Raw genomic sequence first — 57,671 nt, 5'->3', positions numbered from 1 at the left:
ACGGCTGTTGTGGGAGGTATGCGTCCTGTTGTCGCACACCAGCAAGGCTAACCGGGTGCCTGTGTCGGACGTGTCGAGCCCTGTGGGCAGCCCTTTTGTGAAGCGCTCCGTGATGAGCCAGTCGCCTTCGTTCTCGGCCATTTGAAGCGAGGTGAGGGTCACTATGTACGTCACAGGCTGACCTTATCGGCGCCGCCGGCACGTGCAGGGGGTTCGGCCCCGGTGGGAACGTCGGCACAACCGTCCACCGACGCTCACGTAACTGGGGCATCATCCAAGCCAGCGGCCCGTACGGTGCGTCGCCGTACGGGGATGACGGGTGGGTTGTACGAGTGCCCTCTTGGCTGCTCCCGGCGTTTTTCATCAGAGGAACCCGGTGTGCGCGAACCTGGAGGTGGGCCTCGGATGACGACCGACCATGTGGAGCCGGCGGTGCCGGGCGGGGAGTGCGAGCGGGAACCGGACCCGTCGGACAGCCTGCGGACGTTCGGGGCGGTGGTCCAGGCGCTGCGGGAGCACGCGGGGCTGAGCCGGGTGCAGTTCGGGGAGCTGGTCCGGTTCTCCAAGCACACGGTGGAGTCGGTGGAGTTGGGGCGGCGGATGCCGGACGCGTCCTTCGTGGAGCGGGCGGAGGAGGCGCTGGGGAACACAGGGGCGTTGCGGCACTCGGCGCGGTTTCTGACTCGGGGAGACGCGGGGCTGGCGGTCTGGTTTCGGCAGTGGGCCAGGTTGGAGCGTACGGCGGTGAGTCTGTGCACGTATGAGTGTCGGCTGATCCCTGGGCTGTTGCAGTCGGAGGGGTACGTACGAACTCTCTGCGAGAACGAGATTCCACCCTTGTCGGATGATGCTCTGGAAACCACCGTCCAGGTGCGCATGGAGCGTCAGCAACTGCTCCGCGAACGTCCCAACACGACGTTCGACTTCGTCATCGAAGAGGCCGTTCTCATGCGCCGCTTGGGAGGGACGCAAGTCACGGCGGAGCAGCTCGATCTCATCCTTGAGCTCGGCCTTCTGCGCAACGTCACCGTTCAGGTCATGCCTGCGGACAGCGAGCAGCATGCATGCCTTTCGGGGCCTGTACGACTGCTGGAGATGCCGGACGGCCGCTGGCGGGCGTACTCCGAGGGCCAGGAGAACGGCCGTTTGATTGTTGGACCGAAAGAGGTGAGCCGCATCCATATGCGCTATGCAAGACTGCGTTCGCAGGCCCTTTCCCCGAAGGACTCCATGGGCCTGCTGATGCGGATCAGAGGAGCGCTATGAACACGTCCGAGCTCGGTTGGTTCAAGTCCAGCTACAGCAGTGCCCAGGGCGACGACTGTGTAGAGGTCGCCGTCACGGAGCAGGTGGTCCACGTACGAGACTCCAAGGACGTGGTACGACGGCCGTTCGCTGTGGGGCGTGAGGGTTGGGTCCACTTCGTCGGCTTCGCGGCGGGGTCCTGAGATCCGGCATCCCGGCGGTCGCGTGGTGACGCCCACCGCCGGGGCGCCACGTCAACGTAGGTCGGGGCCGCCCTCCTCAACGATCTCGTCGAGCACGCTGATCTTCTCGTCGGCGTCGTCCGAGACGTCCGTGTCGGTGAACGTCACGAATGCCTCCTCGTCGGCGAGGTACGGGTACTTCTCCAGGAGGAACCGGCGTCGGTAAGCCATCTCGGCCGCGTCGACGATCCCCTCCAGCGTCGCCCAGTTCAGGGTGGAGCCGATGACGATGCCGAAGGCGGGTACGGCCTTGCCGAGCCCCTTCTTGGTGAGGCGGCCACTGAACGCCTTCGCGAACTTCTCAGCGACCTTGGTGACGAAGGAGTTGTTGAGGACGTCCCACGTCTTGCCCCGGAAGAGTGCTTGGGTGAGCCTCGAGATGTCGGCCATCGCCGCGTTCTTGGCAGCAGCCGAACTCGCGGTCCCCAAGTTGACGACGGACATGACGAAGAGCTTCTCGGACGGCTCCTCGGGGTCGTATCCGTAGGACAGGGAAACCTGGCCGACAGCCCGGGACGAGAGTCCGAGTACGAATGCCGCATCGGCAGTCACTGCGCCCGCGATCGCACCGAGCGAAGGAGCCGCCGCGGCACCGGCGGAGGCGGTGATGGTGAGCTGCCCTCCGGTGATCGCAAGCCCCGCACCTGCCCCCGACAGCGCCGCCGCGGCGGGATAGTACCAGCTCGCTCCCCGACCGCGCACCTCCTCGACCAGTTCGAGGTCGAGTTGGCGTACGTCGGAGAGCGAGGTGATGTCGTGCCCGCGCTTGTTGTGGAGCGCCACCACTCGCTTCGGAGAGAGTCCCGCTCGCGAGAGCTTCCCCACTGTCTTCCGAACGGACTGCACGGCCGTGCCGCCCCACTCCGGCATGTTCTCGGCGGCGTTACGTGCCTTCGCGCCGGCCTTGGACGCGCCCTTGGCGACGAACTCCTGTCCCCGTGACACGGCCGACGCGGCGCGCGGGTGCTTCTCCAACTGCTTCGCCGCGTGCTTGCCGAGTTGCGTGACGCCGTTGGCCACGTGCTCGCCGGCGTTCTGTATCGCCTGTGACAGTGGGCGGCCCTTGAATCGCTGGATGGAGTCCCATACCTCGAGTTCGTACTTCGAGGGCATCGGACTGGGCTGCTGCGGGTTGCTCATGGTCCCCCCTGGGACGTCGATGGTGGTGCGCCGGTGGTGTGTGGTCAGGCGGGGTGGCGGGGGCCGTGTCCCGGGGGCGGGGTGAGGGTGGAGGTGTAGTTCTCGCCGTCCACCAAGGGGTCGTCGAGGGTGAGGCCGGCCCGAGCCATGCGGTCGTACTCGGCGAGGATTAGGTTCCTGGTGTGGTAGGTGCCGTACTTGGCCTCGTCCTTCCGACGGACGATGGGGAAGGTATCCAGGATGTATTCGACGTTGTCTCGAGATACACCATAGATGTGAAAGAAGAAGGCATCGAGTTCGGCGCGGATTGCACGACGGCGGGCCTCGTCCCAACGGAAGGGACTCGGGTCAATTTCACCTAGACTTTTGGCGAACGGCGTCAAATCTGTTGCGGTATAGATTAGTTCGAGTATGCGGGGAGTGACGAACGAAGCGTGTCGTTGCGCCGTTTCTGGAGATGGGACAGGAAGCTGTTTGAGGACGGTAAGTGTGAGATGAAGTCCGTTCAACTTCTGTCGACATGTGAAGTCGAACACAAATGATGCCTGTGCGGCATAGAGGACGGCTACTTCGTTGGTGTCACGTGATGGAAGTGCGAGAGGAAGAGTGTGGGCTACCGCAACACGAGGAATCAGAGAGGGGATCGCGGTGCGCTCATTTGTTGCGCTTGTGACATCGCAGTAGCCTACCAGCCAACCTTGATGCCAGTTCATTGCATCGAGCTTTCTGAGTACCTCAGTCTCTGTAACCCAATTCATGGGCTGTGCGAAGCGAGAGGGGTTATCGTGCTCGCTCGCGGTAAGGTATCGCGGTTGATTCTGACGTTTGGTGGCGGAGTCACTCTTTATTACATCTGAAGCGCGATGGTCAAAATAGTCCACCATCTTCGCCTCGTATAGTGGGAGCAGTTTTTCCGCTCCTCGCTGGTAAATGTTTCCATGGAGGGTCCAGCCGTCGGTCTCGAGTTCTTCTTTGGATTTGAAATGGTGTGAGTCATGCGACATATTGAAGAGTCCCTGAGCTGATGTAATGTTCCAGGGGTTTCCATCAACTCCTCCATCGCGGAACAGTACGTCGAGTTGATCATAGATTTTGAGAGTGATTTCTGCGTCGTGTCGTGAGCGGAAAATTGGGAAGGTGCCTGTATTTGGGTTGAGTAGTGCGATCTCTTCTGGCGTTAGAGTGAACCTTTTGTTCGCGTCGTCGAGTTCAGCCGGGTCATGCAGGAAGAACGCGAATTGAGCCGCCGGTTCGCGCAGAGAGCTTCCTGTCAGGGATAGAATGCTGAACTTCATTCGTGAGTCTACAGCGGGGAAGAGGCCGGCACGGTTCTCGAAGTCGTACAGAGCCGCAATAGCTCCACTCCGTGCTAGATCTCCGGAGAAGTGCTGAGTCCGTGCGTCTGTGGCAATTCCCGTTGGGACGATCAATCCTGCCCGCCCCTTTGCATCGAGCAGGATACGGTCAGTCTCAGAGAAGACGGCGTACGTGTTGAGGTTGCCCTTGCCTGTTAGTGGAAAGCGGTTGGAGTGCCGGAGGAAGTGGCTAGTGGCGTGACTGGCCCGGTTGGCCTCCTCGAATTCTTGAAGGAAATGCTGGGTGTCCGGGTTTTCGCGGAGTGCAGTGATCATTTTGCGGCGATTGGCAGCGGTTGCTGCGGCAGCGACTGACGGGATGCGCGTGGCGAAAAACTCTTGTTCCTTGAGTTCCACACTGTCCCACGGTGGATTCCCCACCACGCAGTCGAAGCCCCCGGCCCACCCGGTAGCCGACGAAACGCCTCGCCCGTCCTCCGGTACCGAGAACACCTCGGGGAACTCCAGGTGCCAATGAAAGAAGGAGAAATGCTTCCGTAGCTGCCTGATCTCGGCCTTAGTCTCCGTCGGTACTTCCTGACCGTTCGGATCCTCGAATGCCTTGAACACGGCGTGTGTCACTGGACGTGGCGCTTCTGGCGTCTTCAGCCACACGAACGCCGCGCACCATGAGTCGGCAACGAGCTTGGCGCGCTGGTAGTCGGAGGAAGTCGTCCACTTGTCGTACGCGTCCTCCTGACGGCGTACGTCAGTCAACTCCTCGGCCTGAATGAGCGTGATGGATCGCAGACTGCTTGCGAAAGCCGTGTTCGCGACCTTGACCATCTCCCCGCCCAGATCGAACAGGCTGCCCTGGCCGACCCGTTCCTGCTGGTTGATCTTCTCCAGGGCCTTCGCGTGTTTCTTATCGTCACCCTCTGTAGCGATGAACGCCTCGTCGGGGATGCCGCCCTGGAGGAGCTTGGGCGTAGCGCCGATCAAGCCGTTGCCCTGCTTTACGTGGGCGTCCAGGAAGCTCAGCGGCCTACCGGGCTCCAGAGCCTCCAGCCACAGCGAGACCTTCGCCAGGTCCACAGCCATCGGGTTGAGGTCCACGCCGTAGATGCAGTGGGCCACGACCTCGTGCAGTGCATGGCGGACCGCGTTCAACGTCGGCTCGGGGTTGCGCTCCCGTACCGCCGCGACCCGCTTGGCGATACGGCGGGCCGCCGCCACGAGGAAGTGTCCGGAACCACACGCAGGGTCGCAGACCGTCAACGACAGCAGCTCATTCACGATCACGTCCGACGGGTCGGCCGCACCCGACTGCGCGGCTGCTTCCTCGCCGCGCTTCATGGCGTCCTCTATCACCGGGTCCAAGCTGGAGTTCAGCAAGCACTCGATGAGCGATGACGGAGTGTAGTAACTACCCGTTGTTTTCCGGGTGTTGCCCGCCACCTCGATCAGCGTGAACGTCCGCTCGGCCGCGCTGTACTTCGGCTCCAGCTCCAGCAGGGACTCGTACACCGACCCCAGCTCCTCGGCGTCGAGGTGCCGGTAGTCCACCGCCCGCCAGCGGCCCGAGCTGCCGTCCCGTACCTGAGACAGGTGGCGTACGGCCGTCAGCAGCGCCTCGTTGGAGAGTTTCAAGCCATGCAGCGGGGCGTCCGTGTCCGTGTCGTTGAACAGGCCGCCGAGGCCGGGGAGACCCAGTTCGGGGCGGCCCTTCTCCTCGCCGAGGGCCGTCAGGACGATGAGCAGGGCCTCGTACAGGTCCCCGTGCGCCGTACCCCGCCGCTTCCTGGCATGGGCCCGCAGTCGGGCTGACGAGAAGTACGTCTCGTACCGCTCGCGTGCGATCCCGTCTGCGCCCGGCGACAGCAGCGCGTCGCGGTCCTCCGCCACGAAGACGAACAGGAGTCGGTACACCAGGCGCAGCAGCGCCTTCTGCAAGGGCTTCGGGCGGACGTCCTCGCGGAGTGAGCCGTTCTCCGGGTGCCGCAGGAAGCCCGTTCCCAGCGCCGTGATCGCCTCCTGGACGCCCTTTCGCAGCTGGTCCAGCGCCCGCGTACCGCTTGCGATCGCTCCGTGCGCCACTTCTCCAGCCAGCACGAAGACGGCGCCGCCCCCTCCGCCACCTCGAACCGCGACACGTGCAGCAGCCGGTACAGCAGCACGAACTCGCTGAACAGCTCGCCGTCGAAGATCGCCTCCAGATCGAACTCGACGTACGACGCCGTGGCCAGGGCGCTGGAGTCGCGCAGCAGCCGTACCTGGCGGCCGTTCGTCAGGACGCCCCACAGGTGGGCCTCCGTCCGGTTCAGGCACTCCTGGAGCATCGACTGGGGCGGGACCGTGCCCGCGCCGCCGGGGCGCTTGTCCAGCTCGGCGTTCCATGCCGTCTGGTGGATGAGGGCGTGGCCCGAGCGGTGGGAGACCGGGAACGTCTTCTCGGTGTCCGAGTCGGCCGTGATGCCCGCCGGGCCGACCGCCGTCAGCCGGCCGAAGCCCAGCTCCCGCCAGAGCGGCGCGAGCCAGTCGGTGTCGGCGCGGCCGGTCGGGTCGGTGGCGGGGACGCCCGTCTCCGCGTTCTCGGGCAGGTGCTTGCGCAGGTCGCGCCAGAGGGGCTTCAGGTACTCCCAGCTGCGCTCGGCCTCGTCCCGGACCGAACGCGACGACGGCATGCCGTAGTCGGCGGGCTTGGAGCCGGGGACGTCCTTGCCCTCGGAGATGCGGACCAGCATGTCGGCCGGCAGCAGGCCGCCGACGGTGTGGACGGCGGTGAACACCTGGTTGCGAGTGGTGGCGGACATCAGGCGGACACTCCAGCGGGGACAGAGGCGGTCGCGGGCAGGTAGACGTAGGTGCCGAGGATGTCGGCGGGCTTCTGGGCCGTGACCGACAGGCCCCGGACGATCTCGCCGGAGGCGGTCCGCACCCGGCGGTGGGAGGCGTCCAGCTCGGCGGCCAGTTCGTCGCCGTACGACTCCAAGTGGGCCGTCACCTCCCCCAACTCACCGAGAATGCGCTTCATCGTCCGTTCCCCGGACGCCGCCGCCGTGTTCTCCGCGGCCCGCGCGTCCAGCAGGTCCACCGCCCGCTCCGGCGGCAGCCACACCGCGTTCCTCGGCGCGCCCTCGAAGGCCAGCAGGCGGGCGTCCTCGGCCACCACCTGCTTCTCGCCGTTCCGCGACGGCAGCGTCAGGTGGAAGCGGTAGCGGACCAGCAGCAGCGTCGTACGGGTCGTCACCGCGTCCGTCGTCACCACGCCGCAGCGGCGGGCCGGGCGGGCGCCGTCCGCCTGGGTGTCCAGGGCCGCGTTCAGTACGTGGGAGGCCAGCGCGCCCACCACCGGGTCCGTCCGGACCAGCGCCGCCTCGCCCCGCGCCACCGCCGGCGTCGTACGGAAGGGGATGGGACGGTCTCCCTCCACCGTCTCCGCGCCCACGACCGGGGCCAGTGCGTCCCGCAGGCCCACCGGCGTGCCCCCGACCTGGGCCGTGAAGTCCGCGGCGGAGTCGCCGGAATCGCGCAGCACCGCGCCCAGCGCGTTCAGCGACTCCCGTACGAACGTGTCGATCTCGCCCGCGCCGCCCAGCGCCTCCCGGACGGCGGCGACCTCGCGGGCCACCTCCTCCGGGTGGATCGAGCGCTGCGCGAACCGGGACCGGGACGCCTTCTCCCGGTCGGCGGCCGAGTTCCAGTCCTTGTCCAGGTCCGCGAAGCTCTGCTGGAAGGAGTCCGACTCGAAGAGTGCCTCCTGCTCGCCCTGCCGGCCGCGCAGCAGCAGCCACTCCACGATCGCGTCCGTCACGCCGGTCGACATCTCGTCGGGGACGGAGACCGAGATGCCGAGGTCCTTCTTGATCTGGCGGTGCTTCTTGATCAGCACCTCCAGGACCTTGCCGTCGATGCCGTTGTCCTCGCCGTACAGCGTGATGACGCGGACCTCGTCGCGCTTCTGGCCGTAGCGGTCCACGCGGCCCTCGCGCTGGTCGTGACGGGTCGGGTTCCAGGCCAGGTCGTAGTGGAGGACGGCGTCGAAGTGGTGCTGGAGGTTCACGCCCTCCGACAGGCAGTCGGTGGCGATCAGGACGCGGCGGGCGGCGGCGTCCTCGCCGGCCTCCGCCGCCAACTCCTCGATACGTTGGATGCGCTGCTGCGGGGAGAGGGTGCCGGTGACCGCCTTGACGACCGTCTTCGCGCCGAGCGGGCCGCGCTTCTTCGTCTCCGGGTCGTTGGCGAGCTGCTCGGCCAGGTACTCGGCGGTCGGGATGTAGCGGCAGAAGACGATGGGGTTGTGGCCGTCCGCCAGGAGGGCCTTGAGGTGCTTGATGAGCGCCTTCAGTTTCAGGTCCCGCGCCGGGTCCTCCAGCGCCTCCGCGCGGGCGGCGAGTTCGGCCAGGCGCGAGCCCGCGTTCTCCTCCGTCTCCGCTCCCGGGGCCACGTCCATGCCCTCCAGCGCGTCACTGTCCGCCGAGTCGCTGGTCAGCGGGGCGCCCAGGCGGTCCGCCTCCTCCGCCGACGCGGCCACGGCCGCGGCGGAACGGGTCCGCAGGGTCTGTGCCGCCGCCCTCGGCGACGACACCAGCGAGCGGAGCAGCGCGATCGCCGACCACCAGGCGATACGGGCCTCCCGCCGGCCCTGGCCGCCCGCCTCCTCCACGCGCTCACTCGCGTACGCGATCGCGTCGTCCAGCAGCGCCCGGTACTCGGGGGAGAGCTTGTACGTCTCGTCCTTGAAGTAGCGGTCGGACGGGAACGCCGTGCGCTCGGCGAGCGAGTCGTCGGCCAGACCGTCCTCCTTGGTGAGGTACTGGCGTACGTCCGCCCGCTTGCGGGCCACGAAGTGCTGGGAGAGCAGCTTGCGGCCGGACTGCGAGTCCAGGTCGACGTGGGCGAGGTCCGGCCTGACCAGGCCCAGCAGGTTCCGGAACGCCGACTCCTTGCCGCTGTGCGGGGTCGCCGTCACCAGGAGCAGGTGCCGCTCCGTGTCCTCGGCGACGCGGCGCAGCAGCTCGTAGCGCAGCTGGTTCTGCGTGCTCGCCTTCGTGTCGTCGGCGGCCACGCACGTGTGCGCCTCGTCGACGATCACCAGGTCGGGGCAGTGGCGTACGAAGTCGTCGCGGTGGCGGGTGGACTTGATGAAGTCCGTCGACACGATCACGTGCGGGTACCTGTCGAACAGAGACTGGCCCAGGTCCAGGCCGCGCTCCAGGCGGGAGACCGTCGACGACAGGACCAGCTCCGCGTCGATGCCGAACTTCGTGCGCAGCTCCTGCTGCCACTGCTCGGCCAGCGCGGGGGAGCAGAGGACCGCCAGGCCGGTCGCCTCGCCCTGGGCGAGCAGCTCGCTCGCGATCAGGCCCGCCTCGACGGTTTTGCCGATGCCGACGTCGTCGGAGATCAGCATGCGGACCGTCTTCTGCCGCAGGGCCATCAGCAGCGGGACGAGCTGGTACGCGCGCGGCTCCACCGCGATCCCCGCCAGGGAGCGGAACGGGCCCGCGCCCGAGCGGAAGCCGACGCGCAGCGCGGTGCGCAGCAGACCGGCCGCCCGCTGGTCGCCGAGGTCGCCGGGGACCGGCGGCGCGAACTCGGCGCCCTTCACCGTCTCGAAGGCCGGGAACACCGCCGCGATGTCGTCGTCCGAGCCGCCCAGCGGGCGCAGCACCAGCAGGTCGGGCTCGCTCTCCGGGAGCACGACCCATTCCCGGCCGCGTGCGGTGACCAGGGAGCCTGCGGAGTACGTGAGTGCCATGTCAGTCGTCAGATCCTCGGAAGGTGGCGGAGCGGCGGTCAGTTGGCGGTGGGCGAGCCGAAGCAGTCGGCGTAGGACCCGGCGAGCGCGTCCCAGTCGCCGCCGGGGTGGAAGCGGACGTACTCCCAGCCGGCGTCGAGAAGGCGTTCCTCGGCGTCCTCGTCGCGCAGGGCGGTCCGCTCCGTGTCGGGAAGGTCGACGAAGACGGCCAGGCGCAGGCCCGGTTGCCGGTAGACGTAGTCGGGTGAGGCGTTGGCCTCGGTGAGGAAGGTGCCCGTCTCCGTCGGCAGGTTCAGGCCCTTCGCCTTCACCCAGCCCAGGAAGTCGCCCTGCTCCGCCAGCTCCGCCGCGGCCGAGGCCTCCACCACGGTCGGCGCGGCCGGCGACGCGGTGGTCCGGGCGACCAGCCGGCGGTACTGCTCCGACCGCGACTCCCCACGCGCCTCACGTGTCGCCGTCGCCGACGCGAAGCGGACCAGGAGCGCGGCCACCGTGTGGCGGTTGATGCGGGCGTGGTCGAGCTGGTTGCCGTACGTCAGCAGGCACTCGTAGCAGCCGAGGGCGCAGGCGCGGTCGCCGCGGTGGGCCTCGTCGCCCTCGTCCGTGCCGTCGGCGGCGAAGTGGCAGATCTCCAGGGCGCGGCGGGCCGCCTTGGCCACGGCGTCGTTCTCCGCCTGGAGGCGGCGCAGGACGCCCGCGCCGCCCTCCGCGGCCTCCATGAACAGCATGCGGCGGCGCGGACCGTCGTCCGGCGGGAGCAGCTCGGCCGTCAGCTCGGCGTCCTCCAGCTCGAACGCCGCCTCGATGCCCCGCTCCAGCGCGTACATCAGCGTCAGCGCGACCGGCTCGGGCAGCGCCTCGTCGAGGGTGACGACGAGGATGTTGCGGCGGTCCTCCACGAAGGGGATGACCCGCTTCTTGCGGCGCCGCTCGTTGCCGTCCGAGTCGATGACCGGCAGCTCGCTGGAGTCACCGGAGGCCTCCGAGGCGTCCTTGTCGTTCATCCAGCGGCCGTCGGCCAGGTCGAGCCAGTAGCCCTGCGGCTCGTCCTTCTTGGCGCGCACCCGGCCGGTGTTCGTGATGCGGACGGTCGCGGAGTCGCCGTAGGCGATCTCGGCGAGCTGCCCGCCCGCCGCGTCGGCGACCGTGGCGTTGAGGCGGCCCTTGCGCGCGCCGTGGTCGTGGAAGCGGTACGACGTCTCCAGCCTGAAGCCGGCGCGGCGCCGCTCCTCCTCGTCCGAGGAGATCCGCTCGCGGCGGGTGGTGTACACCGTGTGCAGGTGGAGGAGGCCGTACGTCGCCGAGCTCAGCGGTTCGTCGCAGAAGCCGCAGCGGTCCTCGCGCTCCTTGGGATCGTGGTGGTAGCCGCAGTGGGCGCAGCGGCGGGCCTCGCCCGTCGTCAGTTCGCCGGAGGAGTCCGGCGGCAGCTGGATGCGGGTGACCTGGTAGCGGGCGCCCTCGTGGTAGATGAGCGAGCCGGGGCCGAACTCGCGGATGGCGAGGAAACGGGGCCGCTGGAGGTAGTCGCCGTCGCCGCGGCGGCGGCCGATCGTCGGGATGTACGCGGCCAGCGGCAGGCGCGGGAAGCTGTAGCCGGGCAGGAAGCCCTCGGAGGCCAGGTAGCGGTACGGGTTGAAGTCCGAGAGGACCGACTTGCTGTCGACGCTCTCGTTCATCAGCAGGTTCAGCTGTGTCTCCGCCTCGCGGCGCCGCGAGTTGGCGCGGTTGCGGTCGCCCTCCGTGAGGCTGTAGTCCAGACGGCGCTTGTTCTGCACGTACTGGTCGTCGAGCGCGGCGCGGAACAGGCTGCGCCAGCGGTCGAAGGCGTGGTCGAAGCGCTCGGGGACCGTGCGCACCTTGTCCTGGATCCAGTCGTCGTGCCACCAGGTGGTGTCGACGAAGTCGGGGAGGAGCGGGCCGAGGACGCGCAGGGCCGCGTCGACCGTGCGGCGCTGGGCTCCGTCGTCGTACGAGGCGGCCTGGATCTCGGGGAGCAGTTCCAGGGCCGGGTCGGGGCGGTCGCCGGTGTCCGGGTGGGAGACGTCCAGCACTTCGGGGATGGCGCGGCCCAGGCGCAGGCCCGCCTCGGCGATCCAGATGCCCTGGAGGTGGGAGAGGACCAGGTCCTCGTTGGCGAGGTCCAGGCGGGGCGGGGCGACCGCGCCCGCGACCATGCGGTGCGAGCGGCGGAAGTAGTACTGGTCGTGGCTGTTGCCCGTCGCGCAGTACGTCGTGACCAGCGCGGGCTGGCCGCTGCGGCCGGCGCGGCCGGAACGCTGGGCGTAGTTGGCGGGCGTCGGCGGCACGTTGCGCATCATCACCGCGTTCAGCGAGGAGATGTCGACGCCCAGCTCCATCGTGGGGGAGCAGTACAGGAGCTTCAGTTCGGCCTTGCGGAAGGCCTCCTCGCGCTTCTCCCGGTCCTCCGGAGCGACCTGCGCGGTGTGCTCGCGGGCGAACAGGCCGGACAGCGCGTCGGCGGTCTCCCGGTACAGCTTGAGGAAGAAGGTGTTGATGCGGGGGCCGTCGCCGCTCTGGTAGGTGCGGGTGAGCGGGTCGTGGGCGCCCGACTCGCCCTTGCCGGCCCGCCAGACGAGGGACTGGGCCGCCACCCGGTAACCGGTCGTCGCCGGGCCGGAAGCCCGCCGGTAGCGGCCCGGGCGCTGCGGGGCGGTCTCGACCTCCTTCACCAGGCCCGCCTTGGTGAGGACCGTCAGCAGCTGCGCGATGATCAGCTGGAGGTCGTCCTGGTCCAGCTCCGCGAAGGCGCCGTCCGCACGCCTCAGGTACTTGCCGTACTTGCCGCGCGCCGACAGGAAGAGGCTGGAGCGGTCGGCACCCGGGCGGGACGGGTGCGGGTACGCCGTGCCGACCCGCGGCTTGTCACCGGAGGACAGCACCCACGGGTCCACCAGGCGCTCCTCGGTGGCCCGTTGCAGCGACTCGAAGGTGTCGTCGCGGAAGTACGACACGTCGATCGCCAGCGAGCGGCGCATCTCGTTGAGCAACGCCTTGACGATCTCCGCGCGCAGCGCCGGGTCGGCGTCCCGCAGCGCCGGGTGGCCGGCCTCCCAGCGGTCCTGCTTGCCGGCCACCCAGTGCAGATCCTCGTAGTCGATCTCCAGCAGGCCCGTCTGCTCCAGGTTCGGCATGGTGATGCGCCAGCCGCGCTCCAGGTCCAGGTAGAGCCGGAAGGCGACCACGTCGCGCAGCGTGCGGGCCGCGTTGCGGGCCAGGCCGGGGGAGAGCTCCGTGTCGCCGGTGTAGTCGGCGGGGGCGAGCGCGAGGGCGTTCGTGACGGCGGAGGCGAGCTCCTCGTGGTGCAGGCCGTCCTCGCCCGCGTCCAGTGCCGCCCGGTACAGCGCCCCGCGCAACTGGGTGATCTGCACGAAGTCGTTGAAGTGGCCGGCCTGGAGGGAGGCGTCCTGCCGGTTGTCGACGAAGGTGAGGAGCTTGCGTGCCTCCTTGTCCAGGGCCTCCTCCGGCACCGACTTCAGCGACCGCACGATCGAGGCCGAGACCAGGGAGGTCGCCGAGGACCGGCCCTCCTGGTCCAGCGTGGCGAGCTTGGCGAAGTCCTTGCCGCGCGTCTGCTCGTACGCCACCCCGCAGTGCAGGCAGAAGAGGAAGGGGGACGGGACGAACGCGGCCTTGAGGCCGCTCTGACCCGCCTGGAGCTCCCGGCCGTACGGGTCCACGGTGACCGCGCGCGGTACCCGGTCGCGGTAGGTTCGCTTGACGACCTCCTGACCTCGGTCGTCCACCTCGAGCCAGGACTCGGGCAGCCGGCGGTCGTCGACGGCGTACTGCACGTTCGACGGCCACTCCCGCTCGTGGTCGACGTAGAGGTAGCCGTCGCCCTGCCGGCCGCCGGTGGCCGAGGTGTCGCGGCGGGCCTCGTAGCGGACCGCGCCGTCCTGCTCGGTGCGCCACACCGTCAGGTACTCCTGCCCGCACTCCCGGCAGAAGGCCAGCGGCATCAGCAACTTGCCGTCACTGCCGGGCTGTTCGAGCTGGTATGAGCGGGTGAGGTGGCGGGAGTGCTTGTCCTCCAGGGTGACGTACACGGTGTCACCCTTGGAGAGGAACTGGTGCAGCCGGAACGCGAACAGCGGGCGTTCGGTCACCGGGTGGAGGGCCTGTGAACCGGCCTCGAGCGTGGCGCGGATGGCGGCGACGCAGTCGCTCTCGGGCACGCCCGACCGCTCGCTCAGCTCCTTCGCCGCGATCTCGATCTTGGCCGGCCGCTGCCGCACCAGGCGGCCCGACTCCTGGTCCTCGACCAGACCGAAACGGCCCTCGATCCAGCGGGCCAGCGGGTCGCGGACGAGGTCGTCGTACGCGCGCGGGGCGGCCGGGGAGGTGAGGCGCTCGGCCGGCACGGTCTCCGGCACGTCCCCGGTGGCGCGGACCAGGGTCTCGCCGATGACGTGTTCGGGGCGTACCCGCGTGCCGAACAGGGTGCTCGCCACCTCGGCGACCACCTGGCGCTGGTCCTCCAGGGTCCCCTCGGTCGACATGGTCGCCGAGGTGCCGATGCACTGCAGGTCCGCCGCCTGGCAGGCCTCGCGGACACGGCGGATGAGCAGGGCCACGTCGGCGCCCTGACGGCCGCGGTAGGTGTGGAGCTCGTCGAAGACCAGGTACTCCAGGCCCCGTGCCATCCGGATCAGGCTCGCCCGGTCGGCGGGGCGGGTGAGCATCAGCTCCAGCATCACGTAGTTGGTGAGCAGGATGTCCGGCGGGTTGTCGCGGATCTCCCGGCGCTTCTCGTCGTCCTCCTGGCCCGTGTAGCGGGCGAAGGTGACCGGCTCCCTGCCGGCGCCGTACCCGTCGCGCAGGTACTTCTCCAGCTCGCGCAGCTGGCTGTTGGCGAGCGCGTTCATCGGGTAGACGATGATCGCCCGCACGCGCCCCGGGGCGTCGGGGCCCTCCTCGTCCCGCTCGCGCAGCACCTTGTCGACGATCGGGACGATGTAGGAGAGCGACTTGCCCGAGCCGGTGCCGGTCGTCAGGACGTACGAGGCTCCCGAGGCGGCCGCGTCGATGGCGTCGCGCTGGTGGCGGTGGAGGGTGAGGGGGCGTCCGTCGCAGACGGTGCCTCCCTCGGTCTTCTTCGCCTGGAAGATGCGGGCGCACTCGGCGTGCAGCACCTTCTCCTGGGCGAGTTCGACCACGGTGCCGCCGCCCTGGAAGAACGGGTTGAGCGACAGCCAGGGGTCGGGCCACTGCGACTTGGCGTCGAGGTCCTTCTCCACGAAGCCGGCGATGCGGTCGTCACGGATGACGGTGCCGCCCTCGGTGAAGGAGCGGTAGTCCTTGATGAGTGCCTTGTGGACGCCGAAGACGTCCATGACCGCGCCGGGGGACGCCGTCTGCGCGGTGGCCTCCTCCTGGTCGGCCGGGGCCGCGGACGCCGGGGCCGGCGCGGCCTCGCGCAGGGGCGCCGTAGGGTCGAGCGCGCTCCAGTGCGGCAGCAGGCCCTCGGCCTCGGACACGGCGAGCGGCAGCAGCGCGTCCCGCACGGTCACCGCGTCGGCGGGGCGGTCGGCGGGGTCCTTGGCCAGCAGGCGCTCCACGAGCCGGGCGAGTTCCACGGGGATCTCGGCGCGGATCACCCGGACGGGAGCGGGCTGCTGGTTGACGTGCCGGTCGGCCAGCTCGTACGCGGACTCACTGGCGAACGGCGGAACACCGACCAGCATCTCGTACAGCACGCAGCCCAGGGCGTAGAGGTCGGCGGCCTGCGTCACCTGCTTGGCCAGGCACTGCTCGGGCGCCATGTAGCGGGCGGTGCCCACGCTGACGCCGGTGCTGGTCAGCCGGGTCTGGTCCGGGTCGTCGACGATGCTGCCCATGCCGAAGTCCAGGACCTTGACCGTGCCGCCCTGCGTGAGCATCACGTTGGCGGGCTTCAGGTCGCGGTGCACGATGCCCGCGGCGTGCGCGGTGGCGAGCCCGGCGGCGATCTGGGCGCCGATGGCCGCGGCCCAGGAGACCGGCAACTGCGCCTCCTCCTCGACGAGGTCGCGCAGGGTCTCGCCGTCCAGGAACTCCATGGCCAGGTAGGGCAGGCCCCCGGGGGTGCCGGGGTCCTCGTCGATGCCGCCGGCCACCAGCCGGGTGAGGTTGGGATGCAGCAGCCGGCGCATGATCCGCACCTCGCGGTTGAACCGCTGCACGGCCTTCGCGTCCCCGCCGGTGTCGATCCGCGTGCCGGTGCGGCGGCGCAGGATCGTCTTGACGGCGACGGTGCGCTCCGACGACCCCTCCGGGGCGTGCAGGTCCTCCGCCTGGTGGACCTCCCCCATGTTGCCCCTGCCGATGACGCGTCCGACGCGGAATCTGCCGTCGACCAGCCCGTGGCTCACTGCCGCTCCTTCGCCCCTCGCCCGCGTTCCCGCGCCGCATGATCGCGCGGATCCACTGGAACGCCCCAAGATCTGGCGACGCCCCCGTTCACTGTGGCAGAGAGCCGAGTGCGCCAGCGCCCACCGTACACGAACTGCCCCGCGTGCGACAGGAGTTCCTCTGTTGACATCATCAACGCATTGAGTCTAGCGTTCCCTGTGAAAGGTTGGGGGGTGCACGCAATGACTCAGCCGGTTGCCGCCGGGAACGGGTCGTCCGGCCTGCGCGCGGCCGTCGCGGAGCTGCTCGTGCGGCTCCGGCACGCGGCCGTGGACGGAGTCGTCCCGGAACTCGTCTTCGACGAGAACGTACGGACGCTCGCGCTGGGGGACGGCGAGCGGGAGCGGTTGCGTCACGAGCTGGCCCGGCTGGGGCTGCCCGTGCGGGACTTGCACGTGCACACAGAAGGCGACGGCCGAGACCGTGAAAAGGTTGCACACAATCGTGGAGAGAACGTGATGCCCCGGCTGCGCCCTGTGCGGAACCTGCTCGCCCGGTACGCGGACGCCGACGGCTATGTCACCTCCCGTGTCCTGGACGGTGTGGTCCGGCTTGCCGGGCTCGACGCGCGCGAGGCGGCGCAGCTGCGCGAAGGGGCGCTGGTGCGGGGCCCGGAGGGGGCGCCGGGCGAGGTGCCGTCCGGCGGGGACGGGCAGGGAGAGTCCATACCGTCCGGCACGTCGCCGGACTCGGCCGCTTCCGTCGATCCGGACCCGCAGGAGGCGCAGGAGGCGCAGGAGGCGGGAGACGGCCTCGCGGCGGACGCGACGCCTGCCGACCTCGCCGCAGCGCTGGCCGCCGCCCACGCCGTACTCGAAGTCGACCGGCGCGAGCGACGACCGGGCAGCCGGCTGCTGAGTGCGCAGGCCGAGGTGGGACTGGCCGTCATGGTGCGGGGCGGGGCGGAGGAGATCGCGCGCGAACCGGACGAGGAAGAACTGAAGGCGTTGCCGCCCGACGACCTCAGGATCCGAGCCCGTGACTGCCTTGTCGTGCACAATCAGCGGCTCGTGCGTTCCCTGGTCCGGCCGTACCTGGAACAGGGCCTCGACTACGACGACCTGCTCCAGCACGGCTTTCTCGGTCTGCTGAGGGCCGCCCGCAAGTTCGACCCCACCAAGGGGTTCAAGTTCTCCACCTACGCCACCTGGTGGATCCGGCAGGCCATCACCCGGGCCATCGCCGACGAGGGCGCGCTGATCCGGATCCCGGTCCACATGCACGAGCAGATGCGCAAGGTGGCCCGGGCGGAACGGAACCTGGCGGGTCAGGGCCGCCCGGCGACCGCTGCCGACGTGGCGGTGGCGTGCGACATGACCCTGCAGAAGGTGGAGGAGATCCGTCGCCTCACGCGCCGTACCGACTCCCTCGACCGTGTCATCGGCGACGGCGCGACCCTGGCGGACTTCGTGGCCGAGACGCATCTCCTGCCGTCGGTCGACACGCAGGTGATCGGTGCCCTGCACGTCGCGGAGCTGCTGGCAGTGGTGGACACGTTCACCGAGCGGGAGGCGCGCATCCTCGTGCGGCGGCTCGGGCTGGACGGGGACGAACCCTCGACGCTGGACGATCTCGGACGCGAGTTCGGCGTCACACGGGAACGCATCCGGCAGATCGAGGCCAAGGTGCGGCCCGTGCTGCGGGAGCGCGTGCGCACGGCGGGCCTCGTCGGCCTGGACGCCGTGTGCGAGAAGGCCGAGCATGCGGCGGAGCAGGCGGCCGAGGCCAAGAGGGCGGAGCGGTTCGCCCGCGCCACCCACGCGGCCCGGACCGCCCGGGCCCGGCTCGCACTCCGCAAGGCCAGGGCCGAGCGCCTCGCCCGGGCCGCCTGGGAGCAGGAGCAGCAGCAGGAGCAGGAGAACGGGCAGGTGGCTGCGGCTTCGGTGCGGACCGCGGTGGCGGGGGAGCGGGAGGAAAACGGTGACGCGCCGATCGCCGACGCCGTAGCGGAGCGGGAGCCCGCGGGGACGGACATCTCCGGGGACAGCGCAGTGGACGAGGCGGTCGTGGACGTCGGCGAGGCCGTTGACACCGGGGCTTCGAACGTGGTCGCCGCCGACTGGGAGCACGCCCGTCGGCTGGCGCGAGCACCCGTTGACCAGATCTCGTGGCTCGTGGAATACACGCGGACAGCGGTCGGGGACGCCGGTCTTGCCGTGTTGTCGGGGCGGCCGGCCACCGCTGCGGTGGCGCGGCACGTCCGGGACGGCGCGCCGCTCCCGCGGCCGGTGCTGACGGCACTGGAAGTGCTGCGACGCGTCTTCGACGCGGTAGCGGTCGTCGAGCGGCGGCCGGAGGACTTCCTGGACCGTCCGGCCGAGGCGCTGCGCGGGGCGACACCCCGTGCGTACCTCGCGGACAGCCCTCTGGTGAACGGCGAGTCGCGACTGGCCGTGCGCGATGCCCTGCGGGAGTTCCTCGCCGCCGCCACTCCGGGTGCGGAGCCGGAGGCCTCGACGGAAGGCCGGGAGGCGGAGCAGAAGGCGGCGGGTCTGGCCGAGGACCGGACACTGGAGCAGGAGCAGGAGCAGGAGCAGGAGCAGGAGCAGGAGCAGGAGCAGGAGCAGGAGCAGGAGCAGGAGCAGCCGAAGCCGGAAGAGGAACCGCAGGAGACGGAACGCCCGGCCGGGACGACGCCGCAGACCACCGCCGACTGGGACAAGGCCCGGACACTGACGCAGCCGCCCATGGGCGGGGGAGTGGCCTGGCTCGCCGAGTACGCGCTGCTGGCCCTGGGGCATCTGCAACTGTCGGTGCTGCTCGGGTCGTCCGCCACGGATTCCGTGGTGCGGGCCGCCCGGCAGCGCGGGATGCTCGACCGTCCCGTGGTCGAGGCCCTCGAAGTGCTCAAGGAGGTCTTCGACACCGTCAAGCGCTGGGAACTGAGGCCCGAGCACTTCTTCGAGCGGCCCGCCGACGCGCTGGCCGGGGCGACACCTCGGGCGTACCTTGCCACGAAGCCCCTGGTGCGTGCCGCCTCGCGCCTCGTCGTCCGTGACGCCCTGCGGGAGTTCGTCGCGGCACGCCCCGTGCGGAAGGAGCCCGCGCCCGCGATGGCGAGCAGCGGCGAGGGTGTCAGTACGTCTGAGGGCAGCACGGCCGGCGCAGAGGGTGAGCCGCTGACACCGGTCTCCGTGGAGGCCGCTCCGGTCGAGGAGCCGCCGGTCGTCGCCGCCGAGCAGCCGCCGGTCGTCGCCGCCGAGCAGCCGCCGGTCGTCGACGCCGAGGAGCTGCTCGCCGCGGCGCGGGCCCGGCACCAGGCGGAACTCGCCCTGCTGGCGCGGGAGCACGAGCGCCGGCTGAGCGAGGTGCGCGGCGCCGCCGACGAGCGGGTCGCGGCCGTCCGGGCGGAGGCCGAACGCCGGCTCGACGCGCTCGAAGCGGAGCTGCTGCACCGTACGGACCGGGCCCTGGACCGGCGCGAGAGGCATGTCCGGCACCGGGCCGAGGAGTACCTCGCGCACCTCAAGGAACAGCACCGCGAGGCGTACGCGGCGTTGCTGCGCAGGGCCGAACGCGCCGAGGAGGCCGGCCTGCGGACGACCGCCGCCGAGGAGCGGGCGCACGAGCTGGAGCAGAGGCTGTACGAGTACCGCGAGGGCTCCGAGGCCCGCATCGCAGAACTGGAGTCACGGCTGAGGGCGGCTCAGGCGGCCGCCGCCGACCGCGAAAGTGCCGCCGATGAGCGCGTCGCGGAGCTGGAGGCCAGGGTGCGCACGGCGGGGGAAGCCGCCGCCGAGCGGGAGCGGGCCGCGGCGTCGGCCCGGGAGGAACACCGCCAGGATGTGCGGGTGCGGGTCGCCGAGATGGAGGCACGGCTGCGGGAGGCCGAGGCCGCCGTCGCCCAGCGGGACCTGTTCGTCGAGGCGGCCCGCCGAAGCGCCGAGGAGACCGAGCAGCAGGCGGCACAGCGCATCGCGCAGAGTGAGCACGACGCCTGGCTCCGCATCACCGATCTGCAGACGCGGCTCAGCGCCGTCCAGGCGGAACTGGCCGCCGCGCAGGAAGCGGCGGCCGCACAGAGCCGCACCTCCCTCCGGGACCGCTGGCGCCGCTCATGAGTCACGCCTCCGCCGCACCCGCCAGTCCGCCCGAGTACGTCACGGCCCCGACCACCAGGAACACCATGGACCCCCGACATGAACTCGTCGCCTACCTCCGACGGCAGCTCGTCGGCCCGGTCGCCGGCGAGCACGAGACGCTCGACGCCCCGCCCGACCGGCAGTACCTCATGGGCACCCTGTACCCGCAGGAGGCCGACCTCCAGCGCCAGCTGGACGTGGCCGCCGAGGAGCTGGAGGGCGCCGGGACCGAGGGGCGTGCCGAGGACACCGCGCCCGCCACCGACCCGGTTCCCGAGTCCAACTCCTGGCTGCCCTCCTCCCTCGGGTTCAGCTTCTACACCGACGCGGACACCGTGGAGATCGAATGCTCCGCCGCCCGCTACGAGACCCGCGCCCGCACCGGTGAGCGCGGCCGGAACTGGCAGCGGGTCCCGCTGCCCGCCGAGACGCACCGGCTCGCCCCGGGACAGGATCACGTCACGGTTCTGGACGGACGCGCCGAACTCCGCGTCCGCCGACGCGTCTTCGGGACCGGCCGACTCGTCACGGTCGCCCTGGTCAACGCCGCCGCGCACGAACCCGACCTCGGCAAGGCCGCCCACTGGGACCGGATGCTGTTCCAGGTGGAGCTGCGCGCCCGGCCCGTGGACGGCAGGGTGCTCCAGTACCCGAGCGTCCGCCTGGCCAGCCGCGACCCGGAGGAGCAGGAACTCCGCCTCCAGTACCGGCACGTCCGCACACACGCCGTCGGCCACGGATGCGCCGTCGCGGAACGGTACGACGACGCCGGCGAACAGGTGACCGAGCTGAGCGCCGCCGTCATGCCGGAGGCCGAGGTCACCGGCGTACGGGCCGCGGGGCTCAGTGGCTCACCGGTGCTCGATCTCCGCCACCTCGCCGATCCCGCCGTACCGGTCGAGCAACTCCGGGAGGAACTGGCCGAGTTCGCGGCCGACTACCGGGCGTGGTACGTCGGACAGCTGAACGCGGACGTGCCCGGGTGGGGGCGCGAGGCCGCCACCCGCGTCCTCGACCGCATCGGCACCGCCGTCACCCGCATCGAGTCGGGCGTCCGCACCCTCTGCGACCCGCGCCGCCCCGAACTGCTGCACGCCTTCCGCGCCGCCAACCGTGCCATGGCTCTGCAGATGCGCCACTCCGCACCCGACCTCGCCGGCACCCGGCGCTCCCGCGGGGAAGCCGCACCCCTCGATCCGGAGCCGTACCCGGGAGCCACCTGGCGCCCCTTCCAGCTGGCGTTCTTCCTGCTCGCCGTGGACGGCACGGCCGACCCCCGGCACGCGGACCGGGACGTGACGGACCTGATCTGGTTCCCGACCGGCGGTGGCAAGACCGAGGCGTATCTGCTGCTGGCCGCCTTCACGATGGTGCTGCGCCGGGGACGGCCGGACGGCGGGGGCACGGCCGTGCTCAGCCGCTACACCCTCAGCCTCCTCACCACCCAGCAGTTCCAGCGCGCCGCCGGCACCGTCTGCGCCCTGGAGACGCTGCGCCGCGCGGACCCGGCGGCGTACGGCGAGGAGCCGTTCTCCATCGGTCTGTGGGTGGGCGAGACCACCACCCCGAACACGTACGACAAGGCCCGCACCACCTTCGAGAACATCCGCCAGGCCGCCCAGCCCGACGACGTCTTCATCCTCGACCGCTGCCCGTGGTGCGGCACCCGCATCCTGCCCGCCCACAAGTCGCCCGACATCGGCGACTACGGCGTGCGCGCCACGGCCGACTCCTTCGCCTTCTTCTGCCCGCGCCAGGAGTGCGTCTTCCACGACGAACTGCCCGTCGCCGTCGTGGACGAGCACCTCTACGACCGGCCGCCGACGTTCGTCCTCGGGACCGTGGACAAGTTCGCCCGGCTCGCCTGGGAACCGCGCGCGGGCCGCCTGTTCGGCGCGAGGAGTGGGGGCGGCGCGAAGAGTGAGGGCGGCGCGGACAGTGCGGGCAGGACGGACGGCGCCGGCAACCTGCCGCCGTCGCTCGTCATCCAGGACGAGCTGCACCTGCTCACCGGCCCGCTCGGCACCACCGTCGGCCTGTACGAGTCCGCCGTCCTCGGCCTGTGCGCCGGCCCCGACGGCACCGGACCGAAGGTGGTGGCGTCCACGGCGACCATCCGCCGCTCCGGGGAGCAGGTCCGCGCCCTGTACGGCGGAGGCGTCCAGCTCTTCCCGCCGGCCGGACTCGACGCCCGCCACTCCTACTTCGCGGAACCCGACACCTCCAAGCCCGGCCGCCGCTACCTCGGAGTCATGGCCCAGGGCCATACGGCGGGCCGCGCCGCCGTCGCCACCGCCGCCGCCCTGCTCCAAGGGGCGTGGGAGCTGCCCGAGGAACACCGGGACGCCTACTGGACCCTGGTCGCCTACCACCACAGCCTGCGCGAGCTCGGCCGCACGGTCACGGCCGCCGCCGACGACATCCCCGCCCAGCTCGCCGGACTCGACACGGGCAGCGGAGTACGGCCGTTGGCGGACAACCAGGTGCAGGAGCTGACCAGCAACCTTCCGCGTGCCGAGCAGCCCGTCCTGCTGGACCGGCTGGAGAAGGACTGGGACGACCCGCAGTCGGTGTCCTTCCTGCCCTGCACGAACATGCTGTCCGTGGGGGTCGACGTCAAGCGGCTCGCGCTGATGCTGATGCAGGGGCAGCCCAAGACGACCGCCGAGTACATCCAGGCCACCAGCCGGGTCGGCCGGCACACCGTGCCCGGCCTCGTCGTGACCTTCTTCAACGCCACCCGGCCCAGGGACCGTTCGCACTACGAGACCTTCGACGTGTACCACCGGTCCCTGTACCGGCACGTCGAACCGACCAGCGTCACCCCCTGGTCCGTGCCCTCCCGGCGGCGCGCCCTGCACGCCGCACTGGTCGTCCTCGTACGCCACCGGCTCGGGCTCGCCGCCGAGAACCAGGCCGGGCAGGTCCTGGACCGCCTCCCCGACCTGGAGGCCCTCGCCGAGGAGCTGGCCGCGCGGGCCGAGGCGGCCGACCCGGCCGCCGGTGACGCCGTCCGCAAGGAGATCGCGGGACTGATCGCCGACTGGGAGGACGCGGCGCGCGAGGCCCGCAAGGACGGCCGCGAGCTGTACTACCGCAGCCAGGGCAAGGGCCAGTCCAACCTGATCAAGAGCTTCGAGCAGAACTACGGCCTGTGGGAGACACCGAACTCCATGCGCAACGTGGACCGGGAATGCCAGGTGACGGTGAAGGGAGCCGACCTGTGAGCCGCACACTGCGGGTACGCCAGTCGCAGACGGTGGTGCCGTTCGGCGTCGGAGCCGTCTTCGACATCCAGGGCGAGTCCTTCGTCGCCACCGGCATCGGGGACTGGCCGGCCAGGGGCAGGCAGAAGCTGGAGTCCCCGCGTCTCGCCTCCCGGCTGGGCGTCACCGGTTTCTACGCCGCACCGGCGACCGCGAACGACCGCTTCGACGTACCCGACGCGCCCGGAGCGCCGTACATCCGCTTCCCGTCCTGGCTGTTCTGCGGCTCCTGCCGCCGGATGAAACGCTGGCGGATCGCCGACGAGAAGCCCGGGCAGCCGCCGCGCTGCCCGTCCTGCTCGCCGGCGCGGACGCTGGCGCCCATGCGGTTCGTGCAGATCTGCCAGGCCGGGCACCTCAGCGACGTCGACTGGTGGTTCTGGGCCCACTCGCGGCGCGACGCCGGGGAACGACGACGGTGCGAGGAGCGCGACAGACTGCGCTTCCTCGTCTCCGAGCGGGCCTCCGGCCTCGAAGCGCTCTCCGTCACCTGCACCGCCAAGGGCTGCGGCGCGTCCCGGGACCTGCTCGACATCCTCGGCACGCACGGCATGCGCTGCTCCGGCCGCAACCCGTGGCAGCGGGCGAACGAGCGGACGGAGTGCCCCCGGCCCGTACAGATCGTGCAGCGCACGGCCGGTAACCTGTACTACCCGATCGTCCACTCGGCACTCGACATCCCCGAGTCCGACGTACCGGCGGACCACGGCGACGAGGGCCTGGCGGCCAAGGTGCGGGAACACGATCTGTGGGTGTCGCTGTGCCGGGTGGCCGCCACGCCGCGCGCGGGGGTGTTCCGGACGATGATCCAGGAGGACACCGGCGCCGACGACGCCCTCATGGACGCGCTGCTCGCCGAGGAGACGGGGCAGCCCGTGCCCCCGCCAGGCGCCTCCGCGGGCACCTCGGCGTCCGACGCGCAGGCCGCGCCCGCCCGCCCCGACCTCAGCCGCGAGGAGTGGGCCGCCTTCACCGCGCCCGTCCCGCCCGCGACCCGGGACTTCGCGTTGCGGGAGACCACCCTCGGCCTGGCCGGGGAGAGCGCCGACCCGTGGGCCGCGCTCGGCCGCCGCTTCGGCAGGGTCGTCCTCGCCGACCGGCTCCGCGAGGTCCGCGCCCTGTCCGGTTTCACCCGGGTCTCCCCGGACGCCACCGCCGTACCGGCCGACACCGCCCGCCGTCTCAAGTGGCTGCCGGCCGTGGAGGTGTTCGGCGAGGGCCTCTTCCTCACCCTGGACCGGGCCGGACTCGCGAGCTGGGAGGCGGACGCGGACGTACGCAAGCGCGTCGCCGGCATGCGGACCGACCTGGCCCGCTCCTTCCAACGGGACCGCCTGGAGGCCCTGACCGGCCCGGAACTCGCCCCCCGCTTCGTCCTCCTCCACACGCTCGCGCACCTGCTGATCCGCCAGCTCTCCTTCGAGTCCGGATACACCACCGCGAGCCTGCGGGAGCGCGTGTACGCCCGCCCCGAGCAGGACCAGTACGGCATCCTCGTCTACACCGCGGCAGGCGACGCCGAAGGCACCCTCGGCGGGCTGGTCCGCCAGGGCGAGCCTCCGCGACTTGCGGAAACACTCCTGCGCATGACGGAGGCCGCCGCCTGGTGCTCGGCCGACCCGCTCTGCGCCGAGCACACCGGCCAGGGCTTCGGCAACCTCAACCGCGCCGCCTGCCACGCCTGCGCCCTGCTGCCCGAGACCAGCTGCGAAACCGGCAACACCCTCCTGGACCGCGCCCTCGTCGTCGGCGGCGAGCACGTACCCGGATACCTGGAGCCCATCGTCACCGCCGCACGCGCGGCCGCCGCCGACGCACTGGAGGAGACGTGACCCTCACCTACCTCGACCTCACCCCCGAACAACGGGCCGGCCTCGACGCCCTGCCCTTCGACGGCAACCATCTGATCAGCGGCCCGCCGGGCAGCGGCAAGAGCCTGCTGGCGGCACAGCGGGCCCTCATGCTCGCCCTCACCGGCACCCCGGTCGCCGTGCTCACCCGTTCCAACCTGCTGCGCCAGTCGCTGGCCGCGACGGTCCACGCCCTGGGCACCGCCGACCGCGGCGTACGCGTCACGACCGCCCACGCCTGGCTCGCCGAGTGGCACGGCGGCAAGGCCCCGCGCAGCGACGACGGCTGGTACGACTGGCACGCGCTGTACGAGCGGGCCGCCGACACCGGCCCGATCCCCGGCCTCACCCTGGTCGTCGACGAGGGCCAGGACCTGCCGCCCGAGTTCTACCTGCTCTGCCGGATGCTCGGGGCCCGTACGACGGTCTACGCGGACGAGTGCCAGCGCCTCACCGACACCCACTCCACCCTCGCCGAGATCGCCCGGAACCTCGGCCGCTGCGCCCGGCACGAGCTCGACGGCAACCACCGCAACACCGAGCAGATCGCGTCCTTCGCCGCCCACTTCCACACGGGCGCCGGCGCACCGGCCCTGCCCGCCCGGCAGGGGCCGCCGCCGCGACTGCACCGCTTCCACGAGCGCGGCGCCGCGGACCTGCTGGCACTGCTGGCGGAGCGGCACCCGAAGGACACCATCGGCGTCGTCGTGGGTTCCAGGCACACCCAGTTCTCGCTGCTCGGCAGCCTGACCCGCCGAGCGCCACGACTGAAGCCCCAGCTGTACACGTCCGAGGCGAAGGGCGGCCAGTACCGCAACCTCGACCTCGGCCGCCCGGGCATCGTCATCGTCCACCGGGCCAGCGCCAAGGGGCTCGGTTTCGACACGGTCGTGATCCCCGACACCCACACGGACGCGGCCGGCGACCCCTCCGCGGCCGCCCTGCGCATGACGTACTACGTCCTGGCGACCAGGGCCCGGCGCGAGCTCCACCTCGGATACGAAGGGGAGTCGGAGCCTCCGCTGCTGGCCCAGGTGGGCAGGGGCGAGTTGATGCGTGGCTGAGGGAGCGGTCGGAGGGCGGGGGTGGGGGAGGGCGACGACCCGAGGGGCATGTTGATCAGCGGATTCCGTTAATGCGTACCATGTGCAAGTGCGCAGCAGTGACTACAGCCTCAGGACAGCCACCCCCGCCGACCTCGACGGTGCCCGAGCCGTCATGCTCGACACCGTCTACCGCGACTTCGGCACGGGCTACGTCCCGCGCTGGCACGGCGACATCGTCGACCCGGCCGGCGCGTACCTCGCGTCGGAGCGGCACACCCTCCTCGTCGCGGTCGACGGGACCGGCGAGGTCGTCGCCACCGGCGCCCTCGACTCCCGCGGTCCCGTACACCCGCCGAACCCGCGCCACGTCGCCGAGCGCTACCCCTCCGGCGTGACCGCGCAGCTGCGCCGCGTGTACGTCCGGCCCGAGCACCGTCGGCGCGGGCTGGCGCGGCGACTCGTCGACGAACTGCTCGCGTTCGCCGTCGCGGACGGCGGGTACCGGGCCGTCTACCTGCACACCGACCCGGCCGTCACCGGCGCCGAGCCGTTCTGGCGGTCGCTCGCCAAGGTGGTGCACGACGAGCGTGAGGACGCGGGCGGCGGGCAGGGGATCGTGCACTTCGACGTGCCGATGGAGCGAGGATCGGCGGAGCGAGGCCCGGCGGAGCGAGGGCTGGTGGAACCAGAGGTGGCGGAACCAGGGGCGGCAGGGTAATGGAAACGGTTGCCATGTAGGCTCCTGCTCGCCGCCGCCTTCGCCCGACCCGCTCCCGCACACCCGATCGATCCGAGGACCATGCGCTCCCACCGCCGCTCCCGGCTGCTCGCCCCTCTCCTGCTCATACCGCTGATATCCAGTTGCTTTGCCTCGGGCGGCGACGACTCCGGCTCCGGCTCCGGCGACGACGCCGACGGCTCCCGCCTCCGCGTGGCCCTCGCCTTCCCGCCCGCCGAGAACCTCTCCCCCTACGGCGCCGACGCCACCCTCCTCAGCCGCCTCGCCGTCACCGAGGGCCTCACCGCCCTCGACGCCAACGGCTCCGCCGCCCCCGCGCTCGCCGAGTCCTGGCGGCGGGACGGCGAGAAGACCTGGGAGTTCACCCTCCGCGACGCCACCTTCCAGGACGGCACCGACGTCACCCCGGCCGCCGTCGCCGACTCCCTCACCCACGCCACCGACGCCGAGCCCGCGCCCGCCGCCCTGGCCGGCGTCACCCTCACCGCCGAGGCCGGAGGGGAACGGACGGTGCGGATCACGACCTCCGCGCCCGACCCCGTACTGCCGCTGCGGCTCTCCAGCCCCAGCCTCGCCGTGCTGTCCGCCAAGGCCTACGCCGACAAGAACCGCGTCGACCCCGTCGGCACCGCCACCGGCCCCTTCGAGCTGACCAAGGTCAACGGCGCCACCTCCGCCTCCCTCGACCGGTTCGACGAGTACTGGGGCGGCCGCGCCCAGGCCTCCGGCATCGACGCCCGCTTCATCGCCGACGGCACCGCCCGCGCCAACGCGCTGCGGACCGGCGAGCTCGACATCGCCGAGGCCGTCCCCGTCTCCCAGGCGGCGACCCTCGACAAGGACACCCGGCGCGACACCGCCACCACCCGCACGACCAGCCTGCTCCTCAACGCCTCGTCCGGGCCCTTCGAGGACGCCGGGCTGCGGGCCGCCGCCCGCGCAGCCGTCGACACCCCGGTGTTCGCCAAGGACGTGTACGAGGGGTACGCCGACCCCGGTGCCGGCATCTACGGGCCCGCCGTGACCTGGGCCGAGGGGAAGCGGACCGCGCCCGTCGGACGCGCGGCCGCCGCGAAGCCCGGCGGCGACACCATCGACCTCGCCACCTACGACAACCGGCCCGAGCTGCCCGAGGTCGCCCAGGTGGTCAAGCAGCAGCTGGAGAAGGCCGGCTTCAAGGTGAAGCTCACCGTCCGCGAGTACTCGCGGCTGGAGGGCGACGCGCTGGAGGGGAAGTTCGACGCGTTCGTGCTGGCCCGGAACACCCTCCTCGACACCGGCGACCCCGTCGCCGTCCTCGCCAGCGACTACACCTGCGACGGCGGCTTCAACATCGCCCAGCTGTGCGACAAGGACGTCGACGCGGCCGTGGCCGAGGCGGAGAAGATCGCCGACACCGCGAAGCGGCAGGACGCCGCCATGGCCGCCGAGGCCCGCATCCTCGGCAGCGACGCCGTCGTGCCGCTCGTGCACCAGCGGATCATCACCGGCGTCGCCGACTCCGTACAGGGCGTGATCCTCGACCCGTACGAGCGCACCCTCGTCGGCACCGGCACGCGGCGCTGAGCCGTGCGGCAGCAGGTGGCCACCGCGGTGTGGCGGGTCGTCCTCGCGGCGGGCCTCGTGTGCGGGATCGGGCTGCTGCCGTGGCTCACGCGGACCGATCCGGCGTACACCGTCCTCAAGGCACGCTCGGCCGAGCGTGAGCCGACGCCCGAAGTGCTCGCGGACGTCCGGGAGCAGCTCGGACTCGACGGGGGCCCGCTGCACGTGCTCACGCGGTGGCTCGGCGGGCTGCCGCGCGGTGACGCGGGGCAGTCGTGGATCTCCGGGGGCGACGTCCTGCCCGACGTGCTCCAGGCGCTCGGGGCCTCCCTGCTGCTCATGACCGCCGCGCTCCTCGTCGCCGCCGTCACCGCCGGACTCATCTGCGCCCGCACCCTGCGGCTGGGCGCCCGGCGGCGGCTCGGCGGGCGCCGGCGGGGCGGCACCGCGTCCGCCGTGATCGCCTCCCTGCCCGAGTTCCTCGTCGCGTCCGTGCTCGCCACCGTCGTCGGGGTGCAGCTGGGCTGGCTGCCCGCGCTGGGGTGGTACGGGCTCCAGTGGACGATCCTGCCCGCACTCGCCCTCGGGCTGCCCGCCGGGGCCGTGCTCGGGCGGCTGCTCGACGACCTGCTGCCCGGCGCGTTCGGTGAGCCGTGGGCACTGGCCGCCGCCGCCCGGGGACTGACCGGGCGGCGCATCGCACGGCAGGCGCTGCGGCGGTGCGTGCCCGCGCTGCTGCCCAACCTCGGGCTGTTCGTCGTCGGCCTCACCGGCGGTGCCGTCGCCGTCGAGCAGGTCTTCGACATCCCCGGCCTGGGCCGCACCACCCTCCAGGCCGCCCTCGCCCAGGACCTCCCCGTCCTCCAGGCCGGCACCCTCGCCCTCGTCCTGCTCGCCGCGCTCGCCACCGGTGCCACCCGCGTCGCCGCCCACCTGCTCACCGGGCCCGCCCTGCGCGACGGCGCCCTGTCCTCCCTGCACCGGCCCGCCCCACCCGCCGGCGGGCTGCTGCCCCTCCTCTACGGGGCCGTCCTGCTCGCCGTCATCGGGCTCGGCCTGACCCGTGATCCGCTCGCCCTCACCACGGGGGAGCGGCTGCGGGCACCCTCCCTCGAACACCCCTTCGGCACCGACGCCCTCGGCCGCGACCTGCTCGCCCGCGTCGGTCACGGCGCCCTGGACACCCTGCTCCTCGCCTCCGCCATCAGCGCCGCCGCGCTACTCGCGGGCGTACTCCTCGGGCTCGTACCCCGGGTGTCCGCGCCGCTCGTCGACACCGTCAACGCCGTACCGCCCGTACTCGCCGCCCTCCTCGTCACCGCCGTCGCGGGCAGCGGGGCGGCCACGCCCGCGCTCGCCGTGGGGGCCGTGGCCTGGGCGCCGCTCGCCGCCCACACCTCGGCGCTGCTGCGCCAGGAACGCGCCACCCTGCACATCACGGCCACCCGTGGCCTGGGCGCCGGGCGCTGGTACCTGCTGCGGCGCGAACTGCTGCCCGCCGTCCTGCCGCCCGTCCTGCGCCACGCCCTGCTGCGGCTGCCCGGTGTCGCCCTCGCGCTCGCCTCGCTCGGCTTCCTCGGCCTGGGCGCCCAGCCGCCGTCCCCCGAGTGGGGCCTGCTCCTCGCCGAGAACCAGCCCTACGCCGAGCGCGCCCCCTGGGCCGTCCTCGCCCCCGCCGCCGTCCTCGCCCTGCTCGGCGCGCTGGCCGTCACCGCCGCGGGCGGCCTGCGTCCCCCTCGGTGGCGAGCTCGTCGTACGGAATCCGTCGTCAGCCGGCGGCCCGCCGCCCAGAAGGAACCGACCGCACTCCGATGATCTCCACTTCCACCGGCCGGCGCGTGGGGGCGGCCGGCCGCGGCGCCCCGCTCTCCCCGCTGCTCCGGCTGCTCATCCTCACCCAACTCGCCTTCAACATCGGCTTCTTCGCGGTCCTGCCCTTCCTCTCCGAGCATCTCGGCGGGGCCATCGGCATGGCGGGGTGGCTGGTCGGGTTCGTGCTCGGGCTGCGCACCTTCAGCCAGCAGGGGCTGTTCGTGGTCGGCGGGGCGCTGGCCGACCGGTACGGCATCCGGCCCGTCGTGCTCGCCGGATGCGTGCTGCGGATCGCCGGGTTCGCGTGGCTCGGGTTCGCCGAACGGACCTGGGCGGTCGTCGGGGCGGTGCTGCTGATCGGGTTCGCCGCCGCGCTCTTCTCGCCGGCCGTCGAGTCCGAGGTCGCCCGGCAGGCCGTCGTCTGGGAGGAGGAGGGCGGCGGGGACCGGACCAGGGTGCTCGCGCTGTTCACCGTCGCCGGGCAGGCGGGGGCCTTCGTCGGACCGCTGCTGGGCGCCCTGCTGCTGGCCGTCGACTTCCGTACCGCGTGCCTCGCCGGGGCCGGCGTCTTCGTGCTCGTCCTCGCCGGGCACGCGTGGCTGCTGCCGCAGCGCATACCCGGGCGGACCCAGGTCCGGGTCAAGGGCGGGGCGCGGCTGCTGCTGCGCAACCGGCGCTTCCTCGCGCTGTGCTGCGCGTACGGCGCCTATCTGCTCGCCTACAACCAGCTCTACCTGGCGCTGCCCGCCGAGGTGGAGCGGGCCGCCGGTTCACAGGCGCCGCTGGCCTGGATGTTCGCGCTGTCCTCGCTGCTGGTGGTGACCGCGCAGCTGCCGGTGACCCGGTGGGCGGGGGCGCGGCTGGCGCCACGCCGGTCGATGGTGGCGGGGCTGGCGCTGATCGCGGCCGGCTTCGCCGTCGTCGCGCTGGCGCGGCCCGCCGGGTGGACGGGGACGGGCGGACTGGTGCCGGCCGCCGGGTTCGTCGTCCTCCTCACCCTCGGGCAGATGCTGGTCGCGCCCGTCGCCCGCGCCTGGGTGCCGGACCTCGCCGAGGAGGGGCGGCTCGGGCTGTACACGGGGGCGCTGTCCTCGGTCTCCGGGCTCATCGTGCTGGCCGGCAGCTCCGCGACCGGCCTGCTGCTGGACAGCGGGCTGCCGGCCGCCGTGCCGTGGCTCGTCCTGGCCGCCGTACCACTGGCGGCGGTGGGGTTGCTGCCCCGGCGGCGCTGAGTCCTTCGGCACGCCGGTACGCGGGCGCTCCCTCGCCCGTGATCCAGTGCCCAGCGGTCTCCGGAGACCGTCCCCGGCCGCGGAGCGTGGCGGCCTGCACGCCCGCCCCCGCGCCGGCGGTCCACGCCGCCGGCAAGGCCGCCTCACCTCTGAGCGAGGAGATCCGGCGCCACCGTGTCCGGGGCGTCCTTCTCCCGCGGCGTCCGCCGCCACAGCCACCGCACGTCCCGCCCGAAGGACCAGGCCAGCAGCCCCAGCGCCGCCAGCACCACCCCGGTGTTCGCCGTCCGCGGCAGCAGGGACGCGCTCGCCAGCAGCAGCAACACGCCCTGCAGCGCGGCCACCGTCTTGCGGGCGGTGCTCGGCGGCAGCGGGGCGGTCAGCCACGGCCACAGGCGGGCGGCGGCGACGAACACGTAGCGCATGCCGCCGATCAGCAGGACCCAGGGGCCCAGGTCCAACGCGACGTACACGCTGAGCACCAGGATCAGGAACGCGTCGACCTCCATGTCGAACCGGGCGCCCAGTGGCGAGGACGTGCCGGTGCGGCGGGCGACCCGGCCGTCCACGCCGTCCAGGATCAGGGCCACGGCCGTCAGGCCGACGAGGAGGGAGACGGGCGGTGCGCCGCGGAAGGAGTCCGCGACCAGCGCCGTGACCCCGCCGACCAGGACGGCCCGGCCGAGGGTGACCCGGTTGGCGGGGCCGAACGACGGCAGCCGGGAGCGGTGCAGGGCCCGGGAGAGCACCGCCCAGGTGGCGAACGCGAACGCGAGGCCGGTCAGCCAGCCGGCCGTGCCCATGCCGATCGCGGTGCCGAGCAGCGACAGGAGCAGGATCTGCGCGCCCGCCCCCACCGCCGTCTCCTGCTGAACGGGCCTCGCGTCGTACGCGTCGTACGTGTTGTTCAGGGCCACCGAACACCCTCCGGCCGAGTGACAGAGTCGATCAGCGCCGCTACCTTGTGCGCGGCTCGTGCGTCCCTCGGTACGTGGGCGGCTTCCCGATCGTTCAGGAGGACATCCGATGACAGGCACCGCACACGCGTTCTGGATCGACGCGCCGGGCCGGGGCGTGATCCGCGAGGTACGGCTGCCCGAGCCCGGGGCGGACGAGGTGCTCGTGCGGACGCTCTACAGCGGGGTCAGCCGGGGCACGGAGACGCTCGTCCTCCGCGGCCGGGTGCCCGAGAACCAGTACGCGGCCATGCGCGCGCCGTTCCAGGAGGGCGACTTCCCGGGGCCGGTGAAGTACGGCTACCTCAACGTCGGAGTGGTGGAGGAGGGGCCGGGGAACCTCGTCGGCCGTACCGTCTTCTGCCTCTACCCGCACCAGACCCGGTACGTCGTCCCGGCCGCCGCCGTCACCCCGGTGCCCCCACAGGTCCCCGCCGGGCGGGCCGTGCTCGCCGGCACCGTCGAGACCGCCGTCAACGCCCTGTGGGACGCGGCGCCCCTGGTCGGCGACCGGATCGCCGTGGTCGGCGGCGGCATGGTCGGCTGCTCGGTGGCCGCGCTGCTGGCCCGGTTCCCCGGCGTCCGCGTCCAGCTGGTCGACACCGACCCGGCCCGTGCCGGGGTCGCCGAGGCGCTCGGCGTCGGCTTCGCGTCGCCCGCCGACGCCCTCGGTGACCTCGACCTCGTCGTCCACGCCAGCGCGACGGAGGCGGGCCTCGCCCGGTCACTGGAGCTCCTGCGGCCCGAGGGCACCGTCCTCGAACTGAGCTGGTACGGCGACCGGCGCGTCGCCCTCCCCCTCGGCGAGGCCTTCCACTCCCGCTGCCTGACCCTGCGCAGCAGCCAGGTCGGCACCGTCTCCCCGGCGCGCGGCGCCACCCGCACGTACGCCGACCGGCTCGCCCTCGCCCTCGACCTGCTCGCCGACCCGGCGCTCGACGCGCTCGTCACCGGCGAGTCCGCGTTCACCGAACTGCCGGACGTGCTGCGAAGGCTGGCCGCCGGTGAGATCCCCGCCCTGTGCCACCGGATCCGGTACGCCGACGAGGGCCGCGGTGACTGACCGCTGACCAGCCGTCCCCTCCGGGACGGCATCGGCGCCGGACCTTGGGAAGAGACGTGCGGGCCGCTGAACAAGGGAAGGCACCGGGCCGTAATAGACGGCACCCCCGCGCAGCGATCGGCGGGGGATCAGACGTGCCACACCTGGAGGGTCGTCCGTTGTTCAGCATCACCGTCCGCGATCACATCATGATCGCCCACAGCTTCCGCGGCGACGTCTTCGGGCCCGCGCAGCGCCTGCACGGAGCGACGTTCCTCGTGGACGCCACCTTCCGGCGCGAGCAGCTGGACGAGGACGACATCGTCGTCGACATCGGACTGGCCACCCGGGAACTGGGTGCCGTCGTCGGCGAGTTGAACTACCGCAACCTCGACAATGAACCCGACTTCGCCGGCGTCAACACCTCCACCGAGTTCCTGGCGAAGGTCGTCGCCGACCGGCTCGCCGAGCGCGTGCACAAAGGCGCGCTCGGGGAAGGGGCCCGGGGGCTGGCCGGTCTCACCGTCACCCTGCACGAGTCGCACGTCGCCTGGGCGAGTTACGAGCGTGCGCTGTGACCGGCACGTCCACCGGCACGTCCACCGGCACGGCGGCCGGGTGGCCCAGGCTCACCTGCGTCCCCGAACGGACGTCCGCTCAGGCGTCCGGGCCGACGCCCGGGCAGGTGACCGCTCAGGCGTCCGGGCCGACGTCCGGGCAGGTGCCCGCTCAGGCAGCCGGGCCGACGTCCGGGCATTTGTCCGCACAGGCGTCCGGGCAGATGTCCGCGGTGACTTCGTCCCCGAGGAGCGGGGGGATCATCCCCATGGCCCTGCGCTCGGTGCACTTCGTCATGCCGGGCGGAGTCGACGACCCGGCCGCGCCGAGCGGCGGCAATGCCTACGACCGGCGTGTGCGGCTCGACCTGCCCGGCTTCGGCTGGCGGGTGCGGGGGCTGCCGGTGGCCGGTGACTGGCCCCGGCCGGACGACGGCGCCCGCGCGGAACTCGCCCGCGTACTGCGCCGGTTGCCGGACGGTGCCGTCGTCCTCCTCGACGGGCTGGTCGCCTGCGGCGTCCCGGAGATCGTCGTACCGGAGACCGAGCGGCTGCGCATGGCCGTCCTCGTCCACCTCCCGCTCGGCGACGAGACCGGCCTCGACCGCGCCGTGGCCGCCGGACTGGACGCCCGCGAACGCGCGGTACTGCGCGCCGTCCCGGCCGTCGTCGCCACCAGCGACTGGGCGGTCCGCCGCCTCGTCTCCCACCACGGACTCGACCCGGGCCGCGTCCACGTCGCCGTCCCCGGCGCCGACATCGCGCCCCTCGCGCCCGGCACCGACGGCGTCTCCCGGCTGCTGTGCGTCGCCGCCGTCACCCCCCGCAAGGGCCAGCACCGGCTGGTGGAGGCCCTGGCGACCGTCACCGACCCGCAGTGGAGCTGCGTGTGCGTGGGCGGGCTCGGTCACGACCCGGAGTACGTCGACCGGCTGCGGGCACTGATCGCGCGGCACGGTCTGGAGGACCGGCTGGTGCTCGCGGGCCCGCGGGCCGGCGCGGAGCTGGACGCCGCCTACTCCACCGCCGACCTGATGGTCCTCACCTCGTACGCCGAGACGTACGGCATGGCGGTGACGGAGGCCCTCGCGCGCGGCATCCCCGTGCTGGCCACGGATGTCGGCGGCGTCCCGGAGGCGGTCGGGCGCGCTCCCGACGGCGGGGTGCCCGGCATCCTCGTGCCGCCGGAGGACCCCGCCGCCCTCGCCGCCGAACTGCGCGGCTGGTTCGGCGAAGCGGACGTACGACGCCGGCTCAAGGCCGCGGCACGCGGTCGCCGCGCCGCCCTGAACGGCTGGGCGACCACGGCACGGAGCCTGGCCGCGGTACTGCACCGGCTGCCCGGCGAACCCCGGAGGACGGCATGAGGGAGACGACGGCGCCGGCCGCGGGAGCCGTCCCGTCCCGGCCCGGCCCGCAGGACACCCCCGAGGCCGTGATCGGCGTGCCCCCGGGCGCCGGCCCGGCCGGTCTGCCCGTCGGGGGTCCGGATGGTTTGCCCGCTGAGCGGTCGGGTGGTCTGTCCGTCGGGGGTTCGGATGGTTTGCCCGCTGAGCGGTCGGGTGGTCTGCCCGTCGGGGGTCCGGACGGGTTGCCCGCCGAGCCGTGGGACGGCCTCCCGACCGGGGGACCGGACGGTCCGTCCGCCGAGCGGTCGGCTGACCTGCCCCCCGGGCAGCTCATCGGCCGCCCCGGGCCGACGCCCTCCGCGGAGCGCCTCGCCCTCCGCCCCCGCGAGGCCCCGGGGCATTCCGGCGGACCCCCGCGCTACGCGCCGGAGTGGCTGCGACTGCGCGAGCCCGCCGACGCCGCCGCGCGGGCGCGCGGCCTGCTCGGCCCGCTGCGGATCCGCCTCGCCGACCTGCCGGGGCGGGCGGACGGACTGGTCGTGCACGACGTGGGCTGCGGCACCGGCTCGATGGGACGCTGGCTCGCGCCGCTGCTCGACGGCGCCCAGCACTGGGTGCTGCACGACCGGGACCCGTACCTCCTGCACTTCGCCGCCGTCGCCGCCCCGCGCTCGGCCGCCGACGGCAGTCGCGTCACGGTCGAGACCCGGCGCGGCGACCTCGCCCGTCTCACCCCGGACGCGCTGACCGGCGCCGCGCTGGTGACGGCGTCCGCGCTCCTCGACGTCCTCACCACCGAGGAGGTCGGCACGCTCGCCGCCGTCTGCGCCTCGGCCGGCTGCGCGGCGCTGCTGACCCTCTCCGTCGCCGGGCGCGTCGACCTGACCCCCGCCCACCCCCTGGACGCCGAGATCGCCGAGGCGTTCAACGACCACCAGCGGCGCACCGGCCTGCTCGGCCCGGACGCGGTCACCGCGGCGACGGCGGCCTTCGCCGCGCACGGCGCCACCGTACGGACGCACCCCAGCCCCTGGCGGCTGGGCCCGGGCGAGGCCGCGCTCACCGCCCAGTGGCTGCGGGGCTGGGTCGGCGCGGCCGTCGAACAGCGCCCGGAGCTGCGTGAACGGGCCACCCGCTACCTGGACGAGCGTCTCGCGTCCCGCGCCGCGGGGGAGTTGCGCGTCGTCGTCCACCACACCGACCTGCTGGCGTTGGGCCGGCCGGCGGGCAGGGCCTCGTGAGCGCACCGACCGTACCGGTGAGGGCCTTGCCGACGGCGGTCGTACGCCGGGACACCGCGGCAACCGCCGGCCCCCCTGCCGGCGACCTTCCCGGACATCCTCCCCGCCTCCGCTCCCTCCGCTCCCTCCGCTCCCTCCGCTCCCTCCGCTCCCTCCGCGCCCGCCGCGCCTTCCGCGCCCACCTGGGCAGCCTCGCCGGCACCGCCGTCCTCGCCGTACTCCTGTGGCGGACGGGGACCGGTGTCCTCCTGGACGGGCTGCGCCGGATCGACGGGACCGCGTTGCTGGCGGCGCTCGGGATCGGGCTGGTCACCACGGTGTCCAGCGCCTGGCGTTGGGCCCTGGTGGCCCGGGCGCTGCGCATCCGGCTGCCCCTCGGACCGGCCGTCGCCGACTACTACCGTGCCCTGTTCCTCAACGCCGCCCTCCCCGGTGGCGTCCTCGGCGACGTGCACCGCGCGGTACGGCACGGACGCGGCGCCGGCGACCTGGGGCGCGGTGTGCGGGCCGTCGTCCTCGAACGCGCTGCCGGACAACTCGTGTTGGTCGGCGTCGGCGTCGCGGTGCTGCTCACGGTGCCGTCCCCCGTGCGGGCCGCGACCCGGAGCATCGCACCGTTCGCGGGGATGGCCGTACTCGGCGCGCTCGCCGTCGTCCTCGCTCTGCGCGTGAACCGGGCGCCCGCGCGTCCGGACCCCGGACCGCAGCGGAAACCCGGGGCCCTGCGGACGACGCTCGCCGAGGCACGCGAAGGGCTGCTGTCCCGGCGCAGCCTGCCGGGGGTCCTCGTGTCGTCCGTCGTCGTGCTGGCCGGGCACCTCGCGATGTTCGTCCTCGCCGCCCGGGTGGCCGGCAGCGGTGCCTCCGTCGCCGTACTGACCCCGCTGGCCGTCCTGGCCCTGCTCGCCATGTCGCTGCCGTTCAACGTCGGCGGCTGGGGGCCCCGGGAGGGCGTCACCGCCTGGGCGTTCGGCGCGGCCGGGCTGGGGGCGGGCGCCGGGCTGGGCGTGGCCGTGGTCTACGGGGTGCTCTGCTTCGCGGCGAGCCTGCCCGGTGCCGTCGTGCTCGTCGCCCGCCGGCACGCGGGGCCGCGAGCCGGCGGCTGCGGGCCGGCGGCTGCGGGCCGTCAGCTCCGGGCCGTCGGCTCCCGGCCGCGCGCGGGGGCCGGCCGGTGCTCCGCCCGACGCCACTACCCGGGCTCACCGTCCGACACCGTGCCCGCCACCGCCGTCAGCAGCGCGAAACACATCCCGAAGGAATCCGCGAGGCCGGCCAGCAGTTCCTTCCCCTTTTCCGCCGATCCCAGTGAGGGACGCCCGATGACACCGGATTCGGTATATCCGGACATACCGAGGGAGAGCAGATGACGCCGGTCGTCCGCGACGAAATCGGCGGCCTCGTAACCGGGCCTGACGTATTCGGGGTGCGTATGCAGAAGAATGGAGGTCTCGATTTCCCCCGCGTGCATGTCGGTGAGCAGCGAAGTGGTCACCCCCGCACGTTCCCGCGCCGCTTCCCAGTCCTCCGCGGCGGGGAACAGCGCCATGCGCTCGCCGCGGGCGGTGGACTCCTGGACGACGTTGCCCAGTACGTAGTTTCCGCCGTGCCCGTTGACCACCACCAGGGCGTCGACGCCCGAGCGGCGCAGCGAGTCGGCTATGTCCCGTATCACCGCATGCAGGGTCACGGAGGAGATGCTGACGGTCCCCGGCCAGTCCGCGTGTTCGTGCGAGCAGCCGATGGTCACCGGCGGGAGCAGGTGCACCGGGTACGCGGCGGCGATCTCCCGTGCGACGGCGCAGGCGACGAGCGTGTCGGTCGCCAGCGGCAGATACGGGCCGTGCTGCTCGAAACTCCCCACCGGCAGCACCGCGACCTGCCGCGGCACCCCGGAGCCCCGTTCGCGCACGTCCGCGCTCGTGTCCGCCGGCACCAGTGAAACGTCCATTCCCGCACGGCCTTTCGTCTCCGCCCGGCAATCCGCTGAGCCGTCTGCTGGGCGATCTGTTGAGCAATCTGTTGAGCAATCTGTTGAGGAACGCGAGAATCATGACAGAAAAAATCGGTGTAATCGGCAAGAAAGTGTCGCAGCGGTCACGGCGCACGGACGTGGAACGCGTCGTGGTCACACCCCTGCCCACCATGTACGGGGAATTCCGGGCGTTCGGCTATTTCGACCACGAGCGTGGCGAGGAGCAGGTGGCGCTCGTCCACGGCGACCCGGGCGCCGAAGGCGTGCTCACCCGACTGCACTCGGAGTGCCTGACCGGCGACGCCCTCGGCTCGCGGCACTGTGAGTGCGGCGACCAACTCGCCTCCGCGCTGCGGGCGGTGGCCGCCGCGGGCAGCGGCGTCGTCGTGTACCTGCGCGGCCACGAGGGGCGCGGCATCGGACTGCTCGGCAAGCTGCGCGCGATGGCGCTGCAGGCGGAGGGCCTGGACACGGTGGAGGCGAACCTCGCCCTCGGCCTGCCGGTCGACGCCCGGGACTACGGCGTCGCCGCCCGCGTCCTGGAGGACCTCGGGGTGCGGTCCGTACGGCTGATGTCCAACAACCCCCGCAAACGGGAGGCGTTGGTACGGCACGGCATCCAGGTCGCCGAGCAGGTGCCGCTGCTGATACCGCCGTGCGAGAGCAACATCACCTACCTGCGGACCAAGCGGGAGCGCCTGGACCACCACCTGCCCCACCTGGACGCCGTGGCGCACCTGTCCTGAACCGCACCCATGGGCCGCGCGCCGGTCACGCCCCGGTCGGTCCGTCAGGGCCTCGTGCACGAGCCGCCTGCGCGGGGAGGGCGGCGTGCGCGGGGAGGCGCGGCCAACGCGCCGGTCCGGCCGGCCGCGCAGCACGCGGTGCGGGGGTTCACTGGCGGCTGACCGTGCGGGTCAGGCCGGTGATCACGGTGGTCGCCAGGATCCAGCCCGTGACGATCAGCACGTAGGACAGCGTCTGGTACCCGCCCTTCGGGGCGAAGGCGTTCTCCTGGCCGAAGGAGATGACCGGCAGCAGCAGGTCCAGGGTGTAGAACACCGGATCGAAGTCGGGGGACTCCGCGGGCTTGAGGGGCGGCGGGTGGCGCAGCCCGTACGCGACGGAGCCGACCGCGAGGAGCGACAGCAGCCAGCCACCCGCGCGCAGCGGACGGAAGCCGTACCCGACCGTGACGTCCTGGAGGTGCCCCCACAGCCGGCCGTACCAGGGCAGAGTGCGACGGCGCCGCCGCTGCTTGGCGAGCTGGACCAGCCGGGCCGCGTCGTCGTCGCCGATCCGGCGGTAGGCGGCGGTCAACTGCTCGTAGGTGAAGGGCAGGTAGCTGTCGCCCTTCTCCAGCATCGGCAACCGTCTTGCGGCGGGCTCGTGCGGGACGAGCGACGTGTAGGTGAGGTCGTTCAGCTGGACCCAGCCCGGTACCGCCTCCGGTTCGACGAACAGCACGTCCACCTGGGCGCGGCGCAGGTTCAGGGCGCCCTCCGGCCTCGGGCCCTGGCGCAGCCACAGTTCGCCGATCACGGAACTGCTCGCGCGCAGCGCGGTCCCCCCGGGATTGGCCAGGCGCGCGTGCGAGAGGTCGAGACGGCCGGATATGCGCGCGCCGCGCAGCTCCAGCCGGCCCCGCACCTCGGCGTGCCGCATCACCACGTCGGCCTCGGCCGCGAGCGTATCGGCCTGCAGGGCGGTGCCGCCGGGACGGTCCAGGACCGCGTCGGTGAGGTTGACCGCCCCGGCCACCCGTGCGCCGGTGAGCCGCACCTCGCCCCGGGCGCGCAGCCCCGGCGCCCACAGGTCGGCACCGAGGATCGCCTGGTTCAGCTGGAGCACCGGCCCCTCGGCGTCCGGCGCGTGGATCTCCGTGCTCACCAGGTAGAGGCTCCCGGTGACCTCCGCCCCGCCGAGCCGCACCATCCCGCCGAACCGCGCGCGGGTCAGCCGCAGCACCCCCTCGACCCGGACGGCGTGCGCGATCAGCCCGGGCAGCACGGACTCGCTCAGGTTCACCTCGCGCAGCCGTCCCGCGTACAGCCTCGGCGCCTCGTCGAAGTGGCAGTGCCGCAGCCGCACGGGGTGGTCCACCGTCGCGTACTGCAACTCCAGCGGGCCGGTGACGCGCGCCCCCGCCAGACTGAGCGCGGCCACCTCGCCGTCCTCCCGGGGACCGTCCAGGAGCAGCGCCCTCAACACGCTCCCTCGTACGCTCCGTTCGGGGCCCCAGGCGCCGCCGTCGGCCGGGTCCTCGTCGTCCGCGGCGCGGAAGTCCACGGCGGTTCCCGTGGCGAAGGCCCGCCAGACGCGCGCCTCGGCCGGTGTCAGGTCGTTGATCTCCATCGCGGGGACTCTGACCCGAACCGGCCGGTCGCGTCAACGTGTTACTGCCACGCCGTGCTACTTCTTGGCCGACTCCACCGCGTGCCCACCGAACTGGTTGCGCAGTGCGGCGATCATCTTCATCTGCGGCGAGTCGTCCTGCCGGGACGCGAACCGCGCGAACAGGGAGGCCGTGATCGCGGGCAGTGGCACGGCGTTGTCGATGGCCGCCTCGACGGTCCAGCGTCCCTCGCCGGAGTCCTGGGCGTAACCGCGCAGGTTGTCCAGGTGGTGGTCCTCGTCGAGGGCGTTGACGGCCAGGTCGAGGAGCCAGGAGCGGATGACGGTGCCCTCCTGCCAGGAGCGGAAGACCTCGCGGACGTTGTCCACGGAGTCGACCTTCTCCAGCAGCTCCCAGCCCTCGGCGTAGGCCTGCATCATGGCGTACTCGATGCCGTTGTGGACCATCTTGGAGAAGTGCCCGGCGCCGACCTTGCCCGCGTGGACGTAGCCGTAGGGGCCCTCGGGCTTGAGCGCGTCGAAGATCGGCTTGAGGTCGTCGACGACCTCCTTCTCGCCGCCGACCATCAGCGCGTAGCCGTTCTTCAGGCCCCACACACCGCCCGAGACACCGGCGTCGACGAAGTTGATGCCGTGCCGGGCCAGCTCCTCGGCGTGCTTCTCGTCGTCCGTCCAGCGGGAGTTGCCGCCGTCGATGACGGTGTCACCGTGCCTGAGCAGGGTCGCCAGCTGGTCGATGACGCCCTGCGTGGCGGCGCCGGCCGGCACCATCACCCAGACCGCGCGCGGCCGCTCCAGCTGCTCGACGAGGTCGACGAGGCTGTTGACGTCGGCCAGCTCGGGATTGGTGTCGTAGCCGACGACGGTGTGGCCGGCGTTGCGCAGACGCTCGCGCATGTTGCCGCCCATCTTGCCGAGACCCACAAGACCGATCTGCATGTCAGTGCACTTCCTTCAGTTCACGGTAGGCGGCCACCAGCGCGGCCGTGGACGGGTCGAGGCCGGGCACGTCGGCGCCCTCGGTCAGGGCGGGCTCGACGCGCTTGGCGAGGACCTTGCCGAGCTCGACGCCCCACTGGTCGAAGGAGTCGATGTTCCACACCGCGCCCTGGACGAACACCTTGTGCTCGTACAGCGCGATCAGCTGGCCGAGGACGGAGGGGGTCAGTTCACCGGCCAGGATCGTGGTGGTCGGGTGGTTGCCCTGGAAGGTGCGGTGCGGCACCTGCTCCTCGGGCACGCCCTCCGCGCGGACCTCGTCGGAGGTCTTGCCGAAGGCCAGTGCCTGTCCCTGGGCGAACAGGTTGGCCATCAGCAGGTCGTGCTGCGCCTTCAGCTCGTCGCTCAGCTCGGCGACGGGCCGGGCGAAGCCGATCAGGTCGGCCGGGATGAGCTTGGTCCCCTGGTGGATCAGCTGGTAGTAGGCGTGCTGCCCGTTGGTGCCGGGCGTGCCCCAGACCACCGGCCCGGTCTCCCACTCCACCGGACGCCCGTCGCGGTCCACCGACTTGCCGTTGGACTCCATGTCGAGCTGCTGGAGGTAGGCCGTGAACTTCGACAGGTAGTGGCTGTACGGCAGCACCGCGTGCGACTGGGCGCCCATGAAGTTGCCGTACCAGACGCCCAGCAGGCCCAGGATCAGCGGGGCGTTGGCCGGGGCCTCGGCGTTGCGGAAGTGCTCGTCGACGATGCGGAAGCCGTCGAGCATCTCCCGGAAGCGGTCCGGGCCGATGGCGATCATCAGGGAGAGCCCGATCGCCGAGTCGTAGGAGTAGCGGCCGCCGACCCAGTCCCAGAACTCGAACATGTTGGCCGTGTCGATGCCGAAGCCGGCGACCTTCTCGGCGTTCGTCGACAGCGCGACGAAGTGCCGGGCGACGGCCTTCTCTCCCCCGCTCTCGGCTTCGCTCGAGCGGGTGGGGCCCCCATCGTCCAGCCCGGCCAGCAGCCAGGACCGCGCCGACGTCGCGTTCGTGATCGTCTCGATCGTGGTGAACGTCTTGGACGCCACGATGAACAGCGTCTCGGCCGGGTCCAGGTCCCGGACCGCCTCGTGCAGGTCGGCGCCGTCCACGTTGGACACGAACCGGAACGTGAGCGAGCGGTCGGTGAAGGCGCGCAGCGCGTCGTACGCCATCGCCGGACCGAGGTCGGAGCCGCCGATGCCGATGTTGACGATGTTGCGGATGCGCTTGCCGGTGTACCCGGTCCACTCGCCGGAGCGGACCCGGTCCGCGAAGGCGGTCATCCTGTCGAGCACGGCGTGCACCTTGGGCACGACGTTCTCGCCGTCGACCTCGATCACCGCGTCCCGCGGGGCGCGCAGCGCGGTGTGCAGCACCGCCCGGTCCTCGGTGATGTTGATCCGCTCGCCGCGGAACATGGCGTCGCGCAGGCCGGACACGCCGGTGGCCGCGGCCAGTTCCCGCAGCAGGTTCATGGTCTCGTCGGTGATCAGGTTCTTGGAGTAGTCGATGCGCAGGTCGCCGACGCGCACGACGTACCGTTCCGCCCGCCCGGGGTCGGCGGCGAACAGCTCGCGCAGGTCCGGTCGTCGCAGCGCGTCCTCGCGGTGGTCCGCCAGCGCGGTCCACTCCGGGCGCCGGGTGAGCTTCGGGGAGTCGGACATGGGGTCAGACATGGACAGGGGTCTCCTTGCCGGCCTCGCCGCGCAGGGCGACGGCGTACATCTCGTCCGCGTCGAGGCGCCTGAGCTCCTCGGCGATGAGTTCGGAGGTGGGGCGCACCTTCAGTGCGAGGGAGCGCGGGGGCTGGCCGGGCAGGGTCATCGTGGCGAGCGGTCCCTCCGGCCGGTCGATGACGATCTCGCCGTTCGCGGTGCCCAGGCGGACGGCCGTGACGACCGGTCCGTCGGTGATCACCCGGTCGACCCGGACGTGCAGCCGGGCCTCCAGCCAGCGGGCCAGCAGCTCGGCGGCCGGGTTGTCGGCCTCGGCCTCCACGGTCGCCGAGGTCACCGGCACCCGGGCCTGGTCGAGTGCCGCGGCCAGCATGGAGCGCCACAGCGTCAGCCGGGTCCAGGCGAGGTCGGTGTCGCCGGGCGCGTAGGAGCGGACCCGGCGCTCCAGGACCTCCATCGGCCGCTCGACCGCGTACAGGTCGGTGATCCTGCGCTGCGCCAGCGCGCCCAGCGGGTCCTGCGCGGGGTTGTCCGGCGCCTCCACCGGCCACCACACGACGACCGGGGCGTCCGGCAGCAGCAGCGGCAGCACGACCGAGTCGGCGTGCTCGGACACCTCGCCGTACATGCGCAGCACGACGGTCTCGCCGGTGCCGGCCTCGGAGCCCACCCGCACCTCGGCGTCGAGGTGCGAGCGGGTGCGGTCGCGCAGGTTGCGGGCGTGCCGCTTGATGACGACCAGGGTGCGCGAGGGGTGCTCGTGCGAGGCCTCCTCGGCCGCCTTGATCGCGTCGTAGGCGTTCTCCTCGTCCGTGACGATCACCATCGTCAGGACCATGCCCACGGCCGGGGTGCCGATGGCGCGGCGGCCCTGCACCAGCGCCTTGTTGACCTTGCTTGCCGTGGTGTCGGTCAGGTCGATCCTCATGGCCTGCGCCAGCTCCGTCCGTCTCGTGCGAGCATCTCGTCGGCTTCCCGCGGTCCCCAGCTGCCCGAGGCGTACTGCGCGGGCCGCTCGTGCGTGGCCCAGTACTCCTCGATCGGGTCGAGGATCCGCCAGGACTCCTCCACTTCCTGGTGACGGGGGAACAGGTTGGCGTCGCCCAGCAGGACGTCCAGGATCAGCCGTTCGTACGCCTCCGGGCTGGACTCCGTGAAGGACTCGCCGTACGCGAAGTCCATGGACACGTCCCGGATCTCCATCGACGTGCCCGGCACCTTGGAGCCGAACCGCACCGTCATGCCCTCGTCGGGCTGGACGCGGATGACGATCGCGTTCTCGCCGAGCTCCTCCGTCGCGGTGGAGTCGAAGGGGGAGTGCGGGGCGCGCTGGAAGACGACGGCGATCTCGGTGACCCGGCGGCCGAGCCGCTTGCCGGTGCGCAGGTAGAAGGGGACGCCCGCCCAGCGGCGGTTGTCGATGCCCAGCTTGATCGCCGCGTAGGTGTCGGTCGTGGAGGCCGGGTCGATGCCCTCCTCCTCCAGGTAGCCGGGGACCTGCGCGCCGCCCTGCCAGCCGCCCGCGTACTGCCCGCGTACGGTGTGCTCGCCGAGTTCGTCCGGCAGCCGCACCGCCCGCAGCACCTTCAGCTTCTCGGTGAGCAGCGACGCGGCGTCGAAGGAGGCGGGCTCCTCCATCGCGGTCAGCGCAAGCAGCTGGAGCAGGTGGTTCTGGATGACGTCGCGGGCGGCGCCGATGCCGTCGTAGTAGCCGGCCCGGCCGCCGATGCCGATGTCCTCGGCCATGGTGATCTGCACGTGGTCCACGTAGGACCGGTTCCAGATCGGCTCGTACATCTGGTTGGCGAAGCGCAGCGCCAGGATGTTCTGGACGGTCTCCTTGCCCAGGTAGTGGTCGATGCGGAAGACCTGCTCCGGATCGAAGACCTCGTGCACCAGCGCGTTCAGCTCACGGGCGCTGCCCAGGTCGTGCCCGAACGGCTTCTCGATCACCGCGCGGCGCCAGGAGCCGTCCGGCGCGTCGGTCAGCCCGTGCTTCTTGAGCTGCTGGACGACCTTCGGGAAGAACTTCGGCGGCACCGACAGGTAGAAGGCGTAGTTGCCGCTGGTGCCGCGGGAGGCGTCCAGCTCCTCGACGGACTTGCGCAGCTGCTCGAACGCGTCGTCGTCGTCGAAGTCGCCGGGGATGAAGCGCATGCCCTCGGCGAGCTGCTGCCACACCTCCTCGCGGAACGGTGTGCGCGCGTGCTCCTTGACGGCGTCGTGCACGACCTCGGCGAAGTCCTGGTTCTCCCAGTCCCGGCGGGCGAAGCCGACCAGGGAGAAGCCCGGCGGCAGCAGGCCGCGGTTGGCCAGGTCGTAGACGGCCGGCATCAGCTTGCGGCGGGACAGGTCACCGGTGACACCGAAGATGACCAGTCCGGACGGGCCCGCGATGCGGGGGAGGCGGCGGTCCTGGGGATCGCGCAGGGGGTTGCTCCAGTCGAGGGGTGCGACGGGCGCGACGGCCTGCTCGCCGGCGCCCGCCCCCTTCGCCCCCTCGGCGGCCTCGGCCGCCCGGGACTTCTCGGCGGTCCGGGCGGACCCGGCCGTCCGCGGCGCCTTGGACGCCTTCGGCGTCCCGGCGGCGCGGGACTCCTCGGCCTCCTCGGCGAGCCGCGGCCCCGCGGCGTCCCGGGCCGTCCTCGCCTCCTTGGCCTCCTTCGTCGCCTTGGTCTCGTGGACCGTCGTAGCGGGAAGGTCCTCGCTCATTCCCCGTCAACTCCCTTGCTGTCGAGGGACTTCGTCACGGCGTCGAGCAGGTCCTGCCAGGCCGCCTCGAACTTGGCCACGCCCTCCTGCTCCAGCTGCTGCACCACCTCGTCGTACGAGATGCCGAGCCGCTCCACGGCCGCGAGGTCGGCCCGGGCCTGGGCGTAACCACCGGTGACCGTGTCACCCCGTACGTCACCGTGATCGGCGGCGGCGTCCAGGGTTGCCTCCGGCATCGTGTTCACGGTGCCGGGAGCGACCAGCTCCTCCACATACAGGGTGTCCCGGAATGCCGGGTCCTTCACCCCGGTCGACGCCCACAGGGGGCGCTGGGCGTTGGCGCGGGCGCCCGCCAGGGCGGTGAACCGGTCACCAGGCCGCGTCGGACCGCCGACCGAGCCGAACACCTCTTCGTACGCCGCGTAGGCCAGTCGCGCGTTGGCCAGCGCCGCCTTCCCCTTCAGGGCGAGGGCCTCGTCCGTGCCCAGCAGCGTCAGGCGCTTGTCGATCTCGCTGTCGACGCGGGAGACGAAGAAGGAGGCCACGGAGTGGATGCCGGCCAGGTCGTGCCCGGCCGCCTGCGCCTTCTCCAGGCCGGCGAGGTAGGCGTCCATGACCTCGCGGTAGCGCTCCAGGGAGAAGATCAGCGTGACGTTGACGCTGATGCCGGCGCCGACGACCTCGGTGATCGCCGGGAGACCGGCCTTCGTCGCCGGAATCTTGATCATCACGTTGGGGCGGTCGACCAGCCAGGCCAGCTGACGCGCCTCGGCGATGGTGGCCCGCGTGTCGTGGGCGAGACGCGGGTCGACCTCGATGGAGACCCGGCCGTCCCGGCCGCCGGTGGCGTCGTACACCTCGCGCAGCACGTCGGCGGCGGCGCGGACGTCGGCGGTGGTCATCATGCGGACCGCCTCGTCGACGGTGACGCCCCGGGTCGCGAGGTCGGCGAGCTGCTCCTCGTAGCCCTCGCCGGAGCCGATGGCGGCCTGGAAGATCGAGGGGTTGGTGGTGACGCCGACGACGTTCTTCGTCCCGATCAGCTCGGCGAGGTTGCCGGACTCGATCCGCCGCCGCGACAGGTCGTCCAGCCAGATGGAGACGCCCTGGTCGGACAGGCGTCGCAGTGCTCCCGCGGTCGCGGTTGCTTCGGTCACAGTGATCATCTTCTCTTTCTGCGGTCGGACCGGTGGTTCCGGTCGGCTCAGCCGCGGGCGGCGGCCAGGGATTCCCGGGCGGCGGCGGCGACGTGCTCGGCGGTGAAGCCGAACTCGGTGAACAGGGTCTTGGCGTCGGCGGAGGCGCCGAAGTGCTCCAGGGAGACGATGCGGCCCGCGTCCCCCACGAACCGGTGCCAGGTCAGGCCGATACCGGCCTCCACGGCCACCCGGGCCCTGACGGACGGCGGCAGCACGCTCTCGCGGTACTCGCGCGGCTGCTCCTCGAACCACTCCACGGACGGCATCGACACCACGCGCGCGGGCGTGCCCTCCGCCTCCAGCGCCTCCCGCGCGGCCACGGCGAGCTGCACCTCGGAGCCGGTGGCGATCAGGACCACGTCCGGTGCGCCGGTGGAGGCGTCGGCGAGGACGTAGCCGCCGCGCGCCGCGTCCGGGTTCGGCTCGTACGTCGGTACGCCCTGACGGGTGAGGACGAGTCCGTGCGGGGCCGGGCCGGTCGAGTGGCGCCTGAGGATCTCGGCCCAGGCGGTCGCGGTCTCGTTGGCGTCGGCCGGGCGGACGACGTTCAGGCCGGGGATCGCGCGCAGGGCGGCGAGGTGCTCGACGGGCTGGTGGGTCGGTCCGTCCTCACCGAGGCCGATGGAGTCGTGGGTCCACACGTACGTCACCGGCAGCTGCATCAGCGCCGACATGCGCACGGCGTTGCGCATGTAGTCGGAGAAGACGAGGAACGTGCCGCCGTAGACGCGGGTGTTGCCGTGCAGGGCGATGCCGTTCATCTCCGCGGCCATCGAGAACTCACGGATCCCGAAGTGGACGGTGCGGCCGTACGGGTCGGCCTCCGGCAGCGCGTTGCCCTCGGGGAGGAAGGAGCTGGTCTTGTCGATGGTCGTGTTGTTCGAGCCGGCCAGGTCGGCGGAGCCGCCCCACAGCTCGGGCAGCACCGGGCCGAGGGCCTGGAGGACCTTGCCGGAGGCGGCGCGGGTGGCGACGGCCTTGCCGGTCTCGAACACCGGCAGGGTGTCCTCCCAGCCCTCGGGCAGCCGGCCGGCGACCACGCGGTCGAACAGCCCGGCGCGTTCCGGCCGGTCGCCGCGCCACTTGGCGATCCGCTTGTCCCAGGCGGCGTGCGCCCGGGCGCCCCGGTCCAGGGCCTTGCGGGTGTGGGCGAGGACCTCGTCGTCGACCTCGAAGGACCGCTCGGGGTCGAAGCCGAGGACGCGCTTGGTGGCGGCGACCTCGTCCTCGCCGAGCGCGGAGCCGTGGGAGGCCTCGGTGTTCTGCGCGTGCGGGGCGGGCCAGGCGATGATCGTGCGCATGGCGATGATGGAGGGGCGGCCGGTCTCCGCCTTCGCCGCCGTCAGCGCCGCGTACAGCGCGTGCACGTCGACGTCGCCGTTCTCGGCGGGCTCGACGCGCTGCACGTGCCAGCCGTAGGCCTCGTACCGCTTCAGCACGTCCTCGGAGAACGCGGTCGCGGTGTCGCCCTCGATGGAGATGTGGTTGTCGTCGTAGAGGAAGACGAGGTTGCCGAGCTTCTGGTGGCCGGCCAGCGACGAGGCCTCGGCGGAGACGCCCTCCTGGAGGTCGCCGTCGGAGACGATCGCCCAGACGGTGTGGTCGAAGGGGGACTCGTCCCCGGGGCGCTGGGAGGCTTCAGCGGCCCCGGGGGCCTCAGCGGCCTCGGGGATCTCGCGAGCGTCGGGGTCGAACAGGCCGCGTTCGTAGCGGGCCGCCATCGCCATGCCGACCGCGTTGGCGACGCCCTGGCCGAGCGGGCCGGTGGTGGTCTCCACGCCGGCGGTGTGGCCGTACTCGGGGTGGCCGGGCGTCTTCGAGCCGTGCGTACGGAAGGCCTTCAGGTCGTCCAGCTCCAGCTCGTACCCGGCGAGGTACAGCTGGGTGTACAGCGTCAGCGAGGTGTGACCGGGGGAGAGGACGAAGCGGTCACGGCCGGCCCACTCCGGATCGGCGGGATCGTGCCGCATCACCTTCTGAAAGATCGTGTACGCCGCCGGGGCGAGGGCCATCGCCGTGCCGGGGTGGCCGTTGCCGGCCTTCTGCACGGCATCGGCCGCGAGAACTCGGGCGGTGTCGACGGCACGCCGGTCGAGTTCGGTCCATTCGAAGCGGTCCGCGCTGTCCATTGTGTGCGTGCTCATCTTCAAGAAGTCCTCGATCGGAGCGGAGAAACGGGCTTGACGTGTTCAAACTTAAAAGTCTGACTTTTGAGAGTGAAGGTCCCGATGTGCCAGCCTGTGGTGAAACTGGGACACGCCCCGGCGCGGGACGTGCGGGCGGGACGGCACGAGAAGGACATGGCGGACGAAAACCATCAAGACGGCAGCGGCGGCGGTGACGGCGGCAGCGGGTACGGCGACGGGATCAGAACCTTCCCCTTCCCGGTCGATCTCAGCCTCCTCGGCGTCGGCATGCAGGTCGGCCCCATGGGCGCCGGCCGCACCTGGCACGCGCAGGCGCCGCTGCACCGCGTGCACCGCATCGACTTCCACGTCGTCATGCTCTTCACCGGCGGCCCGGTCCGCCACATGATCGACTTCGCCGAGTACGAGGCGACGGCCGGCGATCTGCTGTGGATCCGGCCCGGACAGGTCCACCGCTTCTCGCCGCGCAGCGAGTACCGCGGAACGGTGCTCACCATGCAGCCCGGCTTCCTGCCCCGCGCCACCGTCGAGGCCACCGGCCTCTACCGCTACGACCTGCCGCCCCTGCTCCACCCCGACGAGGGGCGGCTCGCCGGGCTGACGGCCGCGCTCGACCAGCTCCGCCGCGAGTACGAGGACGCCACCACCCTGCCCCTCAGCCTGCACACCGCCGTACTGCGCCACACGCTGTCCGCGTTCCTGCTGCGTCTCGCGCATCTCGCCGTCAGCTCCGCCGAGGCGGCACGGCAGGGGCAGGCGGCCGCGCCGGGCGACACCACCTTCACCCTCTTCCGGGACGCGGTCGAACGGGACTTCGCCACCAACCACAGCGTCAGCGCCTACGCCGACGCGCTCGGCTACTCCCGCCGTACCCTCGTCCGCGCGGTGCGCGCCGCCACCGGCGAGACACCCAAGGGGTTCATCGACAAACGCGTCGTCCTGGAGGCCAAGCGCCTCCTCGCCCACACCGACATGCCGATCGGCCGGGTCGGTGCGGCGGTCGGCTTCCCGGACGCGGCGAACTTCTCCAAGTTCTTCCAGCAGCACACGGACCAGACGCCGGCGGTGTTCCGGGCGGAGCTGCGCTGAGATCACCGGACACCTGCACCCGCCCCTCCCGACTCCCTATGCTCTAGGAGCGCTTGTCACTGGTACGTCGGTTCGGGGGGTCTGATGGATCCGGCCAGCATCGGTACGACCGCGCGCATCGCCTCGGCGGTGGCGCGGCCGATCATCGCCAGACTCTTCGTCCAGGAGGGGCCGGGCGCGGGCCTCGTGGACAAGCCGGTACGCGTCTCGCGGCTCATCGGGTGGGGCGGGGAGAAGCGCGGACTGAGCAACCTGGACATGTGGAAGATCGCGCGGGAGCTGGTGAAGGCGGCCATCGACGCCAACCCGCACGAACCCCCGGTGAAGTCCGACGAACGCGAAGCGCTCGCCGACGCCCTCGCGGCGACCCTCAGCGCCCTCGGCGAGCTGGAGATGGACGACGTACAGGCGGTCCGGCTCGGCCGGGTCGAGCTGGCGCGACGCCTGACGGCCGCCCGTGGGGACGCCACAAGGGACCTTTCCGCCGACGCCACCGCTCTGTACGACAGTCTCCTCGACCTGAGCTGCCTGCACATCCTGCACTTCTTCACCCAGCGCTCGACCTTCGTCGCCCGTGCCCAGGTGGCCCAGACCCGCATGCTCGACGAGACACTGCGCCTGCTGGACGCGCTGGTGGACCGCATCCCCCGCCCCGGCAGCGCGGACGAGGAGTTCGAGACACGCTATCTCGCCCACCTGGAACGCAAGTACGGCAAACTCAACATCTTCGGCCTCGACCTGAGCGATCCCGGACAGGCCAACTGGCCCCTGGACACCGCCTACCTCAACCTGGAACTGGCATCGCAGCGTGACGGCGGTTCGCCGTCGGCCAACCGCCGACGTGTCGAAGAGGCGTTCACCGGATGCAACCGGGCGATGCTGCGGGGCATGGCCGGATCGGGCAAGACCACGCTGCTGCAGTGGCTGGCCGTCTCGGCCGCGCAGAACTCCTTCCCCGACGAACTGGCGGAGCTCCGCGGCCGGGTGCCGTTCGTGCTGCCACTGCGCGCGCTCGCCCAGACTCCGGGGATGCCGGGCCCCGAGCGGTTCCTCCACGCCGTGGGCAACATGCTGCACGGGCTCCAGCCCGAGCACTGGGCCGACCGGGTCCTGCACAGCGGCCGCGGCATGGTGCTCATCGACGGCGTGGACGAGATCTCCGAAAGCGAACGCCCCGGCGTGCGCCGGTGGTTGCTCGACCTGATCGAGCTCTACCCGAGGAACTTCTTCCTCGTCACCACCCGGCCCTCCGCCGTGGACACCCACTGGCTGGAAGAGGTCGACTTCGCCGAGTTCAACCTGCTGCCGATGACCCGCCAGGACGTCGACCGGTTCGTCCACCGCTGGCACGACGCCGTCCTCACCACGGTCGGCGAACCCGAGGAACGACAGGCGGTCGAACGCTGCCGCGAAGCCCTGCGCGCCAGCCTGCGGCAGAAGCACGACCTGTACCGGCTGGCCACCAATCCGCTGATGTGCGCGCTCATCTGCGCTCTGCACCGCGACCGGCTGACCCACCTCCCCGAACGCCGCATGGAGTTGTACGCCGCCGCGCTCACCATGCTGCTGGTGCGCCGCGACAAGGAGCGCGAGATCCCCGCGCCCCCCGGCCTGGCACCCACGGAGGAGGCCCAGGTCCAGCTCCTCCAGCGGGTCGCGTACTGGCTGATCCGCAACGGGCGTTCCGAGGCGGCCCAGAGCACCGCGGTCCGCATCATCCGGGAGAAGCTCCCCGCCATGCCGCACCTGGCGCCACCCGACCGGGCCCAGGACGTCTTCCGCTACCTGCTGCTGCGCAGCGGGCTGCTGCGGGAACCCTCGGCGGGCATGGTGGACTTCATCCACCGCACGTTCCAGGACTACCTCGGGGCCAAGGCCGCCGTCGAGGCCGAGGACCTCGACCTCCTCGCGGAGTCCGGCCGTGACGACCAGTGGGACGACGTCGTCCGGCTCGCCGTCGGCCACGCCCGCGACAGTGAACGCGCCTACCTGCTGCGCAAGCTGGTCGCGCTGGGCGACCAGAGCGCCGACCCGAAACTGCGCCGTCGCTACCACCTGCTCGCCGCCGCGTGCCTCGAGCACGCCACCACCCTCGACCCGGCCGTCCGCGCCGCGGTGCTCCTGCGGGCCGGTGAGCTGATTCCCCCCGCCTCTCCGGCGGACGCCGAACAGCTCGCCACCGCCGGTGACATCGTCCTCGACCTGCTGCCGCGTCCCGGGGGTCTGGGACCGGAGCAGGCGCGGGCCACGGTGATGACCATCGCCCGGATCGGCGGTGCGGCCGCGCTGGACCAGATGGCCCGGTTCCAGGGCGTGCCCGACCGTATCGTCCGCCAGGAGGTGGCGGCCTCCTGGCCGTACTTCGACGCTCGGTCGTTCGCCGAGGACGTACTGGCCGGCCTGCCGATGGACGACCTGACACTGCACCTGTCCGCCCCGGAGCAGGTCGCCTGCCTCGACGTGCTCGACCGGGTGCCCCACCTGTCCGTGCGGGGCCAGTTGCTGACCGCCGGCCTCGTCGAGTCCCTGGTCCCCCTGCGGGTCCACTCCCTGTCGGTCGCGCTGTCCAGCGCCGTGTCGTTCTCAGTGCCCTCCCTGGCACCGCTCGACGGACTGCGCCGGCTCGTCGTCGAGTCCTGCGATGTCATCGAGGAACTGGCCGTCCTGGCCGAGAGCCCGGCGGAGGAGCTCACCCTGCACCGGCTGCCGGCCGGAGCGGACCTGGGCTTCCTGACCGGAGCCGCACAGCTGAGGTCTCTCACCCTGTCCTCGCCGCACGGCGTACCGCTCCCCACGGTGCCGCTGCCCCGGATCACCAGCCTCACCGTGGACGGGGTCCTGACGGACGCCGGAGTTCCGGAGTTCGCGGCGGCGCACCCCGCGCTGACCTCCCTGACCCTGCGACTGACCTGTCAGAGCTACCAGGCGCCCGTCGACCTGTCCCCGCTGCGCGACGTGCCGAGGGCGAAGATCGACATCACCCTCGTGGACGCCGGCAAGGTGCACGGTCTGGAGTCGTTCCCGGCCGATCGGGTGGTCGTGCGCCACGAGGGCCGGTCCGGGACCGACAGGCGGCCCCGGACCGGCTTGCTGCGGCGCTTCCGGGCGTGAGCTCCGGCTGGTCAGCGGCCGAAGCCGAACCAGTGCAGCGCCGGCCGAAGCCGAACCGGTTCACGTTCAGGAAGGCGGCGGGCCGGCCGCTGGTGAAGGTCAGGTACACGTCGTGCGTGCCCGTCACCGCGCCGATGTCCGCCGGGACGGTGCGCCACGACTGCCGGCCGCCCGTGCTGCCCACCGCGAAGCGAAGGCGTTCGGGAAGCGCCGCCCGTTCGCCCGGCGTCGGCGTCTGCGTCAGCCGCGGGGCCGGACTGGGGCCGGTGTCGGCGGGGCCGGGCGTGCCATGATCGGCGCGGACGGAAGACTGGCCGGGCAACGGAAGGGCGTGGGCGTGAGGCTGACGATTCTGGGCGGCGGCGGGTTCCGGGTGCCGCTCGTGTACGGGGCGCTCCTCGGCGACCGTGCCGAGGGACGCGTGACGCATGTCGTGCTGCACGACCTGGACGCGGCCCGGCTGTCGGCGGTGACCCGGGTGCTGGCCGAGCAGGCCGCCGGGATGCCCGACGCTCCCGAGGTGACCGCCACCACCGACCTGGACGAGGCGCTGCGCGGCACCGACTTCGTGTTCTCCGCGATCCGCGTCGGCGGCCTGGAAGGCAGGGCCGACGACGAACGGGTGGCGCTCGCCGAGGGCGTCCTCGGGCAGGAGACGGTCGGCGCGGGCGGCATCGCGTACGGACTGCGGACCGTTCCGGTCGCCGTCGACATCGCACGGCGCGTGGCCCGGCTGGCCCCGGACGCCTGGGTCATCAACTTCACCAACCCCGCCGGTCTGGTCACCGAGGCCATGTCCCGGCACCTCGGCGACCGGGTCATCGGCATCTGCGACTCCCCGGTCGGCCTCGGCCGCCGCATCGCCCGCGTGCTGGGCGCCGACCCGGCCCGGGCCTTCATCGACTACGTCGGCCTCAACCACCTCGGCTGGGTCCGCGGCCTGCGCGTCGCCGGCCGCGACGAACTCCCGCGGCTGATCGGCGACCCGGCGCTGCTCGGCTCCTTCGAGGAGGGCCGGCTCTTCGGCCCCGAATGGCTGCGCTCCCTGGGCGCGATCCCCAACGAATACCTGCACTACTACTACTTCAACCGGGAGACCGTCCGCGCCTACCAGGAGGCGGACCGGACCCGCGGCGCCTTCCTGCGCGACCAGCAGGCCCGCTTCTACGACGAGATGCGCCGCCCCGCCGCCCCCGCGCTGGCCACCTGGGACCGCACCCGCGCCGAACGCGAGGCCACCTACATGGCCGAGAACCGGGAGACGGCGGGCGCGGGCGAGCGCGAGGCCGACGACCTGTCCGGCGGCTACGAGAAGGTGGCCCTGGCGCTGATGCGGGCCGTCGCCCGCGACGAGCGCACCACCCTGATCCTCAACGTCCGCAACCGCGGCACGCTGTCGGTCCTCGACCCCGACGCCGTGATCGAGGTGCCGTGCCTGGTCGACGCGAACGGCGCCCGTCCGGTGGCCGTGGACCCGCTGCCGGGGCACGCCACCGGCCTGGTCTGCGCGGTCAAGGCGGTCGAGCGCGAGGTCCTGGCGGCGGCCGATTCCGGCTCCCGTACGGCGGCGGTACGCGCCTTCGCCCTGCACCCCCTCGTCGACTCGGTCAACGTCGCCCACCGCCTGGTCGACGGCTACACGGCGGTCCATGCCGGCCTGGGGTACCTGCGGTAGGGCCGGCGGCAAGGGTGCGGCCGGGGAGCGGCCGGTCGCGGTCGGGGACGGCGGCCCCCGCACGGGCCGCGTCGGGAACCCGCGCGGGCATCGCCCGGCGACGTGCGCCGAGCCTGTGCCGGGCCTGCGCCGGGCCTGCGCCGTGCCCTGAGCGGCACGGCAGCGCCGGCGCCGCCGCAGGGCGGTCGGGTGGTCCGGTCCGGCGGGGCGAGTCGCCCTTGTGACCGGAGGGCGGGATGTGATCTCGTGGCGTCGAACGCGTGTCTGGAAGGGGTGGGGGATGACGTCTACGGTCGGTGGCCCTGGCCAGTTGTGGGCCATCAGCGACTTGCACATCGGCTACGCGGAGAACCGTGCTCTGGTCGAGGAGATGCGTCCCGGCTCCGACGACGACTGGCTCCTGGTGGCCGGAGACGTGGCGGAGACGGTCGCCGACATCCGCTGGGCCCTCGGCACCCTCGCCGGTCGCTTCCGCCGGGTCGTCTGGGCCCCCGGCAACCACGAACTGTGGACCCACCCGAGCGACTCCGTCACCCTCCGCGGGGTCGCCCGCTACGAGCACCTCGTCGAGATGTGCCGCGAACTGGGCGTGACGACACCCGAGGACCCGTACCCCGTGTGGGACGGAGTCGGCGGCCCGGTGGCCGTCGCACCGCTGTTCCTGCTCTACGACTACTCGTTCCTGCCCGCCGGATGCGCGACCAAGGCCGAGGGGCTGGAGTACGCCCACGGCACCGGCGTCGTGTGCAGCGACGAGTTCCTGCTGCACCCCGACCCGCACCCCAGCCGCGAGGCATGGTGCAGGGCGCGGGTCACCGAGACCGAGCGCAGGCTCGCCGAGATCCCCGCCGAACTGCCGACGGTGCTCGTCAACCACTACCCGCTGGACCGGCATCCCACGGACGTCCTGTGGCACCCCGAGTTCGCCATGTGGTGCGGCACCCGCCTGACCGCCGACTGGCACCGCAGGTTCCGGGTCGACACCATGGTCTACGGGCATCTGCACATCCCGCGGACCACCTGGCACGAGGGCGTCCGCTTCGAGGAGGTGTCGGTGGGCTACCCCCGCGAATGGCGCAAGCGGACGGGGCCACCGGGACGGCTGCGCCGCATCCTGCCGTCGGCGTCGCGTGAGGAGGTGGCCCGGTGATCGAGGAACTGCTGCCGGACACGGTCGTCACCGTGGAGGCCCACGGCCACGACGACACCGGACACCTGCCGCTCTACCCCGAGGAGGAGGCGCTCGTGGCGCGGGCGGTCGCCAAGCGCCGCCGGGAGTTCACCGTCGTCCGGTCCTGCGCCCGCCGGGCCATGGAGAAACTCGGCGTGCCCCCGCAGCCCGTGCTGACCGGCGAACGCGGGGCGCCGCGCTGGCCGCACGGCCTGACCGGCAGCATGACCCACTGCGACGGCTACTGCGCCGCCGCCCTGGTCCGTGTCGCCGACCTCGCCTCCCTCGGCATCGACGCGGAACCGGACGGGCCGCTGCCGGACGGGGTCCTGCCCAGCGTGTCGCTGCCGGCCGAGGTGGAGCGGCTGCGCCGGCTGGCCGAGGAGCGTCCTGGTATCCACTGGGACCGGCTGCTGTTCAGCGCCAAGGAGTCGGTCTACAAGGCGTGGTTCCCCCTCACGGGGCAGTGGCTGGACTTCACTGAGGCCGACATCGAGATCTCCGTGGACCCCGTCGACCCGCGCCGCGGCTCCCTGCGTGCCGCCCTCCTGGTGCCGGGACCGACCGTGGGCGGCCGGCGCCTGACCCATTTCGACGGCCGTTGGACCGCCCGGCAGGGCCTGGTCGCCACGGCGGTCACGGTCCCGCACACCTGAGCCTGTGCCTGCGCCTGAGCCAGTGCCTTCGGGCATCCCCGCGGGGGGGGGGGGGGGGGGGGGGGGGGGGGGGGGGGGGGGGGGGGGGGGGGGGTGGGGGGGGGGGGGGGGGGGTGGGTGGCCCCCTGCCTC

At 72.2% G+C, this 57,671-nt stretch carries 34 protein-coding genes and 2 pseudogenes (1 of these 36 running past the window's edge); 21 read left to right on the top strand and 15 right to left on the bottom strand.

Annotated features, from left to right (window positions below; genetic code table 11):
- Positions 1-174, bottom strand: the beginning of a protein-coding gene (locus ACZ7G3_RS22235; protein WP_470927764.1) for a hypothetical protein. Its footprint begins 1,275 nt before the window's first position; only the first 174 of its 1,449 coding nucleotides appear in the window; it begins with the start codon at positions 172-174; its stop codon lies off the left edge, out of view.
- 231 nt (positions 175-405) lie between these two features.
- Here ACZ7G3_RS22235 and ACZ7G3_RS22230 point away from each other — a divergent pair, with 231 nt between their 5' ends.
- Positions 406-1,266 carry a helix-turn-helix domain-containing protein gene (locus tag ACZ7G3_RS22230; RefSeq protein ID WP_470927762.1) on the top strand — a complete coding sequence of 287 codons (861 nt, stop codon included), beginning with the start codon at positions 406-408 and terminating at the stop codon, positions 1,264-1,266.
- Entirely contained in the window at positions 1,263-1,448 is a 186-nt protein-coding gene (locus tag ACZ7G3_RS22225; RefSeq protein ID WP_309316734.1) for a DUF397 domain-containing protein, read from the top strand. The genes ACZ7G3_RS22230 and ACZ7G3_RS22225 overlap by 4 nt, the downstream gene beginning before the upstream one ends.
- A 51-nt stretch (positions 1,449-1,499) precedes the next feature.
- Here ACZ7G3_RS22225 and ACZ7G3_RS22220 read toward each other — a convergent pair whose 3' ends face one another.
- The 4 genes from ACZ7G3_RS22220 to ACZ7G3_RS22205 all read right to left on the bottom strand — a co-directional run bounded on the left by ACZ7G3_RS22220 (position 1,500) and on the right by ACZ7G3_RS22205 (position 16,054).
- Positions 1,500-2,627 (bottom strand): EcsC family protein, encoded by a 1,128-nt coding sequence (locus tag ACZ7G3_RS22220; RefSeq protein ID WP_470927760.1) that lies wholly within the window; start codon positions 2,625-2,627, stop codon positions 1,500-1,502.
- A 44-nt stretch (positions 2,628-2,671) separates the two neighbouring features.
- On the bottom strand, positions 2,672-5,851 hold the full coding sequence (locus tag ACZ7G3_RS22215; protein WP_470927758.1) for an Eco57I restriction-modification methylase domain-containing protein: 3,180 nt from the start codon (positions 5,849-5,851) through the stop codon (positions 2,672-2,674).
- An 883-nt stretch (positions 5,852-6,734) separates the two neighbouring features.
- Positions 6,735-9,683 carry a helicase-related protein gene (locus ACZ7G3_RS22210; RefSeq protein WP_470927756.1) on the bottom strand — a complete coding sequence of 983 codons (2,949 nt, stop codon included), beginning with the start codon at positions 9,681-9,683 and terminating at the stop codon, positions 6,735-6,737.
- Between the two features lie 38 nt (positions 9,684-9,721).
- Positions 9,722-16,054, bottom strand: a complete 6,333-nt coding sequence (locus ACZ7G3_RS22205) for a protein kinase domain-containing protein (RefSeq protein ID WP_470927754.1) — start codon at positions 16,052-16,054, stop codon at positions 9,722-9,724.
- A gap of 222 nt (positions 16,055-16,276) precedes the next feature.
- On the opposite strand from ACZ7G3_RS22205, the gene ACZ7G3_RS22200 reads away from it, so the two are divergent.
- The 8 genes from ACZ7G3_RS22200 (at position 16,277) to ACZ7G3_RS22165 (ending at position 31,666) form a co-directional block, all read left to right on the top strand.
- A complete protein-coding gene (locus ACZ7G3_RS22200; RefSeq protein WP_470927752.1) occupies positions 16,277-20,155 on the top strand; it encodes a sigma-70 family RNA polymerase sigma factor in 3,879 nt (1,292 codons plus the stop codon).
- Positions 20,156-20,220: 65 nt separating this feature from the next.
- Positions 20,221-23,403 carry a helicase-related protein gene (locus ACZ7G3_RS22195; protein WP_470927750.1) on the top strand — a complete coding sequence of 1,061 codons (3,183 nt, stop codon included), beginning with the start codon at positions 20,221-20,223 and terminating at the stop codon, positions 23,401-23,403.
- A complete protein-coding gene (drmB, locus tag ACZ7G3_RS22190) occupies positions 23,400-25,274 on the top strand; it encodes a DrmB family protein (RefSeq protein ID WP_470927748.1) in 1,875 nt (624 codons plus the stop codon). The genes ACZ7G3_RS22195 and drmB overlap by 4 nt, the downstream gene beginning before the upstream one ends.
- Positions 25,271-26,356: a DEAD/DEAH box helicase gene (locus tag ACZ7G3_RS22185; protein ID WP_470927746.1), complete on the top strand. Its 1,086-nt coding sequence runs from the start codon at positions 25,271-25,273 to the stop codon at positions 26,354-26,356. The genes drmB and ACZ7G3_RS22185 overlap by 4 nt, the downstream gene beginning before the upstream one ends.
- An 88-nt stretch (positions 26,357-26,444) precedes the next feature.
- Complete coding sequence (locus ACZ7G3_RS22180; RefSeq protein ID WP_470927744.1) at positions 26,445-27,056, top strand: GNAT family N-acetyltransferase; 612 nt, start codon at positions 26,445-26,447, stop codon at positions 27,054-27,056.
- Between the two features lie 81 nt (positions 27,057-27,137).
- On the top strand, positions 27,138-28,643 hold the full coding sequence (locus ACZ7G3_RS22175; protein ID WP_470927742.1) for an ABC transporter substrate-binding protein: 1,506 nt from the start codon (positions 27,138-27,140) through the stop codon (positions 28,641-28,643).
- Positions 28,644-28,646: 3 nt separating this feature from the next.
- Positions 28,647-30,437, top strand: coding sequence for an ABC transporter permease subunit (locus tag ACZ7G3_RS22170; protein WP_470927740.1), 1,791 nt, complete (start codon positions 28,647-28,649; stop codon positions 30,435-30,437).
- Entirely contained in the window at positions 30,434-31,666 is a 1,233-nt protein-coding gene (locus ACZ7G3_RS22165; protein WP_470927738.1) for an MDR family MFS transporter, read from the top strand. The genes ACZ7G3_RS22170 and ACZ7G3_RS22165 overlap by 4 nt, the downstream gene beginning before the upstream one ends.
- 143 nt (positions 31,667-31,809) lie before the next feature.
- Here the strand turns inward: ACZ7G3_RS22165 and ACZ7G3_RS22160 are convergent, their stop codons facing one another.
- Positions 31,810-32,583 (bottom strand): CDP-alcohol phosphatidyltransferase family protein, encoded by a 774-nt coding sequence (locus ACZ7G3_RS22160; protein ID WP_470927736.1) that lies wholly within the window; start codon positions 32,581-32,583, stop codon positions 31,810-31,812.
- A 109-nt stretch (positions 32,584-32,692) separates the two neighbouring features.
- Between ACZ7G3_RS22160 and ACZ7G3_RS22155 the strand changes: the two genes are divergently transcribed.
- From ACZ7G3_RS22155 to ACZ7G3_RS22135, 5 genes and pseudogenes are all read left to right on the top strand, one after another.
- Positions 32,693-33,685: a zinc-dependent alcohol dehydrogenase gene (locus ACZ7G3_RS22155; RefSeq protein ID WP_470927734.1), complete on the top strand. Its 993-nt coding sequence runs from the start codon at positions 32,693-32,695 to the stop codon at positions 33,683-33,685.
- A gap of 158 nt (positions 33,686-33,843) precedes the next feature.
- Positions 33,844-34,242, top strand: coding sequence for a 6-pyruvoyl trahydropterin synthase family protein (locus tag ACZ7G3_RS22150; protein WP_426597363.1), 399 nt, complete (start codon positions 33,844-33,846; stop codon positions 34,240-34,242).
- A 203-nt stretch (positions 34,243-34,445) separates the two neighbouring features.
- Positions 34,446-35,588, top strand: coding sequence for a glycosyltransferase family 4 protein (locus ACZ7G3_RS22145; protein WP_470927732.1), 1,143 nt, complete (start codon positions 34,446-34,448; stop codon positions 35,586-35,588).
- A gap of 224 nt (positions 35,589-35,812) precedes the next feature.
- A complete protein-coding gene (locus tag ACZ7G3_RS22140) occupies positions 35,813-36,811 on the top strand; it encodes an SAM-dependent methyltransferase (protein WP_470927730.1) in 999 nt (332 codons plus the stop codon).
- Positions 36,808-37,788 (top strand): annotated as a pseudogene (locus ACZ7G3_RS22135) (lysylphosphatidylglycerol synthase transmembrane domain-containing protein); the annotation flags it as partial. The gene ACZ7G3_RS22140 and the pseudogene ACZ7G3_RS22135, both read left to right, overlap by 4 nt.
- 212 nt (positions 37,789-38,000) lie before the next feature.
- Here the strand turns inward: ACZ7G3_RS22135 and ACZ7G3_RS22130 are convergent.
- Positions 38,001-38,759, bottom strand: a complete 759-nt coding sequence (locus ACZ7G3_RS22130; protein WP_470927728.1) for a creatininase family protein — start codon at positions 38,757-38,759, stop codon at positions 38,001-38,003.
- A gap of 101 nt (positions 38,760-38,860) precedes the next feature.
- On the opposite strand from ACZ7G3_RS22130, the gene ribA reads away from it, so the two are divergent.
- Positions 38,861-39,529, top strand: a complete 669-nt coding sequence (gene ribA, locus ACZ7G3_RS22125) for a GTP cyclohydrolase II (protein ID WP_470927726.1) — start codon at positions 38,861-38,863, stop codon at positions 39,527-39,529.
- 148 nt (positions 39,530-39,677) lie between these two features.
- Here the strand turns inward: ribA and ACZ7G3_RS22120 are convergent, their stop codons facing one another.
- The 7 genes from ACZ7G3_RS22120 to tkt are packed head-to-tail and all read right to left on the bottom strand — an operon-like array spanning position 39,678 to position 49,834.
- Complete coding sequence (locus ACZ7G3_RS22120; RefSeq protein ID WP_470927724.1) at positions 39,678-41,138, bottom strand: membrane-associated oxidoreductase; 1,461 nt, start codon at positions 41,136-41,138, stop codon at positions 39,678-39,680.
- Positions 41,139-41,195: 57 nt separating this feature from the next.
- Positions 41,196-42,077: a phosphogluconate dehydrogenase (NAD(+)-dependent, decarboxylating) gene (gene gnd, locus ACZ7G3_RS22115; RefSeq protein ID WP_426597354.1), complete on the bottom strand. Its 882-nt coding sequence runs from the start codon at positions 42,075-42,077 to the stop codon at positions 41,196-41,198.
- A 1-nt stretch (position 42,078) separates the two neighbouring features.
- Entirely contained in the window at positions 42,079-43,767 is a 1,689-nt protein-coding gene (gene pgi, locus ACZ7G3_RS22110; RefSeq protein ID WP_470927946.1) for a glucose-6-phosphate isomerase, read from the bottom strand.
- A gap of 4 nt (positions 43,768-43,771) precedes the next feature.
- The gene (gene opcA, locus ACZ7G3_RS22105) at positions 43,772-44,707 is read right to left on the bottom strand and encodes a glucose-6-phosphate dehydrogenase assembly protein OpcA (RefSeq protein ID WP_426597353.1); all 936 of its coding nucleotides are present in this window, start codon (positions 44,705-44,707) and stop codon (positions 43,772-43,774) included.
- Positions 44,704-46,491 (bottom strand): glucose-6-phosphate dehydrogenase, encoded by a 1,788-nt coding sequence (gene zwf, locus ACZ7G3_RS22100; protein WP_470927721.1) that lies wholly within the window; start codon positions 46,489-46,491, stop codon positions 44,704-44,706. The genes opcA and zwf overlap by 4 nt, the downstream gene beginning before the upstream one ends.
- A complete protein-coding gene (gene tal / locus ACZ7G3_RS22095; RefSeq protein ID WP_470927719.1) occupies positions 46,488-47,657 on the bottom strand; it encodes a transaldolase in 1,170 nt (389 codons plus the stop codon). The genes zwf and tal overlap by 4 nt, the downstream gene beginning before the upstream one ends.
- Before the next feature lie 38 nt (positions 47,658-47,695).
- Entirely contained in the window at positions 47,696-49,834 is a 2,139-nt protein-coding gene (gene tkt / locus ACZ7G3_RS22090) for a transketolase (RefSeq protein ID WP_470927717.1), read from the bottom strand.
- 156 nt (positions 49,835-49,990) lie between these two features.
- Between tkt and ACZ7G3_RS22085 the strand changes: the two genes are divergently transcribed.
- Complete coding sequence (locus ACZ7G3_RS22085; RefSeq protein WP_470927944.1) at positions 49,991-50,926, top strand: helix-turn-helix transcriptional regulator; 936 nt, start codon at positions 49,991-49,993, stop codon at positions 50,924-50,926.
- An 84-nt stretch (positions 50,927-51,010) separates the two neighbouring features.
- The gene (locus tag ACZ7G3_RS22080; protein ID WP_470927715.1) at positions 51,011-54,037 is read left to right on the top strand and encodes an NACHT domain-containing protein; all 3,027 of its coding nucleotides are present in this window, start codon (positions 51,011-51,013) and stop codon (positions 54,035-54,037) included.
- 43 nt (positions 54,038-54,080) lie between these two features.
- Here the strand turns inward: ACZ7G3_RS22080 and ACZ7G3_RS22075 are convergent.
- Positions 54,081-54,227 (bottom strand): annotated as a pseudogene (locus ACZ7G3_RS22075) (carbohydrate-binding protein); the annotation flags it as partial.
- A gap of 147 nt (positions 54,228-54,374) precedes the next feature.
- Between ACZ7G3_RS22075 and ACZ7G3_RS22070 the strand changes: the two are divergent.
- From ACZ7G3_RS22070 to ACZ7G3_RS22060, 3 genes are all read left to right on the top strand, one after another.
- Entirely contained in the window at positions 54,375-55,712 is a 1,338-nt protein-coding gene (locus ACZ7G3_RS22070) for a 6-phospho-beta-glucosidase (protein ID WP_470927713.1), read from the top strand.
- Positions 55,713-55,992: 280 nt separating this feature from the next.
- Positions 55,993-56,862 carry a metallophosphoesterase family protein gene (locus ACZ7G3_RS22065; protein ID WP_470927711.1) on the top strand — a complete coding sequence of 290 codons (870 nt, stop codon included), beginning with the start codon at positions 55,993-55,995 and terminating at the stop codon, positions 56,860-56,862.
- Complete coding sequence (locus ACZ7G3_RS22060; protein WP_426597346.1) at positions 56,859-57,539, top strand: 4'-phosphopantetheinyl transferase family protein; 681 nt, start codon at positions 56,859-56,861, stop codon at positions 57,537-57,539. The genes ACZ7G3_RS22065 and ACZ7G3_RS22060 overlap by 4 nt, the downstream gene beginning before the upstream one ends.
- Positions 57,540-57,671: the final 132 nt, after the last annotated feature.

It is taken from the genome of Streptomyces sp. NPDC037271, assembly GCF_055603605.1.
Note: the sequence above shows the minus strand (reverse complement) of the source record. Positions and strands in the feature narration are given on the sequence as shown.

Coding starts and splice junctions, on each gene's coding strand:
- ACZ7G3_RS22230 (WP_470927762.1), top strand. CDS start 406: ATGACGACCGACCATGTGGAGCCGGCGGTGCCGGGCGGGGAGTGCGAG.
- ACZ7G3_RS22225 (WP_309316734.1), top strand. CDS start 1,263: ATGAACACGTCCGAGCTCGGTTGGTTCAAGTCCAGCTACAGCAGTGCC.
- ACZ7G3_RS22220 (WP_470927760.1), bottom strand. CDS start 2,627: ATGAGCAACCCGCAGCAGCCCAGTCCGATGCCCTCGAAGTACGAACTC.
- ACZ7G3_RS22210 (WP_470927756.1), bottom strand. CDS start 9,683: ATGGCACTCACGTACTCCGCAGGCTCCCTGGTCACCGCACGCGGCCGG.
- ACZ7G3_RS22200 (WP_470927752.1), top strand. CDS start 16,277: ATGACTCAGCCGGTTGCCGCCGGGAACGGGTCGTCCGGCCTGCGCGCG.
- ACZ7G3_RS22195 (WP_470927750.1), top strand. CDS start 20,221: ATGGACCCCCGACATGAACTCGTCGCCTACCTCCGACGGCAGCTCGTC.
- ACZ7G3_RS22175 (WP_470927742.1), top strand. CDS start 27,138: ATGCGCTCCCACCGCCGCTCCCGGCTGCTCGCCCCTCTCCTGCTCATA.
- ACZ7G3_RS22165 (WP_470927738.1), top strand. CDS start 30,434: ATGATCTCCACTTCCACCGGCCGGCGCGTGGGGGCGGCCGGCCGCGGC.
- ACZ7G3_RS22155 (WP_470927734.1), top strand. CDS start 32,693: ATGACAGGCACCGCACACGCGTTCTGGATCGACGCGCCGGGCCGGGGC.
- ACZ7G3_RS22145 (WP_470927732.1), top strand. CDS start 34,446: ATGTCCGCGGTGACTTCGTCCCCGAGGAGCGGGGGGATCATCCCCATG.
- ACZ7G3_RS22130 (WP_470927728.1), bottom strand. CDS start 38,759: ATGGACGTTTCACTGGTGCCGGCGGACACGAGCGCGGACGTGCGCGAA.
- ribA (WP_470927726.1), top strand. CDS start 38,861: ATGACAGAAAAAATCGGTGTAATCGGCAAGAAAGTGTCGCAGCGGTCA.
- ACZ7G3_RS22120 (WP_470927724.1), bottom strand. CDS start 41,138: ATGGAGATCAACGACCTGACACCGGCCGAGGCGCGCGTCTGGCGGGCC.
- gnd (WP_426597354.1), bottom strand. CDS start 42,077: ATGCAGATCGGTCTTGTGGGTCTCGGCAAGATGGGCGGCAACATGCGC.
- pgi (WP_470927946.1), bottom strand. CDS start 43,767: ATGTCCGACTCCCCGAAGCTCACCCGGCGCCCGGAGTGGACCGCGCTG.
- opcA (WP_426597353.1), bottom strand. CDS start 44,707: ATGAGGATCGACCTGACCGACACCACGGCAAGCAAGGTCAACAAGGCG.
- zwf (WP_470927721.1), bottom strand. CDS start 46,491: ATGAGCGAGGACCTTCCCGCTACGACGGTCCACGAGACCAAGGCGACG.
- tal (WP_470927719.1), bottom strand. CDS start 47,657: ATGATCACTGTGACCGAAGCAACCGCGACCGCGGGAGCACTGCGACGC.
- tkt (WP_470927717.1), bottom strand. CDS start 49,834: ATGAGCACGCACACAATGGACAGCGCGGACCGCTTCGAATGGACCGAA.
- ACZ7G3_RS22085 (WP_470927944.1), top strand. CDS start 49,991: ATGGCGGACGAAAACCATCAAGACGGCAGCGGCGGCGGTGACGGCGGC.
- ACZ7G3_RS22080 (WP_470927715.1), top strand. CDS start 51,011: ATGGATCCGGCCAGCATCGGTACGACCGCGCGCATCGCCTCGGCGGTG.
- ACZ7G3_RS22065 (WP_470927711.1), top strand. CDS start 55,993: ATGACGTCTACGGTCGGTGGCCCTGGCCAGTTGTGGGCCATCAGCGAC.